Origin of the sequence: Hyalangium versicolor, from assembly GCF_020103695.1 — a bacterium.
Taxonomy (GTDB): Bacteria; Myxococcota; Myxococcia; order Myxococcales; family Myxococcaceae; genus Hyalangium; species Hyalangium versicolor.
In genome coordinates, this window is the sequence record NZ_JAHXBF010000014.1 from 57,672 (window position 1) to 115,342 (window position 57,671).

At 67.3% G+C, this 57,671-nt stretch carries 46 protein-coding genes, 2 tRNA genes and 1 pseudogene (2 of these 49 cut by a window edge); 20 read left to right on the forward strand and 29 right to left on the reverse strand.

From position 1 onward, the window contains the following. The 3 genes from KY501_RS27650 to KY501_RS27660 all read left to right on the forward strand — a co-directional run. Positions 1 to 417: the end of an SDR family NAD(P)-dependent oxidoreductase gene (locus KY501_RS27650; RefSeq protein WP_224366460.1), read on the forward strand. Its footprint begins 567 nt before the window's first position; only the last 417 of its 984 coding nucleotides appear in the window; its start codon lies off the left edge, out of view; the stop codon is at positions 415 to 417. Between the two features lie 49 nt (positions 418 to 466). Next, positions 467 to 925 (forward strand): GNAT family N-acetyltransferase, encoded by a 459-nt coding sequence (locus KY501_RS27655; protein ID WP_224366461.1) that lies wholly within the window; start codon positions 467 to 469, stop codon positions 923 to 925. A gap of 381 nt (positions 926 to 1,306) precedes the next feature. Then, positions 1,307 to 2,476, forward strand: coding sequence for a hypothetical protein (locus tag KY501_RS27660; RefSeq protein ID WP_224366462.1), 1,170 nt, complete (start codon positions 1,307 to 1,309; stop codon positions 2,474 to 2,476). 82 nt (positions 2,477 to 2,558) lie between these two features. Here the strand turns inward: KY501_RS27660 and KY501_RS27665 are convergent, their stop codons facing one another. Both KY501_RS27665 and KY501_RS27670 read right to left on the reverse strand, forming a co-directional pair. Then, on the reverse strand, positions 2,559 to 4,229 hold the full coding sequence (locus tag KY501_RS27665; protein ID WP_224366463.1) for an FAD-binding dehydrogenase: 1,671 nt from the start codon (positions 4,227 to 4,229) through the stop codon (positions 2,559 to 2,561). 354 nt (positions 4,230 to 4,583) lie between these two features. Then, the gene (locus KY501_RS27670; RefSeq protein WP_224366464.1) at positions 4,584 to 6,008 is read right to left on the reverse strand and encodes an RtcB family protein; all 1,425 of its coding nucleotides are present in this window, start codon (positions 6,006 to 6,008) and stop codon (positions 4,584 to 4,586) included. A 393-nt stretch (positions 6,009 to 6,401) separates the two neighbouring features. On the opposite strand from KY501_RS27670, the gene KY501_RS27675 reads away from it, so the two are divergent. The 4 genes from KY501_RS27675 (at position 6,402) to KY501_RS27690 (ending at position 11,393) form a co-directional block, all read left to right on the forward strand. Beyond that, positions 6,402 to 7,385 carry a YncE family protein gene (locus KY501_RS27675; protein ID WP_224366465.1) on the forward strand — a complete coding sequence of 328 codons (984 nt, stop codon included), beginning with the start codon at positions 6,402 to 6,404 and terminating at the stop codon, positions 7,383 to 7,385. 31 nt (positions 7,386 to 7,416) lie between these two features. Further along, entirely contained in the window at positions 7,417 to 8,865 is a 1,449-nt protein-coding gene (locus KY501_RS27680; RefSeq protein ID WP_224366466.1) for a DUF4331 domain-containing protein, read from the forward strand. A gap of 84 nt (positions 8,866 to 8,949) precedes the next feature. Continuing rightward, a complete protein-coding gene (locus KY501_RS27685) occupies positions 8,950 to 10,308 on the forward strand; it encodes a tetratricopeptide repeat protein (RefSeq protein ID WP_224366467.1) in 1,359 nt (452 codons plus the stop codon). Further along, positions 10,305 to 11,393, forward strand: a complete 1,089-nt coding sequence (locus KY501_RS27690) for a HupE/UreJ family protein (protein WP_224366468.1) — start codon at positions 10,305 to 10,307, stop codon at positions 11,391 to 11,393. The genes KY501_RS27685 and KY501_RS27690 overlap by 4 nt, the downstream gene beginning before the upstream one ends. Positions 11,394 to 12,421: 1,028 nt before the next feature. On the opposite strand, the gene KY501_RS27695 is transcribed toward KY501_RS27690, so the two are convergent. The 3 genes from KY501_RS27695 to KY501_RS27705 form a co-directional block, all read right to left on the reverse strand. After that, complete coding sequence (locus KY501_RS27695) at positions 12,422 to 13,825, reverse strand: DUF1552 domain-containing protein (RefSeq protein ID WP_224366469.1); 1,404 nt, start codon at positions 13,823 to 13,825, stop codon at positions 12,422 to 12,424. Continuing rightward, positions 13,822 to 16,128 carry a DUF1588 domain-containing protein gene (locus tag KY501_RS27700; protein WP_224366470.1) on the reverse strand — a complete coding sequence of 769 codons (2,307 nt, stop codon included), beginning with the start codon at positions 16,126 to 16,128 and terminating at the stop codon, positions 13,822 to 13,824. Before KY501_RS27700 ends, KY501_RS27695 begins: the two co-directional genes overlap by 4 nt. Before the next feature lie 69 nt (positions 16,129 to 16,197). Then, positions 16,198 to 17,559, reverse strand: a complete 1,362-nt coding sequence (locus tag KY501_RS27705; RefSeq protein ID WP_224366471.1) for a serine/threonine protein kinase — start codon at positions 17,557 to 17,559, stop codon at positions 16,198 to 16,200. Positions 17,560 to 18,035: 476 nt separating this feature from the next. Here KY501_RS27705 and KY501_RS27710 point away from each other — a divergent pair, with 476 nt between their 5' ends. The 4 genes and pseudogenes from KY501_RS27710 (at position 18,036) to KY501_RS27725 (ending at position 20,542) form a co-directional block, all read left to right on the forward strand. Beyond that, the gene (locus KY501_RS27710; RefSeq protein WP_224366472.1) at positions 18,036 to 18,491 is read left to right on the forward strand and encodes an Imm26 family immunity protein; all 456 of its coding nucleotides are present in this window, start codon (positions 18,036 to 18,038) and stop codon (positions 18,489 to 18,491) included. A 61-nt stretch (positions 18,492 to 18,552) separates the two neighbouring features. Then, positions 18,553 to 18,804 (forward strand): annotated as a pseudogene (locus KY501_RS27715) (phage major capsid protein); the annotation flags it as partial. A gap of 80 nt (positions 18,805 to 18,884) precedes the next feature. Next, positions 18,885 to 19,790 (forward strand): DUF6310 domain-containing protein, encoded by a 906-nt coding sequence (locus tag KY501_RS27720; protein ID WP_224366473.1) that lies wholly within the window; start codon positions 18,885 to 18,887, stop codon positions 19,788 to 19,790. Then, a complete protein-coding gene (locus KY501_RS27725; protein ID WP_224366474.1) occupies positions 19,787 to 20,542 on the forward strand; it encodes a DUF5953 family protein in 756 nt (251 codons plus the stop codon). The genes KY501_RS27720 and KY501_RS27725 overlap by 4 nt, the downstream gene beginning before the upstream one ends. 222 nt (positions 20,543 to 20,764) lie before the next feature. On the opposite strand, the gene KY501_RS27730 is transcribed toward KY501_RS27725, so the two are convergent. From KY501_RS27730 to KY501_RS27745, 4 genes are all read right to left on the reverse strand, one after another. Then, positions 20,765 to 22,315, reverse strand: coding sequence for a sensor histidine kinase (locus KY501_RS27730; RefSeq protein ID WP_224366475.1), 1,551 nt, complete (start codon positions 22,313 to 22,315; stop codon positions 20,765 to 20,767). Next, on the reverse strand, positions 22,312 to 22,986 hold the full coding sequence (locus tag KY501_RS27735; RefSeq protein WP_224366476.1) for a response regulator transcription factor: 675 nt from the start codon (positions 22,984 to 22,986) through the stop codon (positions 22,312 to 22,314). Before KY501_RS27735 ends, KY501_RS27730 begins: the two co-directional genes overlap by 4 nt. A 245-nt stretch (positions 22,987 to 23,231) precedes the next feature. After that, positions 23,232 to 23,990, reverse strand: coding sequence for a hypothetical protein (locus KY501_RS27740; RefSeq protein ID WP_224366477.1), 759 nt, complete (start codon positions 23,988 to 23,990; stop codon positions 23,232 to 23,234). Between the two features lie 24 nt (positions 23,991 to 24,014). Continuing rightward, complete coding sequence (locus KY501_RS27745; protein WP_224366478.1) at positions 24,015 to 27,269, reverse strand: TonB-dependent receptor; 3,255 nt, start codon at positions 27,267 to 27,269, stop codon at positions 24,015 to 24,017. Between the two features lie 194 nt (positions 27,270 to 27,463). Here KY501_RS27745 and ppk1 point away from each other — a divergent pair, with 194 nt between their 5' ends. Further along, positions 27,464 to 29,629, forward strand: coding sequence for a polyphosphate kinase 1 (gene ppk1 / locus KY501_RS27750; protein ID WP_224366479.1), 2,166 nt, complete (start codon positions 27,464 to 27,466; stop codon positions 29,627 to 29,629). 22 nt (positions 29,630 to 29,651) lie between these two features. Here the strand turns inward: ppk1 and KY501_RS27755 are convergent, their stop codons facing one another. From KY501_RS27755 to KY501_RS27785, 7 genes are all read right to left on the reverse strand, one after another. Then, entirely contained in the window at positions 29,652 to 30,305 is a 654-nt protein-coding gene (locus tag KY501_RS27755; protein ID WP_224366480.1) for a hypothetical protein, read from the reverse strand. 24 nt (positions 30,306 to 30,329) lie between these two features. Beyond that, the gene (locus KY501_RS27760) at positions 30,330 to 30,722 is read right to left on the reverse strand and encodes a DUF4150 domain-containing protein (RefSeq protein WP_224366481.1); all 393 of its coding nucleotides are present in this window, start codon (positions 30,720 to 30,722) and stop codon (positions 30,330 to 30,332) included. A gap of 11 nt (positions 30,723 to 30,733) precedes the next feature. After that, positions 30,734 to 31,387 carry a DUF3540 domain-containing protein gene (locus KY501_RS27765; protein WP_224366482.1) on the reverse strand — a complete coding sequence of 218 codons (654 nt, stop codon included), beginning with the start codon at positions 31,385 to 31,387 and terminating at the stop codon, positions 30,734 to 30,736. A 41-nt stretch (positions 31,388 to 31,428) separates the two neighbouring features. Then, entirely contained in the window at positions 31,429 to 32,475 is a 1,047-nt protein-coding gene (locus KY501_RS27770) for a pentapeptide repeat-containing protein (RefSeq protein WP_224366483.1), read from the reverse strand. Then, entirely contained in the window at positions 32,468 to 35,107 is a 2,640-nt protein-coding gene (locus tag KY501_RS27775; protein WP_224366484.1) for a DUF2169 family type VI secretion system accessory protein, read from the reverse strand. The genes KY501_RS27770 and KY501_RS27775 overlap by 8 nt, the downstream gene beginning before the upstream one ends. Next, on the reverse strand, positions 35,104 to 37,425 hold the full coding sequence (locus KY501_RS27780) for a type VI secretion system Vgr family protein (protein WP_224366485.1): 2,322 nt from the start codon (positions 37,423 to 37,425) through the stop codon (positions 35,104 to 35,106). The genes KY501_RS27775 and KY501_RS27780 overlap by 4 nt, the downstream gene beginning before the upstream one ends. Positions 37,426 to 37,565: 140 nt before the next feature. Then, positions 37,566 to 38,552 (reverse strand): NAD-dependent epimerase/dehydratase family protein, encoded by a 987-nt coding sequence (locus KY501_RS27785; RefSeq protein ID WP_224366486.1) that lies wholly within the window; start codon positions 38,550 to 38,552, stop codon positions 37,566 to 37,568. A 180-nt stretch (positions 38,553 to 38,732) separates the two neighbouring features. Between KY501_RS27785 and KY501_RS27790 the strand changes: the two genes are divergently transcribed. The 3 genes from KY501_RS27790 (at position 38,733) to KY501_RS27800 (ending at position 40,498) form a co-directional block, all read left to right on the forward strand. Next, positions 38,733 to 39,305 (forward strand): TetR/AcrR family transcriptional regulator, encoded by a 573-nt coding sequence (locus KY501_RS27790; protein WP_309243000.1) that lies wholly within the window; start codon positions 38,733 to 38,735, stop codon positions 39,303 to 39,305. 80 nt (positions 39,306 to 39,385) lie between these two features. Continuing rightward, a complete protein-coding gene (locus tag KY501_RS27795) occupies positions 39,386 to 40,096 on the forward strand; it encodes a 2OG-Fe(II) oxygenase family protein (protein ID WP_224366488.1) in 711 nt (236 codons plus the stop codon). A gap of 51 nt (positions 40,097 to 40,147) precedes the next feature. Further along, positions 40,148 to 40,498 carry a hypothetical protein gene (locus KY501_RS27800; protein ID WP_224366489.1) on the forward strand — a complete coding sequence of 117 codons (351 nt, stop codon included), beginning with the start codon at positions 40,148 to 40,150 and terminating at the stop codon, positions 40,496 to 40,498. A 72-nt stretch (positions 40,499 to 40,570) separates the two neighbouring features. Here KY501_RS27800 and KY501_RS27805 read toward each other — a convergent pair. The 4 genes from KY501_RS27805 to murJ all read right to left on the reverse strand — a co-directional run bounded on the left by KY501_RS27805 (position 40,571) and on the right by murJ (position 44,842). Beyond that, positions 40,571 to 40,644: transfer RNA gene (locus tag KY501_RS27805), tRNA-Met, on the reverse strand. A 71-nt stretch (positions 40,645 to 40,715) separates the two neighbouring features. After that, positions 40,716 to 40,789 (reverse strand) — tRNA-Met (locus KY501_RS27810). Positions 40,790 to 40,855: 66 nt separating this feature from the next. Next, positions 40,856 to 42,922, reverse strand: coding sequence for a S1 RNA-binding domain-containing protein (locus KY501_RS27815; protein ID WP_224366490.1), 2,067 nt, complete (start codon positions 42,920 to 42,922; stop codon positions 40,856 to 40,858). 216 nt (positions 42,923 to 43,138) lie between these two features. Next, positions 43,139 to 44,842, reverse strand: a complete 1,704-nt coding sequence (murJ, locus tag KY501_RS27820) for a murein biosynthesis integral membrane protein MurJ (protein WP_373691646.1) — start codon at positions 44,840 to 44,842, stop codon at positions 43,139 to 43,141. A gap of 106 nt (positions 44,843 to 44,948) precedes the next feature. On the opposite strand from murJ, the gene encB reads away from it, so the two are divergent. The 5 genes from encB (at position 44,949) to KY501_RS27845 (ending at position 50,371) form a co-directional block, all read left to right on the forward strand. Then, entirely contained in the window at positions 44,949 to 45,437 is a 489-nt protein-coding gene (gene encB, locus KY501_RS27825; protein WP_224366491.1) for an encapsulin nanocompartment ferritin-like cargo protein EncB, read from the forward strand. A gap of 27 nt (positions 45,438 to 45,464) precedes the next feature. Further along, a complete protein-coding gene (locus KY501_RS27830; protein WP_224366492.1) occupies positions 45,465 to 46,331 on the forward strand; it encodes a family 1 encapsulin nanocompartment shell protein in 867 nt (288 codons plus the stop codon). Between the two features lie 25 nt (positions 46,332 to 46,356). Further along, positions 46,357 to 47,799: a sigma-54-dependent transcriptional regulator gene (locus KY501_RS27835; RefSeq protein WP_224366493.1), complete on the forward strand. Its 1,443-nt coding sequence runs from the start codon at positions 46,357 to 46,359 to the stop codon at positions 47,797 to 47,799. A 73-nt stretch (positions 47,800 to 47,872) separates the two neighbouring features. After that, positions 47,873 to 48,922, forward strand: coding sequence for a M23 family metallopeptidase (locus KY501_RS27840; RefSeq protein WP_224366494.1), 1,050 nt, complete (start codon positions 47,873 to 47,875; stop codon positions 48,920 to 48,922). A 156-nt stretch (positions 48,923 to 49,078) separates the two neighbouring features. After that, positions 49,079 to 50,371, forward strand: coding sequence for a hypothetical protein (locus tag KY501_RS27845; protein WP_224366495.1), 1,293 nt, complete (start codon positions 49,079 to 49,081; stop codon positions 50,369 to 50,371). Positions 50,372 to 50,377: 6 nt separating this feature from the next. Here KY501_RS27845 and rsmI read toward each other — a convergent pair whose 3' ends face one another. From rsmI to KY501_RS27890, 9 genes are all read right to left on the reverse strand, one after another. Next, positions 50,378 to 51,205 (reverse strand): 16S rRNA (cytidine(1402)-2'-O)-methyltransferase, encoded by an 828-nt coding sequence (gene rsmI, locus KY501_RS27850; RefSeq protein ID WP_224366496.1) that lies wholly within the window; start codon positions 51,203 to 51,205, stop codon positions 50,378 to 50,380. A 3-nt stretch (positions 51,206 to 51,208) separates the two neighbouring features. Next, positions 51,209 to 51,586: a YraN family protein gene (locus tag KY501_RS27855; protein WP_224366497.1), complete on the reverse strand. Its 378-nt coding sequence runs from the start codon at positions 51,584 to 51,586 to the stop codon at positions 51,209 to 51,211. A 113-nt stretch (positions 51,587 to 51,699) separates the two neighbouring features. Continuing rightward, positions 51,700 to 52,866, reverse strand: a complete 1,167-nt coding sequence (locus KY501_RS27860; protein WP_224366498.1) for an FAD-dependent monooxygenase — start codon at positions 52,864 to 52,866, stop codon at positions 51,700 to 51,702. Positions 52,867 to 52,869: 3 nt separating this feature from the next. Then, a complete protein-coding gene (locus KY501_RS27865) occupies positions 52,870 to 53,529 on the reverse strand; it encodes a TetR/AcrR family transcriptional regulator (RefSeq protein ID WP_224366499.1) in 660 nt (219 codons plus the stop codon). 126 nt (positions 53,530 to 53,655) lie between these two features. Then, positions 53,656 to 55,608 carry an ATP-binding protein gene (locus KY501_RS27870; RefSeq protein ID WP_224366500.1) on the reverse strand — a complete coding sequence of 651 codons (1,953 nt, stop codon included), beginning with the start codon at positions 55,606 to 55,608 and terminating at the stop codon, positions 53,656 to 53,658. 108 nt (positions 55,609 to 55,716) lie between these two features. After that, positions 55,717 to 56,109, reverse strand: coding sequence for a 50S ribosomal protein L19 (rplS, locus tag KY501_RS27875; protein ID WP_224366501.1), 393 nt, complete (start codon positions 56,107 to 56,109; stop codon positions 55,717 to 55,719). A gap of 137 nt (positions 56,110 to 56,246) precedes the next feature. Further along, a complete protein-coding gene (gene trmD, locus KY501_RS27880) occupies positions 56,247 to 56,981 on the reverse strand; it encodes a tRNA (guanosine(37)-N1)-methyltransferase TrmD (protein WP_224366502.1) in 735 nt (244 codons plus the stop codon). Further along, the gene (gene rimM / locus KY501_RS27885) at positions 56,981 to 57,502 is read right to left on the reverse strand and encodes a ribosome maturation factor RimM (RefSeq protein ID WP_224366503.1); all 522 of its coding nucleotides are present in this window, start codon (positions 57,500 to 57,502) and stop codon (positions 56,981 to 56,983) included. Before rimM ends, trmD begins: the two co-directional genes overlap by 1 nt. After that, positions 57,499 to 57,671: the 3' portion of a KH domain-containing protein gene (locus tag KY501_RS27890; RefSeq protein ID WP_224366504.1), read on the reverse strand. 121 nt of this gene lie beyond the right edge of the window; only the last 173 of its 294 coding nucleotides appear in the window; its start codon lies beyond the right edge, outside the window; it ends in the stop codon at positions 57,499 to 57,501. Before KY501_RS27890 ends, rimM begins: the two co-directional genes overlap by 4 nt.

The following is a 57,671-nucleotide window of genomic DNA, read 5'->3' on the forward strand; positions in this document are numbered from 1 at the left end:
AAGAAGGCAAACGTGCTCTTCACCGTGGAATTGGATCGCCGCTTCGCGAAGGACGGCATCCGGGCCTTCGCTGTCCACCCAGGCGTTGTCGTCGACCCCCAGCAGCCCGGCACACCGGCCTACCAGTCGCTCCGGGCCATGGGCCTGATCAACGAAGCCGGCCAGCCCATCATCGATCCGGAGCGCGGCAAGAAGGCGGTGAAGCAAGGCGCCAGCACCATCGTCTTCGCTGCCACGAGTCCGCTGCTTGCCGACCTTGGAGGCGTCTACCTGAAGGACAACGACGTGTCTCGCCTCGACGACGAGCCGCGCCCCCTCACCGCGGACAGCATCCCGTCGGAGGTCGCTTCACACTCCATCGATCCGCAGTCCGCGCAGCGCTTGTGGGAGCTGAGCGAGCACCTCCTGAAGAGGTGAAGAAGCTGGGACCGGTGACATGGGCGTACCGCATGGCATTCTCCCGGCCATGTCCCAAGTGACCTTCCGTGAGGCGACCGCTGCAGACCTCTCCACTCTCCTCGCTCTGCTCGCCGACGATGCCATCGCCCGGGAGCGCACGGGCTACGTGGACGAGCCCACCCTGGAGGTGCGCGCCGCCTTCGACGAGATCGCCACAGACCCGAACAATGTGCTCGTAGTGGGCGAACGCATAGGCGAGGTGGTGGCCTGCCTGCAGCTCACGTTCATCCCCGGTCTGAGCCGCGGCGGCATGCGGCGCGCGCTCGTGGAGGCGGTACGCGTGCGCGCGGACCTGCGGGGCCAGCGCATCGGCGAGCAATTGATGCAGGACGCGATGGCCCGCGCCCGAGCCCGCGGCTGCCGCCTCATCCAGCTCACCACCGACAAGCGCCGCCAAGCGGCCCACCGTTTCTACGCACGCCTCGGCTTCGAGGCGAGCCACGAGGGGATGAAGCGCACACTCTGAATCGCGCCCACGCTGCGAGCCGAGGCGCTCTTCCAGGATCGTCTCGTCTGCGTGGTCCGGCGCGGAGGCCGCGAGACACCGCCATCCATTGATGCCATCGATTCCTCCCATGTCGACAATCGGTTGGACGATGGCCTGAGCCTCCGCCTATAGGCCTCCCCTGCTTCAGGTGGACCAGCCAAGGATCGGTACGATGATCGTCGAGTACAGTCGTGCTGGGTCGAGGCAAGCCGTTCTTCGCCGCCCCCCGACCGCCGCTCCGCCTTGTGGCCAGCGACCGGGTCGGCGAGGACGCGATCCGGTTAACGTACGTTCCCGCCTGATTTGTCCGTGCCGTAGGCTCGGTGCAGAGAGGGCTGCCCGCGCCGGGAGGAGTCCACCATGAAGCAATCTCAACGGAGAGGGTGGCTCGTGTTGCTCGGGCTGCTGCTGGCGGCGCCAGCCACGGCCCAGAAAGCGAAGGACGTCTGTGGAGACCGTCCGCACTGTATCGTGAAGGGCACCCAGCGCGCACCCAAGGGCCACGAGGTGGTCGAGCTGTCACTGGGAAAAGAGAGTGGGAAAGAGGAGGAGGAAGACTCCAAGTGCGAGCAGAAGGAGTGGTGGCTGCGCAGGCCCGACAAGTCCGTGGTCAAGCTGCTCGACTCCTGCCCCGAGACCCAGGGTATCGGCGAGGACGAAGTGAACGTGGAAAAGAATCGCTTCATCCACACGGTGACAGGCGGCGCCCGTGAGCGATGGGAGCGCGTGGCGGAGTTGCAGCTGGTGCCCCTGGTGTGGGCCCGCGGCGAACAAGTCAGCTATGACGCCCTGGACACCGAGAAGATGAACAGGGCGAGCTTCGACTACGCCACCTTCGAGGGCCGCTCGACCTGGGCAAGCTGCGAGACCGTGAAGGCGCAGCTCGTCCCCGCAGTCGCGGTGCCCGCGCACTTCCTCAGCGAGGGGTGGAAGCGCATGTCGCTTGGGCGCTGCTCGGTGGACGGCTCCTTCGTCCTGCGCGGGAAGGCGCAGGGGGAGGAGGACGCCCGGATCCGCGCCGTGCTCGCCCAGGGGAACGTGCTCCTGTTGGAAGTGATGGACGACACCTGGACGGGACCGGGGGAGAAGTGGCTCACGGATGACCACGTGGAGCTCTGGCTGTCCGGCTGGGGCCCGACATCCTTCAATACCTGCGATGATGAAGAAGAGCAGACCGGGCTCCTCCAGTGGGGGATCCGCATCGCCGATGGCAAGGTGTTCTCAGCGTACGGGGAGCCCAAGGAGCCGCTCCCCGTCGAAGTCGCGCGCGAGGGTAAGGTCGCTCACCTGAAGATCCAGCTCCCCTGGGAGCCGGGCGGGCTGACGGTCATCTACAGCGACAGCGATGAGGGCAAGAAGCAGGAGCTCATGGTGGGCACCAGCGCGCTCAAGTTCGGGCGCGCGGCCACGCTCTCTCAGGTTTGGAGGATCACTCCCGCCCAGGCCACCTGCGAGGTGAAGGAGAACCAGCTCGTCCCTGTCCGCACGGAGCTGCATCCCAAGCCCGGCGAGACCGCCATCGGCGAGTGATGACACCAGGGTGGAGCGGCGCGGGGGGCTGCGGGTCAAGGCTCGCCCCTCTGGAGGATGCCCGCCACCTCAGGCGGCTCGTCTAGAGACTGTCAGCGAGCGCGCGGCCGGCGGCGCGGCCGGAGAAGATACATCCTCCGAGGAACGTTCCTTCGAGTGCGTTGTAGCCGTGCACGCCACCGCCACCGAAGCCTGCCACTTCTCCGGCTGCGTAGAGTCCTGGGATCGGGTTTCCATCACTCCCAAGCGCACGCGAGGAGAGATCCGTCTGGATGCCGCCGAGCGTCTTGCGCGTGAGGATGTGCAGCCTCACGCCGACAAGCGGACCGGCATCGGGATCGAGGATCCGATGTGGAGCGGCCGTGCGCCCGAGGCGGTCGCCGAGCGTCTTGCGCGAATTGTGGATGCCTTGAATCTGCGCATCCTTGCTGAAGGAGTTCGCGATCTGCAGGTCGCGGGCCTCGATCTGCCTGCGGATGTTGGCGGGATCGAGCAGCGGCTTGTCGGTGAGCGCATTCATGCGCCTGACCAGGGCCTCGAGATCACGCTCGATCACGAAGTCCGCGCCGTGCTTCTTGAACGCCTCCACGGGGCCAGGTGCGGCGCGGTTCAGCAGTCGCGCCTGCACGAACGCTCTCTTGCTCTTCGACGTGATGTCGGGGTTCTGCTCCGAGCCCGACAGCGCGAACTCCTTGGCGATGATCTTCTGCGTCGCGATGAACCAGGAGTGATCGTATTGCGCAATGTCCGGCGTGGTGCGCAGATAGCGAAGCGTGCCCAGCGTGTCGTAGCCAGGCAGGAAGGGCTCCGGCAGACGCCGGCCGAGCGCGTCGAACCACATCGACGACGGCCCCGGAAGGATCCGGATCGCGTGGTTCGGCCAGATCGGGCTCCAGTTGATGATGCCTTCGGTGTAGTGCCACATGCGGTCGCGATTCACGAGCCGCACGCCAGAGCCGACGGCGATGTCCAGCATCCGGCCATCGACGTACGCCGGCACTCCCGTGAGCATCGACGCGGGCGGCGTCCCCATCCGCTGGGGCCAGTACTGCCGCACCATCTGGTGGTTCGCGCCGATGCCACCGGTCGTGATGACGACAGCCTGCGCCGACAGCTCGAACTGCCCGACGGCCGTCCGGTTCGACGGGGCACCACGGACGGCGTCATCCGGCGCGAGCACGGTGCCGCGCACGCCGGTCACCGCGCCATGAGTGAATACCAGCTCGTCGACGCGGTGGCGGTTGTGGAACGAGACCAACCCGCGTGCTTCGGCCTCGAGCGCGGAATTCGCGAAGGGCTCGACGATGCCGGTGCCCGTACCCCACGCGACGTGAAAGCGCGGCACCGAGTTGCCATGGCCCGTCGCTCTCAGAGAGCCGCGTTCGGCCCAGCCCACCGTCGGGAGGAAGCTGATGCCTTGCTCGGTGAGATACGAACGCTTCTCTCCGGCCGCGAACTCCACATACGCGCGCGCCCAGCGGCTTGCCCACCGATCCTCATCGTCGAGCCGATCGAACGCGGCGCTGCCTTGCCAGTCGTTCCACGCGAGATCGAACGAGTCCTTGATACCCAGCCGACGTTGCTCGGGGCTGTTCACGAGGAAGATGCCGCCGAACGACCAGTACGCCTGACCACCAAGATTGCCCTTGTTCTCCTGGTCGACGAGCGCGACCTTCTTGCCTCGACGAGTCAGCTCGTGCGTGGCAACCAAGCCGGCCAGCCCAGCGCCGACGACGATCACGTCAACAGCCATACGGTCCTCCCTCGCGCTGCACGCCGGGTTTCGATACCCCGGCGTGTCATGAGGTTACGGCAATGTCGGTCGCGACCGAAGCTGCTTGTTCTTCTCGTTTGAGCGGTGCCGCACCCGAGGGCCAGCGCGGCGGTGAGCAGTGCCCACCTCATCGCGGCTCCTCCGAGGTGGGCGAGCGAAGCATGGGCCCACCGCCGCATAACACTTACCCTGGTAGTCATAGAGCGTGTCGCCGCATGGGGCGCGCTCGCCTTCGATGGGGCCGAGCCAACACCCGCCATTGCTCACCCGCTGGTGGCACCAGGGTCTCAAGGCCGCGATCGACTCGGCTCCGGATATCCCGCCCGGACCCGCTCAGGCCTTGAACGTGAGCAGCGGAGCCATCCGCGCCACCTCGCGGACGATGCCAGCCTCCACCTGCGAGGCCACCACCGGCCCAATGGGCTTGTACGCGGCGGGCGCCTCCTCGATGCGGCGCTCCTCGCGCAGGGTGATGCAGTCCACGCCGGTGAGCCCCAGCGCCTCGTCCCGCCGGTCCGCCCCACCCCGGGCCATGGAGAAGCGCGAGCGCGCCCGCCCCGCGCCGTGCGAGGCCGAGGCCAGTGCAGCCGAGTCACCGCACCCCACCATGAGGTAGGACGCCGCGCCCATGGAGCCGGGGATGATGACGGGCTGGTCCGCCTCGGCGGGGCAGGCCCCCTTGCGCGCCAGCCAGCCGCCCTCCCATGGCAGGGTGATGTTGTGGGGCACGTCGTAGACGAGCGGAGCCTCCACATCTCCGAAGAGCTCGCGCAGGGTCTGCCGCAGCAGCTCCGCCAGCAGTAACCGGTTGAGGAAGGCGTAGTTGGCGGCGGTGGCCTCGGCCCTGAGGTACTCCGAGACGAGCTCCGGCTCCGCCAGCGGGAGGATGCCGCTCTCAGGGAACGGAGCTCCGGCGGGCCACGCCGCGCGCGCCCGGTCCTGCCACGCCATGCCCACGTGCTTGCCCACGTCACGCGAGCCCGAGTGAATCATGAAGGCGAGCTGGCCCTCACGCACACCCCACTCCCAGGCCCGCGACCGGTCCGCCACTGCCTCCACACGCTGCACCTCGACGAAGTGGTTGCCGCCGCCGATGGTGGCCAGGCCCGCGTCCCGCACCACGCCGGGCTTCACGAGCCCCGAGGGCGCCCAGGACGGGTCCCCCTCCAGCGCTCCGCCCAGATAGATGCGGGTGGACTCACGATCCAACTGCGCCAGATCCGCCCTCGCGGAGCAGCCCAGCGGCTGGTCCACGGTCTCCAGGAGCCAGCCGGGGATGCCATCGCGCAGCAGCGCCTCGGCGGCCCGCGAGGACATGGCCACGTCCCGGGTGCCGAAGAAGTAGTGGCCCTTCATGCGCTCCACGAAGGCGTCGCGCTGGGAGAGGAAGTCCTCCACGCGCAGATCGGCCACGTGCAGGCGCATGCCACAGTTGATGTCGGTGCCCACAGCTCCGGGCACCACCAGACCGCGCGTGTGCAGCACCGAGCCGATGGCCACACCGGAGTCTCCCGGGTGAAAGTCGGGGGTGGCGCGCACGCGCAGGACGGAGCCGCCGCCGGGGTGCTTCAGGGCTGCGAGGTGGGCGAGCTGCCGGAAGGCCTTGCCCTCCACGGGCAGGTCCGGCGGGAGGAGGACTTCAGCGGGCGGCGCGTTCGCGTCACCCAGGAGGCGGACAGAGTAGAGGCGACCGTCATAGGTCACCTCGAGCCCCTCGCGGGCGAGTGCCCGGAGGAGCCGATTCAGGTTCGGCTGCATGACCCAACTCGGAGCTACCCCGCGCCCGGAAGAGCACGGGGGGACGTGGACGAATGAGAGAGGGACCTCGGGTCAGCAGCCGCGGTCGCCGGACGGCGCGAGGCCATCCTGCGGGCGCGCTGGACGCGACGCCGCGAGAGCCCCTGACACCGTCGTTCGAACAGGCGCAAACGGTACGCCGTGGCAAGGTCTGCGGGTTGCAGACTCCCTCCCCCGGAGCCAATTGGCCTTTGAGTTCCGCTGGCTTGGCGAGTGGGGAGACGACCCTCCGCGCTTTCCAGAAATCCGATCTCGGGCTGCTTCCGTACTGAACGAGCCTCGGCGGTGTGCGAGGCGGACGGCTCCCGCTCGCACTCCAGAGCCCGTCCTTCCCCAAAACAAGGAGCGTCGCGAATGCCTTTGCATCGTTGGCTGATAGGAGCCTGTCTCGGCCTGATGGCGGTGACAGGCTGCAAAGATGAGGAAGAACCGCCACCCCCTCCCCCCGTCCTCGGGGATGGGACGATCGGGAACATCAAGTCCGTGGCCCATGACGGGGCGACCTTCTCATCTCCACTGGATGCCACCCCCAACCCCGATGGGAGCCAGGTCTACTTCACGGCTCGTGGCACCGACGGCGCGGGGGTCTTCAAGACCTCGCTCTCGGGAGGCAGCGTCTCGGCCCTGCACGTGGGCAGCCCGATCGCGGCTCCCGTGGGCATCGCCGTCTCCACGGATGACAAGACGATCTTCGTCGCGGATCCGGCTGCCACGGTAGGTGAGGACGACCGGGGCGGCATCTGGAGCGTGCCAACCGCGGGCGGCGCACCCAGCCTGGTGCCCGGCACCGCAGGCTACTCGCCCAGTGGCATCGTGCTGGTGAACGAGAACGGCGCCGACAAGCTCTACTTCACCGGCAAGCAGCCCACGGATGGGGCGCCCGGCGTCTTCCGGATCACCGCCGCGGGCGGCTCCGTGGAGGGTATCGCCAAGAACCAACCGTTCAACGATCCCAGCGGCATCACCGTCACTCTACACGGCGACATCTACGTGCTCGACAGCGCGGCGGGTGACCTGGGTGGGAACTCGGCACGCATCATCTCGGTCATCGGCCAGGCGGCGAAGGTGTTCCAGAGCGGGTTCAAGGTCGGCTTCCCGGCTGGCATCACAGCCTCCCAGGACGGCTCGGCCCTGATCGTCTCCTCGCTGGATGCGACCACCGGCACGGACATCCTCGCGCGGGTGGCGATCGCCTCGAAAGAGCACAAGCGCTTCTCCGACAGCATCAACACCTACTCGGAGCCCGCGGGCATCCACCGCGCTGCTGACGCCGAGGTCTACGCCTGGGCCGAGAGCACCGCGGATGGCTCCGGCACCGTCTACGTGCTCACCAAGTGAGCACCTTCTCTTTCCAAGGAACCCTACCCCTATGAAGAACCTGCGTAACGTATGCATGACCGCGGCCTTCTGCGCCCTGGGCGCAATGGCCGTTCCTCAGACTGCTCAAGCCTCGAGCCACCGCGAGGCCCCCGCCATCTCGCGGGATCCCGTGGCGGACAACACCGACCTGTGGGCGTGGGTGAAGGCCGGGACGCACGACACGCTGTACATCGTGGCGGCGTACAACCCGCTCGAGGAGCCTTCGGGCGGCCCGAACTTCCACACCTTCTCGGACGAGGTCCTCTACGAGATCCACATCGCCCGGGGCCCCACCAGCCTCCAGGACGTGGTGACGTACCAGATCCAGTTCAAGACCCAGACCCCGGCGACGGTGAGCCCGAGTGACCTCAACGCCTCTGCCGGCGGCGGCAAGGAGTTCTTCCTCCAGTTGGCGGCGGGCGCGGGCGGCGGCTTCCCGGTGCAGACGTACACGGTGACCAAGGTGGAGGCGGGCAAGACGCCCGTCGTCATCGCCCAGGACGTGAAGGTGGCTCCGCCCAACGTCGGCGCGCGCACCTTCAGCATCGTGAGCTCGAAGCAGTTCCCCACGACGGAGACCTCGTACAACGACGCGTTCGCGGCCTCGTTCGCCTCGCCCCTGGGCGCGGCCGGCTCCGAGGGTACGGTGTGGGCGGGCCCGCGCGATGACGGCTTCTACGTGGACCTGGGCGGGGTGTTCGACCTGGCCGGGCTGCGCGCGAAGGGCAACGCGCAGGATGGTGTGGCTGGCTTCAACTGCCACGCCATCGCGCTGGAGATCCCCACCACGAAGCTGACGGCCAACGGGCAGGCTCCTGGCAACACGCCGGGCGACGCCACCACGCTGGGCGTGTGGGCTTCGGCGAGCCGCCGCAAGGTGACGATCCTGCGCAACAACGGGCAGAGCGATGGCTTCGGCCCGTGGGTGCAGGTGTCTCGTCTGGGCCTGCCGCTGGTGAACGAGGCGCTCATCGGCCTGCAGGACAAGGACAAGTACAACCGGACCCACCCGTCGAAGGACCTGGACAACTTCGGCGCGTACTTCCTGAACCCCATCCTCGTGCGTGACGCGGAGTTCGCTGGCTTCTACGCCAACGGCGGGCCGCTGCAGGGCATCACTCCGCCCAAGTCGGGCCGCATGGACATCGTCGAGGCCATCAACATCAAGAACTTCCCCGCGGCGGGTGCGCACGGCATCCAGACCATCGGGGACGTGCTGCGTGTGGACATGGCCATGGATCCAGGCTTCCCGAACGGGCGTCCCATCCCGGGCGGCGGCGCTCCCAACAAGGAGCAGGCGGACGTCACAGACGTGCTGCTGAGCCTGATCCTCACCAAGCAGCTCTCGGGCGTGTCCGACGGCGTGGATTACAACGACAGGAACTACCTGACGACCACTCCGTGGCTCGCCCTGCCGTGGTCCGGCGACAAGGAAGGCCACGGCCGGACGACGCCGTAGCCCCCTGAAGTGTCTGGCGGCCTCTCGCGAGCTCTTCGTGAGGGGCCGCCGTGTTGCACAAGCTCCTGACTCGAAGAGGCCATCGTGTCCCGTTTGAAGCTCGGTTCCGTCATCATGGTGCTGCTTGCCGCGCTCACTGGCTGCAAGGAGAAGCAGGAGTCCGCTGCGCCCACGGCCCAGGCTGCTCCGGCCACGAAAGAGGCGCGGGATGACAACCGCCTGCTGGCCCTCGCGTCCCCCGGTGGGCAGACAGCGGTGGATCAGCAGATCCGGCAGCTTCAGGAGCAGGTGCTCCGGAGCCCGGAGAAGGTGGAGATGTGGCTCGCGCTGGGCCAGGAGTGGATCCGCAAGGCCCGCGGCACGGGCGATCCGGGCTACTACCTCAACGCGGGCGCCTGCGCCGAGGTAGCGCTCAAGCTGTCCCCGGATCAGCAGCTGGCGCTGAGCCTCAAGGGCATGGTGCTGCTGAATGCCCACCGCTTCGCGGATGCACGGACCTTCGCGGAGACGGCGCTGAAGCAGGACGCGGATGATGCGCTGGCGCTGGGAGTGCTGAGCGATGCCAACCTGGAGCTCGGTGACTTCGAGGGAGCGGCCGCCGCGGCGCAGCGGATGATGGACCTCAAGCCGAACCTCCCCGCGTATGGGCGCGCGGCCCACCTGAGGTGGTTGCAGGGCGATGCGGCGGCGGCGAAGCAGTTCTACCGGATGGCCATCGATGCGGGAGGGGACTCGCGCGACGCAGAGCCGCTGGCGTGGATGATCGTCCAGACGGCGATGCTCTTCTGGCACGAAGGTGACGTCGAAGGCGCGGAGGCGGGCTTCGACACCGCGCTCGGCAAGCTCGAGGGCTACCCACCGGCGCTCATGGGCAAGGCAAGAGTGGCGCTCGCGCGGGGGGAGGCTCGTCGAGCCGTGGAACTGTTGGAGAGGGCTCAGGCCCAGAGCCCTCTGGCGGAGACGGCCTGGCTGCTCGGTGATGCGCGGGAGGCCGCGGGCGATGTCCAGGGGGCGCAGGCCGCCTATGCGGAAGTGACACGACTGGGAAAGCAGGGCGATCACCTCACGCTGGCACTGTTCCTGGCCACGAAGGACCGCGAGCCCGGGGAGGCGCTCCGGCTGGCCCAGGCAGAGCATGGGGCTCGACCCAACGTCTACGTAGAGGACGCCTACTCCTGGGCGCTCTACCGCGCCGGCAAGCTCACGGAGGCTCGGTCCGCGAGCGACCGCGCTCGGGCGCTCGGGACAAAGGATCCACGGCTACAGTTCCACGCGGGTGCCATCCGGCTGGCGCAGGGAGAGACCGCCGAGGGCCTGGCGCTCCTGAAGCAGGCTCTGTCGCTCAACCCGGAGTTCGACGTCAGCGGCGCCAACGAGGCTCGGAAGCTGCTTGCGGCTCCGCCTTCTCGGCACGCGGCGGTCACGGAGGCTCGAAAGGAATGAGGCGCTCGGACATGCATTGGAATGGGACACTCGTGGTGCTCGGAGTGCTGGTGGCGGGGCTCTCGCCGATGCGGGCCTCCGCCCATCAGGTCGGCATCTCGCGCGGGGAGTACCGTCTGGAGGACAAGTCGCTCCAGGCCGAACTTGTCTTCGCCCGCCAGGAGCTGGTGGGCCTCGTGCCCGCAGTGGATGGAGATAAGGACGGCACCCTCGCGGCGGCTGAACTGGAGGCAGGGCGGGAGGCGATCCAGGCCGCAATACGCTCGGGCGTCTCCGTGCACGCGGACGACACGCCGTGCACGGGAGAACTGCTGGGAACGCGGCTCGTCGAGGAAGATGGCGTGGCGCTGGAGACGCGCTTCACCTGTGAGCAAACGGCGTCGCGCGCGTCAGTGGAGTTGGCGCTGCTCCAGGAACTGCCCCATGGGCATCGACACCTCGCGCACGTGGCCTCGGGCAACGGCAGCGGGGATGCGGTGCTGCTGCGGGGCGCGAGCACGCTGGATGTCGGTGCCAGCGCGGCGGAGCGAGGCTCCGTGGTGGGAGCGCTGCTGTGGATGGGGATCGTCCACATCCTGAGCGGCCTGGATCACCTCGTCTTCCTCTTTGGGCTCATCCTGGTGGGCGGGCGCCTGCGAGGGCTGCTCGCGACGATCACGGCCTTCACGGTGGCGCACTCGATCACCATCGCGTTGGCGGTGCTCGGGGTATGGGCGCCGAGCCCCTCGTTCGTCGAGCCCGCCATCGCGCTGTCCGTGGCCTACGTTGGCTGCGAGAACTTCTTCGTGAAGAACGCGAACCGTCGCTGGCTCATCACCTTCCCCTTCGGCCTGGTGCACGGGTTCGGCTTCGCGGGGGCGCTCGGCGAGCTGGCGGTGCCCAAGGCACAGCTCATCCCCGCGCTGGTGTCCTTCAACCTGGGAGTGGAGGCGGGACAGCTCGCGGTGCTGGCAGTGGTGCTCCCGATCCTGTTCTGGGCGCGCCAGCGTCCGTGGTTCGTCACCTATGGAGTCCGCGCCCTGAGCGCGGTCGTCGTGCTGCTGGGCGCGGGCTGGTTCACGCTCCGGGTGACGGGCCTGGGCTAAGAGGCTCGAGCCAGACTACGGCGCGTCACAACGCGGACCGCAGGTGCCAGCTCGCCCACCGTCGGGCTTGATGCATCCGCCCAGACACTCTCCATCGAACTCGCAGGCCGCGCCGGCGGGCTTGGAGGGGGTGCAGACGCCCTGGATGCAGCGCGCTCTTTCCTCGCAGCTCCCGTTGACGCACGGCTGTCCCAGGCTGGCCAGCTCTCCCTCGGCGCACTTCCCCGCGGCGCAGTGGAGACCTCGAGCGCACTGCGCCTCGGTGGTGCAGGCTCCGCCGATTGCGACAGGGTCGGCGCAAAGTCGCCTGCCACAGTACCCCTGACACTCAGGGTGCGCTTCATCCAGCGTGTCCTGCCGTGTGTAGGTCGCGAGCGGATCCACGGCGAGGGAGCAAAGCTCACCGGCTGCACCCGGGGGGCTACATACTCCCGTGTCAGTCGGGCCCACGCCGCGACAGTACAGGCCCTCGGAACACTCGAGCGACGAGCGGCACCTGGCTCCCGTGGCGAGGGTGCCATGGATGAGACCCAAGCAGGTATCGGGGATGGGCGGCGTCTGAGGTCCGACCCACTCACAGCCTTGATGCGCTTGCTCCATGGCCTGGACACAGGCATCCACGGCGGGGGCCTCCAGCTTCACGGCTCCGGAGGCGAGGGCGGCACTGAGCATCCGGACACACTCGCCTGTGAGGAGCAGCCCGGGCGTGCCGTTGCAGCACGCGGCGCGACGTCGAGCGGGAATCTCTTGGATGGCGGCACAGAGGCGCTGTGCGAGGGGTGAGGGCTCGCCGGCCTTCACAGGGTACACGGGACGGACGTCTTCATCGGTGCTCGACTTCTGGGCCGAGGAGCTGACCGGGCTCGCATCTGGAGTTCCTCCGCTCTGCCCACACTTGCACCCGCTCCACAGCGAGAGCGCGAGCACCGCAGCCAGATAGAGCCCTTGTCTCGAAGTCCGAGCCATTCCGAGTCCTCTCCTGTGCGCTTTCTATAGCACCGCGAGCTCCGAAACCCGCTCGTAGCACGCTAGCCGTACAGCTCGCTGAGCGGGCCCTGCGCGATTCGGGTCGGGCCCTCGTTGCCGAAGGTGTTGAAGTCCGCGTCGCCCGCGGCGTGTCCGAGGGTATTGAACAGGTTCGACACCTGCCGGTTATTGGCCTGCCCCATCTCCGGGTAGATCACCGTCCGCCCATCGGTGAGCAGGCCGAGCGCGTTGCCGCCGAGCACCAACGTCGGCCACTCGGCGGCGGTCGAGTGGTGCTGCTCGCCGTTGTCGGACATGAAGACGATCGCGGTGTGATCGAGCATCGACCCGGAGGCGCCCACCTCCGGGGTGGCGGCGAGGGTGCGCGCGAGCTTCGCGATCAGCTCGACATGCTTGCGGGTCACCGCCGCAATCGCGGTCCAGTTCGCGGGGGTATCGATGCCGTGCTGAAGGTCGTGCCGGCCGATCGTCGGAATGATGCTCTCGTAGTGCACGTCGAAGCCAGAGCTGCCCGACGCGAGCACCACGGTGTTGGTGAGGCCGCCAAGGAGGCAGGTGGTGGCGATCTGGAACTGCGCCTCCAGCCACATCAGCGAGTCTGGGGGCGAGCCGGCGTTCTTGATCAGAGGGTTGTCGGCAGGCGCGGGCGGCAGCAGCGGCTGCACCGACGCCGCCATTGACGCGAGCTGCGTCTCTCGCGCGCGGAGCCCTTCCAGCGACGCGAGGTAGCGCTCGAGCTTGGTCCGCTCGTTCGAGTTGCCCTTGAACGTCGCGAGGGTCGCCTGCACGTCGGCGCGGGCGAAGTCGAACAGCGCGCTGCGCTCGGCGCCGGCGCTGGCGCCCTTGGCGATCGAACCGAAAATCGAATCGTAGGCGAGCGCCGGGTTGACCAGGATGGGCGCCGGGCGCTTCGGGCCGAAGCTGCAGGTCTCGTAGACGATGGGGGTGGCCGCGGAGCTGGTGCCGAGCCGGATCGCCTCGTACGGCGCGGTCCGCTTGAGCTTTGGGGCCAGCACCGCGTCGATCGTCGCCGCCGCGCCGTTCACCGCGCAGCTCAGCGCGCCGGTGCCAGAGGAGTGGCCGCCGCCGGTGATGTTGCTCGACAAGCCGAGCAGCACCGCGGCGCGGTTCTCGAGCGAGATCTTCGACGAGGAGGCCTTCAACGGATCGAGGCAGAGCGCCGAGCCGACCGCGTCGCCGGTCAGCGTGCGCGCGGTGGCCGGGTACACGCGCGAGAACATGATGTCGCTGCCAATCTGCGCGCTGCCGAGCGAGGAGCGCGCCTTGGCGCTGAGGAACGCGACCGGGTAGATGCCGTTGCACTCGAGCACGATCACCAGCCGCCGGGGCGGACCCACCGGGTCCGCGGCCTCACTCAGCAGAGGACCGAACAGCGCCATTCCGGCCGCCGTCTTCAGAATCGTTCGTCGGTTGAACATGGTCATTCTCCCTCTCCGGGAATGCGGCGGCTGGTCCAGGTGTCGCTCTTGATCAGCGCGCCCACCATCTTGCGGAACGAGCCTTCACTCGAGTCGTAGGCCTGCTCCATCTTCGCGAGCGTGCACGCATCGGTGAGGTTCTCGTCGCGGCCCATGTAGTAGCGGAACGCCTGGCGGATGAAGCAGCGCTTCACCCACGGCGACTGAGCGAGCTTCTCCGAGAACTCGACGGCGTCGCGCACCGGGCCGTTCAGAGCCGGGTCGGGGAGACCGCTGAGCGTTGACGAGCCGTTCGGGGGGCCGAGCGAGCCGTCCGCGGCGTGATCGTGCACGCGCAGGTAGCCGGCGTGGTTGTAGGTCTCGAACGGGTACCCAAGCGGGTTCATCAGCGAGTGGCAGCCCTGGCACTCGGCCTTGCCGGTCGCGTCGTCGAGCCGGGCGCGCGCGCTCTTGTTCGGGGCATGCGGTCCGACCTTCGCCATCACCCGCACCGAGCTCAGCGGCGGGATGTAGCCGCAGAGCAGGTTCTCGCGGACCCACTTGCCGCGGTGGACGATCGACGGATCGTCCTCGAAGTTTCCGCCGTGCGAGCCGAGCCACGCCGGGTGGGTGAGCACGCCGGCGCGCTCGGTGGTGGGCATCGTCACCCAGCGATCCGTGTCGACCGACTGGGTCACGTTGTAGATCTGTCCGGTGTACTTGGTCGCGCCCGGAGCCGCCGTCGGCTGGGTCGTCGAAGCGAGGTAGTACCGGCGCGTGGTGAGGAGGTTCTTCAGCACGTCCTTGTCCTCGACCACCACCCGCGAGACGAGGTCCTCCATCTGTTGCACCAGCGTCGGCTCGTCGCCGTAGTAGCCGTCCATCAGGTTGGAATAGGAGGAGAGCTGCGAGCGGTAGCCGCTCGGGTCGCCGTCGTCGAACGCGGAGAGCGCCTCGGGGCGCTCCTTGAAGATCTCGGGAATCTTCGAGTAGCCGAGCCACTCGCGGAAGAACCCGGTCGCGCCGTCACCAAGCCAGTACTGCCCGCGCGCCGCGCGCTCGTTCTTGTTGTAGTCCTGAATCAGATCGAACCGGGTTGGATCAGTTCCGCCCACGTTCTGGAGGAAGAGGGCTTCAGCCGTCGCCGGGTTGCGGAGGGTGCCATTGGCGGCGGCGGCCGCGATGTCCGCGAGGTGGCCGTCGAGGGGCGCGGAGAAATCGGGGTAGACCCAGGTCGGCGTTGCTCCGGGGGCGCGGTTTCCGACCGCGTACGCGAGCTGCTGACCGAGCTCCCAGTCGGTGAGCTGGGTGCGGCCGGTGGCGGTCGGAGCGCCGCCCTCGGTGCGGAACAGCGCGCCGGCGGTCATCCACGCCGCGTTGGAGATCCGGGTGATCGAGTGGGTACGGATATCGGTTCCGCCGGACGCGGGCGGCTCGGCGGCGAGGATCGTAGCCGCGAATTGCTGCAGCCGGTTCAGCTCCCCTTCGCTCGGCTCGCGGAAGAGCACTCCGTGGAGCAGGAACTCGTGCAGGTAGTGCTGAACGCACGCGGCGGTGGGGCGATCGTCGTCCCACATGCAGCGGAGCGTTGTGTCGAGCCGCAGGCGCTCGAGCCGATTGTCGCCGGTGTATGGCCCCGCCCACGGAGGGCCTGCCTCGTTGAGCACCGGGAGGAACAGCTCGATCGTCGCCTCGTCGAGCGTCTCGTCGGTGGCGTAGGTGCTGTAGGCCTCGCCCGCGCCCGGGTCGAACGGGTTGTCGAAGAAGGTGAAGCCGGTCCAGCCGCGGGTGACCGCGCCGCCCACGTTGCGTGTCCACTGCCAGCGGTTCATGCGGCGGATGCGCGTCGGCGCGTCGGAGACGGCGTCCTTACAGGTGAACAGCTCGTTCTGCGGGAGCAGGTTCGGCGGGCTGTGAGGCTCCTCGCCTCCTTCGGCGCAGGCGGGCATGCCCGAATCGATCCAGGAGGAGAGCACCGCGATCTCGGCCGCGGTTGCCGGGGCCCCGCCCGCGGGAGGCATCGGGTTGTCGGTGCTCTTCATCCGCTCAACGCAGCGCTGGGCGACCGACTGCGACGGCTCTTTCTGAGACTGGAGGCGAAGGAAGTCCAGCGATGCGAGTGACATCGGCGCGCCGTTGATCGGGCTCGCCGCGTGGCAGCTCACGCAGCGCTCCTGAACCAGCGCCTGGACCTTGCAGCCATCGCCGTCGCCGGTGCCGCCGTCGCTGGTACCGCCATCGCTGGTGCCGCCATCGCTGGTGCCGCCGTCGCCGGGGCTTTTCCCGCTGCAACCCACGCACACCGCCAACGTCACAGAGAACACCGCCACGACTGCAATCCGCAGATGGCTCATGAACAATGAGGATACGCAGATTTGCACGGAAATCGCGAGCGGCGATCAGCGCGGCTCCTCCGAGGTGGGCGAGCGAAGCACGGGGCCCACTGCCGCATAACACTTACCCTGGTAGTCATAGAGCGTGTCGCCGCATGGGGCGCGCTCGCCTTCGATGGGGCCGAGCCAACACCCGCCGTTGATTTCCTTTTCCCCCCGGCGACACGGGGGAGTTCGCTGACCGGGCAGCGGCTCGTTGGGCATCGCCCGCCCATAGGCCATGAATGGAGACAGGATCGCATGACCAGTCTCTGCGCTGGCCAGGGCCTCCTCCCCGATTCCGGCATCAGGAGTCTCGGCTGATGGCTTGCCGCGCATCATGAGCAAAGCGCCCCAGTCTCGAGCCCGGAGCGCCTGCGTCCCTAGTAGCACCAGGGCCACGAGGGCCCAGCTCACCGCCACAGCCAGACCCCCTACGAGAAGGGGGCTCCGTCGCGGAGGGCCCGGCCGAGAAGCCTTTTCGGTGTCGGCCGCAGCCGGCGTGGGGAGGATGAGAGCCGCAGCTTCGACCGCACAAGCCGCATGCCTCAACGCGATGAACAGCGAGGCTGCGGGCGGTCGGCGAAGGGGCTCCTCGTGGAGACAGGCCAAGAGCAGTTCGTCGAGCCCAGCCGAGATGGTGGCCAACTCCCGAGGAGGAAAGAGACGCCGGGGCGGCCCCGAGGCTTCTTCCACAGGGGGTGGGTAGGTTCCAGTACACAGCCGGTAGGCTGTCACCCCCAGCGCGTAGACGTCATCCGTCCCCTTCGGCTCGTAACGCTCCCCGCTGAGCCGGTGCGCCCAACTCCAGCGCAGCGACTCCGGAGAGCGGTAGGCCGCGGTGCCCGGCCCGAGAGGCCCGTCCGTGAGCTCCACCGCTCCCAGGTGGATGCCGCACCCCCAGTCCAGCAATACGGCCCGGCCCTCGGAGGTGACGAGCACGTTGTCCCCCTTGACGTCGCGGTGAACAGCCCCAGCGGCGTGAGCGCACGCCAAGGCGCTGGAGAGCTGCTCGAGGACATGGATGACCTGGCGAGAAGTGCGGCGAGTGCTCCGGGCCCATTCGTAGAGCGGCTTCCCCTCCACCCACTCCATGACAAGGTAGGGGTACTGCCCGCCCCTGGGCGAGTCCCACCACCCACGGTCCTCGAAGCGCGGCACGGAGGGGTTCTGCAGGGACTGGAGCAGTGCCACCTCGCGCGTGAAGCGTGCGTCTTCGGCCTGAAGCGCCAGCTTCAGCGCGAAGGAGCCCGCCTCGGGGTGCCCGGCCCGCTCCACACGGAACACCACGCCGAACGAGCCACGGTCCCACCTCTGCCGCACCACCCAGGGACCGATGGTGACGCCGGGCTCGACATCGGCGTGCGGCATGGTGTGCGTGTCCATCATTCACCTCCCTGCAGGTTAGCGAACATGGACCCTACCCTGCGAGTAGGTGTGGCGCCAGCGGGGCTTGGCCCAGCGACTCATGGCTCACCCGCTGGTAGGAGGCCGGCGGCCGTCAGTCCCTCCGCCACCCTCTCTCCCGTCAGAGCGGCGCTCCCCGACCGCGGAGCCTGCGCCATGCTTGCGATCGAGCTGAGCGACTCGGGCTTCCGGAGCGGTTGCCAGGGGCAACCGCCACCCTCAAGGCGGACTCGGACAACGATGCCACCGGTATGATGACCCAACGTATTGGCGAATTCGTGGAAGAGAGCAGCAATTGATAGACTTCCATGGAGGCGCCCGGTCCGACACGGGCAAACCTTATCGAACCGAGAACATCGTGCGCGCCGTGGCAAAAAGACAACCCGCGAGGCAGACAGTTTCACAACACTGCTACGACTCGCTGGGGTCAGACTCATCCTTACACAGGATATTAGGGCATGCGGCCAACACATAAACCAGGCTCATTCTTGAGAATCCCCCTCGCGGATGGCTCCTTCGGCTATGGAAGGGTTCTCGAATTACCATTTGACGCCTTCTATGACTACAGAACCACCAGCCCAGACTCGGACCTGGACAGGATCGCATCAAAACCCATTCTTTTCAGGATTGTTATCAGCCACCCGCACTCGAAGTCATGGAAGTTCATGGGGTGGAGAGCGATTGAAGAACGTCTGACTCAACCCATTGTCCAATTCAGAATGGAAGTGGGTCCACTCCGCCGCTGCTGGATTTTCGACAGCCTCGGCAATTCGAGAGAGGCACGCCCCCAAGAATGCACTGGGCTTGAGCCAGTGGCTGTTTGGGAGTCTCACGGTGTGGAGAAACGCCTGCTCGATGCTTTCATGGGGCGACCCAACGACAGTTTGGTGCGCATGTGGAAGGAGTTGGAGTAGGAGGCCCGAGAGAAGCCCGGAGATGGACACGTGCCAGCACTGTGGTCCCGAGGAGAAAGCGGGCGAGTTGCACATGGGCATGCAGACGGGGACTTCTGTCTTCAAGTGGGTCGGCGAGGGGGAGACCGTCCCGAGGAGCGCTCCCGAGTACGGGAAGATCGTGCTCAAGGCGTACAAGGGCATGGTGCTGACGGACATCAGCAACGACCTGCTGCGCACGCCGAGGGTCGGCGACGCGGGCGTCAGGGAGGACATCCGCGCCACCGTGGCCGATGGTCTCGACGACGCCGGGTTCAGGGGTTGGGAATCGGGGCACGTCGGAGCGTCCTCTGTCACACTCCAGGAGGGCGCGCCTTGACCTACGGCCCCCTGCTTGATTGAAGGGACGCCGCCATGCCTCCCCGAACTTGTAGCGCCCCCCTGCTCCTGCTCCTGCTCTCAGCCTGCGCGACGATGGATCCAAGCCCGGGAGAGGTAGAGGCCCCGAGCCCGAGACTCGCCCATCTTCAGCGTGCGGCACTGTACCCCTGGACAGATGATGGGCAGTGCGTGGTGCGAGAAGCCTCCAACGAATGGCCCATCCTTGCGGAGCGGTGCTTTCACGCGCTCGATCGCGACAGGGTCAGATTTCGGGATGTCACCAAACGATGCGCCGTTGCCTACGCGGATGCCGCCGCTCCCGCAGTCGTGGCCCTCTGTATCTTTGCCGCACCCGAGATCGTCGTCGGTGCAGTGGTTGTTGTTGGCGCGGTGGTGGTAGCAGCCGCCATCCAAGAGGGGATTAATGCTTATCAACGGCACGCATCCCGCGAGCGAGCGAAGCTCAGGACGCAACCGACACCCGCTGAGGAGCCCCTAGCGAATCAAACACCTAAGCCAAAGGGGTCGCCCACTGGAGACATCTTCCCAGTACCAGACTCCAACCCGCGCCGCCCGGAGTGCGAGGCCATCCCGGTGCCGCGCGCATCCAAAGATGATCCGCATAACGAGTGCGCCGACAAGTTTCCGCCCAACCGTTATCCCGGCATGGACGTGAGCGTGGGAGGAATACGCTTCGATGCGCTGCAAGTCGGTGTGCGCGTGCTGTGGGAGATCAAGACCCATCAATTCGATAAATATAATTCCTTCGTCCAGAGGATGGAGATCGACAAGGAACTCAAGCAAATTCAAAGGGAGCGAGCCATCGCAACAGCATGTGGATATGACTTCGTCATCGGGGTGAGCACCCAAGCGCACAAAGACGCTCTGCTCGCCAAGGCTCCACTCCTCAATATCGTCGTCACGGGATGCCCACGATGACTCAGCAAAGAACCCTCACCCTTATCACCTACGCGCCTGCACTCATGGGCAAAGACGGCCGCACGGTCGACGTCATCCATGGGATCGAAAAGGCGCTCCCCGGCTTGAGGCTGAAATGGCGGCTCTCAGGCAGCGGGCGCCCCATCGCATTGCCACAGCGCGACGCATGGCTCGTAGAAAGCATTGAGGACGGGGGATTCCCTATTGTGTGCAACGGGGACAAGAGTTACCCCGTGATGGTTTCTGGAATGGAAAATTCGGGACTCTTCACCGCGGGCGGTCAGCCCCAGTTTGAAGTCCATGCAGAAATGCCACTGGACGAGCCTGTGATCGCGGCATCGGCGGCTGTGCTTGAAGCCGTGGCAGAGGGCGCACGCGCGTTCTGGGGGTGTGCAACGCCATACGCCGCTAAGGTGGACATCGCGTATCAGACAGCGCCCACGCTGCAAGGGCCGCCGTCTCCACGCAGGGGGCTGCCTGCCCTGAAACTCTTCCAGCACATTCGCTCGCCTGAGATTCCCTATTACCTTGGGTGGCTGAACTACTGGTCTGCCGCTGCCACAAAGACCATCGGGTTCCCGGACCCGGCCCGCGACGCCGAGCTGCTTACGCGAGCGCGTCGCACGCCGTCGGGCGGATGGGTCGTGCAGCTCACCGATGCGCCGCTCGACCTCGACAACCCCGCCCACCTGGACGCGCTTAAACGGGCCTACGAGCGGTTCCCGGCAATTGGTGGGCGCGACTCACCGTGACCGATCGGCTCGGGCCGCGCTGCGCGGGTGCTGGCGACGGTAGGGTGCAAATCTAGTGGAGTGTCCGCGAAGTGGGCTGGAACAGGACGGGACGAAACGGGACGCGGCAGGCTATCGACTCCAAGTCATTCCGGGCGATTGCGAGGTAAGGGCGCGATTCTGCTCAAGGTTTCGCACCGCCCGGCGCGGGTTCGAATCCCGCCGCCTCCACTTCCGGGAAGATCAACCGATCGCCGGTGATTCCATCAGTACGTCGCCCGCCAAGCCAACCTCAAGCCCACCGTACTCCGAAGGCTCCAGCGTCAGCGTCCAACCGTGCACCTGCGCCACGTTGTGCGTGATGTGCAGCCCTAGCCCCTGCCCCTGTGGAGCACGTGTCCGCGCCGCATTGCCTCGGAAACTGCGCTCCAGCAACCGCGAGCGCTCCTCCTCGGGAATGCCCGGCCCGTCATCGATGACTCGCAGGTGGAATCGTCCCTGGCGCGTGGTCTCCAGCACCACTGCGACGTGGCCGCCCTCACGCCCGTACCGGATGCCGTTGAAGACAATATTGCTCACCGCCTGTTCGATCAGCGTCACGTCTCCAAGCACCCACGTGGGCATGCCGGGAACGCCACTCTCCAGTGAGATCTGCTGCTGGCGCGCGATGGGCTGGTGCCGCCCCACGACACGCCCGACCAACGCGTTGAGATCCACCGCAACTCGCTGAGTCGCCGGAGTCCCCGCCTCGAGCCGCGCCGCAGCGGACAGGTTGTGCACCAGCGAAGCCATGTAGTGCGCCTCGCTCATTGCCGAGGCCACCAACCCCGGCTCCAGCGGCTCTCCCCTTCCCGCGCGCTGCTCCATCGCCGACAGGTGCCCCTGCAACACCGTGAGCGGCGTCATCACGTCATGCGTCGTGTTGGCAAGAAAGTCGCGCAGGGCCTGCTCACGAGCCTCCTGCTGCGCCATCTGGTTCTGGATCTCCGTCCGCGCCTCCTGGAAGGCGCGCGCCAGTTCTCCGATCTCGTCGCTGCCCTGCACGGAGATGGGTTGCTGGTAATGGCTGCTCGCGGACGTCCTCACTTCCTCCGTGAGCCGGCGGATGCGTCCCACCACGGGCCCCAGCACCACCACCACCGTCGCCAGGACGATGAGCGTGGGAAAGCCCCAGAGATCCAATGGGGGGAGAAACCCGAACGGCGGCCCCGAGGGCTCCTGTCGTCGCGCCAGAATGTATGCACAAGGCCCGCTGTCCCAGGGCATCCGCACCAGCACCTCGTGGAAGCGCTGGCCCTCCCCTCGCCACTGCCGGGAGACCCTTCCCTCTCCCAAGCGAGCCTCCGCCCTCAACTGCTCGTCCAACACCGGAGCCTGGGGATTCCGCGAGACGAGCTGACTGTCATAGGGAAAGAGCTGCACGGAGCCCGGCCCTCTCCCCAGCGACTTCCGATCCCGATCCGGCGGAGGCCCGGGCGGCGGTCCCCGATCCTCATCCCCAGGAGGAGGCCCAGGCGGCCCGAACAGTTCGAAACGCTCTTTGGGCGGGGGCTCCCCGCGTCCCCCTTTGGAAGACGGTCCTCCCTGCAGGCGAAGCCCTCCCTTCAGCATCCAGGACTCGGGAGCGGCCTCGCAGCGCTCCCGCTCGCCCGCCTGCATCTGCGCGAGCGTGGCTGCCTCGAGTACCTCTTCCTGAGAGCGGCTGCGCAATGATTGCTGCAGAAACCCCAGCACCGCGATCAGCGGCACCGTCACCGCCGCCGCCGTGAGCGCCAGGCGCAGCCGAAGCTTCACGAGCCATCTCCGGGAACCAGCCGGTACCCCACCCCCCAGACCGTCTCCACGCAGTGCACCGACCCCAACTTGCGCCGCAGCCGCGACACGTGGACATCCAGCGTGCGCTCGGTGCCCTCCCGCTCCGGATCCAGCACGTGCTCCACCAGCCACTGTCGCGTCACCGCCTCACGAGGCCTCCGGGCCAGCGCCGCCAGCAGCTCGAACTCCACCCGCGTCAGCTCGACGGGACGGCCCTGCACCCGCACCTCCCGAGCGTTGAAGTCGAGCCGCAACGGCCCCACCTCCACGACCGCCTCCTCCTTCTGCAACGTGGGCCGGCGCAGGCGCGCGCGCACCCGCTCGACGAACTCCTCCGGCCAGAAGGGCTTCGTCATGTAGTCATCCGCGCCGAGCTTCAACGAGCGCACCTTGTCCAGCGTGTCATTGCGCGCGCTGAGGATGAGGACGGGCACCTCCGAGAAGACCCGGATCGCCTTGAGCATGTCCAGGCCGTACGTGCCCGGCAGCATCAGATCGAGCACCACGAGGCTCACCTCGGGCAGCTCCCCCGGCATGAGGCTCTTCCCCTCCTTCCACCAGATCGGATCGAAGCCCGCGCCTCGCAGGTGCTCCACGATCTGCGACCCGAGCTGCGGATCGTCCTCCACCAACAGGATTCGCTCCCCCATGCCGTGCACCTCCTTCCACACACAGGCCGCCATGGCACCGCGGGGATGGACGGAACCGTAACCGCATCACCGTAAGAGGTTCTTAAGATCCCTCCCCTACGTTGAGCATGGGACGCCGATGGGCCGGCAGCGTTCCCGGAAGGACAGGTCCCTCTTTAAGAGGGCGTTGACCGCTGCCCCCCACGCGGTCAGCGGCGCGGCCGGACGGGGTGGGGTCGCCACGTCCGGCCGCGGTTTTTTCCGCCTCAGGGCTTCCTGTCCGACGGCACCTCACCCGTCAGCACGCAGATGAGCGCGACGGGATCGCACTTCACCGGGAAGAGCGGGTTGATGCCCGAGCCGCGCAGCCGACCCACGCTGTAGTCCGGGTACGGATCGCACTTCGCCTCGTCGGGCTTGCCGGAGGTGGCGCAGCTCACCACGGGCCAGATGCCCTTCACGCTGTACTCGGCGGTACAGCCGTTCTCCGAGTAGCGCAGGTCCGCGACGAACTGCGTCCCGGGGATCTCCGGCGTGTTGTAGATGCGCAGGTTCGACCACTCGTAGGAGAAGCTCTGCGCGGGCTGCTCCCCGCTCGCTGGCACCTCCAGCCGCGCGGCAGCCAGCTGCGGCACGTCACAGAAGTTGTCCGCGCCCGGGTTCTCCGAAGCCAGCGCCCCCACTGCGTAGGGCTTGCCCGCCGATGCGGGATCGATCTGCGCATCGAAATCCTCGAGCAGATCCCCCATCCGTTTCGTACGGATGGCGACGGTGTCCGGCGCGGAGGGATCCTGGCTGAAGTACTTCTGCAGCCCCACCGGCTCCGCCTGGAGCTGGGTGCACGGCCGGTCGGGTTGAGGTGCCCCGTCCTTCAACGCATAGGTGGCGGCGAACGAGCCGAGGGATCCATCCGAGACGGCTCGCGCCACGGAGCACTGGCGCTCCGGATCCGAGGTATTGCACGCGCCCAACACGGCGGCCATGGCCACCGCGCCCACGCTCAGTCCCTTGAGTTCACGCTTCATGGCAGGTGTTCTCCGAGCAGCAGGCTAGAAGCTGAACTTCGCGCCGAGGCGAACGGACCGCGGTGACTGATAGGCGGTCGGCCGCTTGAAGTTGGGGTTGACCTCTTCCGGGCTGATGGGCTTGCCCGTGGCCGTGGAGATGACCTTGCAGTCCCCGCCCGACGAGCGGCATGCCTCCACGTCCTTGATCGTCTCGCCATTCTCGAGCGCGTACACACGGGTGAAGGTGAAGCTCTGGTCCACCTCCGTGTACTGCTGGAAGTTGAAGAGGTTGAAGACATCCAGCGAGAGGGTCACCACGTTGTCCTTCGTGAGCCGCTGGTTGAACCCCACGTGCCCATCGAAGTTGTGGACCCATGGCAGCCGGCCAGCGCTGCCACGCGGGAGGATGAACGTCTCCGCGCCGCTGCGCCGCGGGTGCGCGCCCAGCACGTTGATCACCGTGCCGGAGCGGCCGCGGTAGCTGGCGCCCACGTTGATGCTCATGCTGTTGGAGAGGATGAACTCGCGCGCCCCAAAAGCCTTCAGGTTGTGCGTACGATCGCCGGGCAGCAAGCCGTACCGGTTGAACGTGAGCGAGAGCAGGTCGAAGTCTCGCGTCAGGTTGGGAGACAGCTGGCCCGTATCCGCGCGGAACAGGCCCGAGTAGTTGCCCACCAACCTGGACCACGTGTAGCTGACCTGGGTCAGCCACTGGTTCGAGAAGTTCTTCTGGTAGTAGAGCGTCACCCCGTCGTACTTGCGGACGGCCTCCGGGAAGTCCGACGAGTACCCCTTGCCCGGGTTGCCGATGAAGAAGGTGCTCCCGTCATCCCGGCTCATGTCCTCGATGACATCGTTGAGCTGGCGCCGCGTATAGGTGAGGCCCAACCGCCCGAGGAACAGCTCGTACTCGCCACCGACCACGATCTCGTCCATGGACTGGGGCTTGATGTCCGGATCGACGGGCACGCGATCGCCGCCCTCCACGTTCCAGAACTGGTTGGGGCTCTCGGGATTGCCGATGGCCTGGCGGTACTCGTCGCTGGCGCACGCCGTCCTCAGGGAGATCGGGTCCGCCGGGTTGCACGCGGGTGCGTCATACGTGGCCGACATGAGCTGCTGCTGCGGGAACGAGAGGTCCGCCATGTCCAGCGTCATGTTCTCGTAGAAGCGAGCATAGTTGGCGAAGAGCTTGGAGCGGCCCTGCTGCGTGGGATCGTAGATGACGCCCAGGCGCGGGGACCACTGGTTGGGCAGGTACAGGCCCACCTTCCCATCCAGGCCCCAGACGGTCTGCGCGTCGTAGCGGACACCCACGTTGACGGTGAACTTGTCGTTCACCGACCAGCTGTCCTGGAGGAAGCCTCCCACGGTCAGCGACTTGGAGGTGCCCTCCTTCGTCTCGAGGAACACCGGCTGATCCGGCGCGTCCAGGTAGCCGTACTGGGTGGTGGTGAACCAGCACGTGCCGTTGGTGCACTCCGTCCAGGGCGCCAGGCCCGTACGCGCGCGGTTGTTGTAGTAGCTCAGCCGCTCCAGATCGAAGCCAGCCTTGACGATGTGGTGGCCGCGCGCCTCGAAGAGGTACGTGCCCAGCAGCTTGCCCTGGATGCGATCCAGCTTCTGGATGCTGATCGTGTTGGGGCCACCGATCGAGTACGCGCTCACCGGGCAGCGCGTCGCGCGGCGATCCGGCAGAGTGTCGGTGGGGAACAGTTCCTCGGGCGACTCACAGACCGAGGGATCCGGCAGATCCTCGAACTCGGTGATGCTGTGGTAGTCCCGCCCCACCGGACCAACTCTCGTGGCAGGGCTGCGCGTCCGCCGGTAGTTGATGCGCGGCTCTGCCGACAGCCCCTCTCCCGTGTTCAACCCCGAGCCATCCGACGGCAGGATCGTGTCCCGCTGGTGGTGCCAGCCGACCGTCGCGTCCAGCAGCAGCCTCTTGTTGAAAAACGAGGAGGACTGCTTCGCCACCAGATCCAGCGCGTCATTGTCTCGCTGCGTGGCGATGGACTCGTAGGAGCCCTGCACATAGCCCGTGCAGGACAGACCCACGCACACCTCGGGATCCCCATCATCGCTGAACGAATACTTGCCCTGGCCTCCAGACGAACGTGGCACGCCAAAGGCCGAGATCGACAGGTTGTGGTCCGGGTTGAAGTTGTATTGCAGCTTGGCCATGTACTGCACGCTCCGCTCGTCCGCGAAGCGGTTGACCTGGGTGCCCTCGATGGGCGTCGCAACCACATACTTCGTCGAGGGATCCACCCGCGCGGCGCCCGCGTCGCTGCAGCCGTTCGCCGGATCCTTCGCCGTGCAGATGTCCAGCGTGTTGAGCTGCCGCTCCACGCGGATGCGGTTGAACGACGGCGCCACGCCCACGTAGAACCAGAGCTTGTCCTTGATGATGGGACCGCCCAGATCGAAGCCAAAGTCTCCCAGGTTCCACGGATTGCCCTGGGCGCTGATGACCGAGCCGGCCTGGAGCACCTCGGTGCCCGCCGTCTGCAGGACTCCCGGCGCCACGTTCGCGAAGACTGAGCCGTGAAACTCGTTGGAACCGGTCTTGGTGACGACACTGAGGATGCCACCGGTCGAGCGGCCGTACTCGGGCATGTAGCCGCTCGTGATGACGTTGACCTCCTTGACGAACTCCACGGACAGCGGCGTCCCCACCGTGCCCACGCTGGGATCGCTCACGGACAGGCCATCGACGACATACTGGCTCTCGGGCGAGCTGCTGCCGTTGACACTCACGCCATAGCGGTCCGAGCTGGCGCCAGGAGCCAACTCAGCCAGGGACTCGAAGGAGCGCGACGCCGAGCCCTTGGTGCCCGGACGGATGACGGCCACGTTGCGCAGGAACTCGGAGTCCACGGTCACACCCGAGGCGCTCGAGCCGATGTCCACGGTAGGAGGCGCCGCCGTGATCTCCATCGTCTCCGTGAAGTTGTCGGGGAGCAGCTCCACGTTGACGCGGATGGTGGTGTCCACGCGCACGGAGATCGCGCCACGCTCATAGGGCTTGTAGCCATCCCCATCCACGCGAATGGTGTAGCTGCCCGGCGGAAGTTGCGGGATGCGGTATGAACCGGTCTTGTCCGTGAGGACCACCTGCTCACCTTGGAGCGCCGGCGAGGTCACCGTGACGACGACGTCCGGGATCGGCTGCTTCGTGGCCGCATCGATGACAGTGCCCGTGAGGACTGAAGTGCCCTGGGCGAGCGTCTCGAAGCCCCACAACAGGGCAAAGAGACACAGTCCCCGAGCGAGGAGATGTGCGCGGTTCGGCAAGAAGACCCCTCCAGAATGAGCAGGGCGCACTTTGTCTCAAAGTGGACGGAAGCCCAAATCCCATCTGGGAGGTCGGGTGGGAAAACGGCCACCTGGATGCACTGCGCCACCGTTTCCAGAAAGAGACTCACCGCCCGTGAAAGGCTGCTGCTACACCCCGCCCCCACCTGAACACCCATCCGAGGAGCCCGGGTATGGCCAAGCGAGCCTCCCCCAGCCGAGGCAGCCAGAAGACCGTCGAGCGGGATGTCATCCCCGAGGGGGTGGACGTGCCGGACCGGGAGCTGTTCTTCAACCGGGAGCTGTCCTGGCTGGCCTTCAACGATAGGGTGCTGCAGCTGGCCGAGGACGGCTCGGTGCCACTGATGGAGCGTCTGAAGTTCTGCGCCATCTACGCGCGCAACCTGGATGAGTTCTTCATGATCCGCGTGGCGCGGCTGCACGAGCAGCACCACGCGGGTGTCTCGAGGCTGGTGCCGGACGGGGCCACGCCGGGGGAGACGCTGGACAAGCTGCACGACGGCATCCGCGAGCAGGGGCGGCGGCACAGTGACTGCCTCGAGAAGGTGCTGCGGCCCGCGCTGGCCGAAAAGGGCCTGCGAATCCTCCCCATGAAGGAGCTGAATGCGGAGGCTCGGGCGCAGATGGATCAGCGCTTCCGCGAGCAGATCTTCCCGGTGTTGACGCCGCTGGCCATCGGGCTGGGGCGGCACTTCCCATACATCTCCAACCTCTCGGTGAGCCTGGCGGTGCTGCTGCGGGATCCCGTCGCCGAGGTGGAGCACGTAGCGCGGGTGAAGGTACCCAAGGAGCTGCTGCCCCGCTTCGTACCGATCAAGAGCAGTGCGGGGGCGGCGTTCGTGCCGCTCGAGGACATCATCGCCTGTCACTTGAGCGCGCTGTTCCCGGGCATGGAGGTGCTGGACTACGGGCTGTTCCGGGTGACTCGGGATGCGGACTTCACGGTGTCCGAGGACGCCGAGGATTTGCTGGTGGCCGTGCAGGACGAACTCCGCCAACGCCGCTTCGGAGACGTGATCCGCCTGGAGGTGCAGGCGGGAATGAACGCGAAGCTGAGCGATCCGCTCATTGAGGCGCTGGGGCTGGAGCCGCGGCAGGTCTACGAGGAGCAGGGCCTGCTGGCGCTGGCGGATCTGCACTCGGTGGTGGCAACCCCGGGCTTCTCGGAGCTTCGGGATGCCTCGTGGACACCTGTCACCCAACCCCGCCTGCGCCCCGACCCGAACGCGGAAGGCGGAACGACGGTGATGGCGGCGATGCGCCGAGGCGATCTGCTGGTCCACCACCCGTACGAGTCCTTCGCCACGTCGGTGGAGCGCTTCGTGACGGAGGCCGTGGAGGATCCGGATGTGCTGGCCATCAAGCAGACGGTGTACCGCACTTCGGACAGCTCACCGCTCGTGCCCGCGCTGATCCGCGCCACGGAGAAGGGCAAGCAGGCGGTGTGCATGGTGGAGCTCAAGGCCCGCTTCGACGAGCGCACCAACATCCAGTGGGCGATAGCGCTGGAGGAGGCGGGGGTGCACGTCGTCTACGGCATCCCCGGCCTGAAGACGCACGCCAAGGCGATCCTGATCGTCCGCCGGGAGGGAGAGAAGATCCGCCACTACGTGCACATCGGCACGGGGAACTACAACCCGAAGACGGCGCGGCTCTACACGGACCTGGGGCTGTTCACGACGGATCCGGAGATCGGCGCGGACGTGGCGGACCTGTTCAACTACCTGACGGGGTTCGCCCGGCCCCAGACCTTCCGCAAGCTGCTGGTGGCGCCGGTCAACATGCGCGAGGGATTGCTCGCGGAGATCCGCCGCACGGTGGCCGCGCACTCGAAGGACAAGCCCGCGCGCATCCAGATGAAGATGAACGCGCTCGTGGACCCGATGATGATCCGGGCGCTGTACGACGCCTCGCGCGCAGGGGTGAAGGTCGAACTCAACGTGCGAGGCATCTGCTGCCTGCGGCCAGGAGTGCCCGGGGTCTCGGAGAACATCCGCGTGGTGTCCATCCTGGACCGCTTCCTGGAGCACGCTCGCATCTACCTCTTCGAACGGGCCGGCGAGGTGCGCTGTTACATCGGCTCGGCGGATCTGATGCCTCGCAACCTGGACCATCGCGTGGAGGCGCTGGCTCCCGTGGACGATGCGCAACTCCTGGCACAGGTGCGTGATGTGCTCGATCGGTGCTTCGCGGACAACACCCATGCGTGGGAGCTGGAGGCGGCTGGCGCCTGGCGTCGGCGCAAGCTCCAGGATGGCGACAAACGCTGGGTCCAGGGCGAGCTGATGGAGCGGGCAACACGGCAGGCTCAGGCCTCTACGGGCCGCCCCGTCTCCTGATGCACGAACGCCCCTCCCCCGCTCAGGGCTCCGCCAGGGCGTCCACGTACTCCTTGGCCTCTTCGAGACTCGCGCCCGTGAGCTTCCGGTAGAGCGTCAGGGCCTCCGCCTTCTTGCCCTCGGCGACGAGGGACTCCACCTGCTCGAGATCCGCCTCGGTCCCAACGCCCGGGAGCGGCTTCTTGGCGAGCCATGCCCGATGGCTTCGGGTCGAGCCCATGAGCTCGACCAGACGCCGGGCCTCTGCCTCCGGCGCTCCGGCTCGCGCCACCAGGAGCTTCACCGCTTGCTCCCGGTCTGCCTTCGAGATCAGCGTCTTCACCTCGGAGGCGAGCTCCGCGGTGAGAGCCTCGCCAAACGATAGGCCCCCTTGCTGCGCGGCCTGGACCGCTTTGACGTAGGCCTGCGCGTCCCCGAGCGATACCCGTGAGGTGTCACGCAGCAACTTCACCGCCACCAGCGGCTTGCCTTCCTGGACGAGCTGGCGCGCCTGCTGCAGCACGGATCGGCCAACGTCCATCGAGGCGCCCCCCTGCCCCATCGGGCTCCGGGATTGCCCCTGTGCATTGCGGGGAATGAACGAGAACATCAGGATGACGAGGACGATCACCCCCGTCACCGCGATACATCCCCACGGCCCCCGGAAAGAGGCCTGCACCAGCTCCAGGACGTTCATGCGCGCCTCTCCTCGCCGCTCCCGTCACGGGGAGAGGACGAGCACCTTCGTCTGGCTCGGGACCAGCCGAACTCCCGGGGCGTTGGTGCCGTTCTGCAGCGACATGCTCGTCAGCCGCGTGGCGGGCATGCCTCCCACCAGCACGGTGAAGCTGGCCGTCAGGTGGCGGGACGGCCCCATCACCATGCCCGAAGCCACTCCCATCGCGACGCCGGCGTTGTCACCGTTCGTCAGCGGAACCACCGTGCTCATGTTGTGCGCGGGCGTGCACATGAACAGCACGTTGTACGCCGCCGGCACGCCCATGGGCCCCATGGCGATATTCGGGTACGGAATGGGTGTCGGTGCCGGCATGGGCGTCAGGCACACGTCCGGAAAAGCCATATCCATGCCCATCATCTGCGTATTCGCGAACATGCGGTTCCTCCTCAGCCCAGGTGGATCTGCTCACCGTCGACCTTGACCAGGTCCTTCGCCGTGACGAGCGTGTTGCTCCCCCGGAGGGTGGCGTTCTGCTCGGCCACGTAGTCGATCCGCGCGGCCCGCACCTGATCGTGCTCCTCCACGAAGCGGTACGAGCGCTTCATGCGCTGCAGCAGCCGGTCGAACGCCGAGTCACAGCTCTCGGCCAGCACCTTGATCCGGTCGAACTCGGCGCGCACGAACGAGCCCAGCAGGTTCAACTGGCGCGTCACCACGCTGCCCTCGTCCGCGTTCACCCGGACCGCTCCGGCCGTCACGGAGACATCCTGGGCGGAGACGAGATCCACGCCCTCCTGGGCCGCGACGACGAAGCGCCCCTGCGTCAGCCGGATCTCCAGATCACCTTCGGTGACCAGGCGCGCGGGCGCGTCCGCCTCGCGCTCCAGCACCGCGAGCACCCAGCACGTGCCATCGGGCAGCCCGCTCACCAGCACCACGTCCCCCAGCATGGGCTCCACCAGGCAGCTGAAGGCCCGGCGGGCCAGGTAGGTGCCGGAATCGGCCCGCACCGACAGCGAGGCTCCCGCCTCCACCGCCACCACGGTGCCCGACTCCTGGAATGCCGCCATCTGCTCACGCGCTCTGGCCAGCTGTCTCATCTGTCCTCCTCCCGGGCCGCTCTCACGGCGCCGCCATGCCTTCAGTATTTTGGCCGCCACCGCTCGGCTTCGGCCAGCTCTGGATCATCTCCCAAGGCGCCTCGCCCCTTGCCGATCGTGCCCTGTTCCTTCGTCTGATGAAACTTCGCGCGGGTGACCGTGGCCCCCGTGAAGTGCGCCGCGGACACATCCGCATAGGAGAAGTCCGCATACGTGAGGTCCGCGTCCGCGAACCGGGCCGCCTGGCACTGGGCTCGGTGGAGAATGCATTGCTGCATCTGCGCACCCGTGCAGTCCGCCTGGGTCAGGTTCGCGTCCACCCAGAGCGCCTGGAAGAGCTGGGTTCCCCGCAGGCTCGCTCGCTGGAGCTTTGCTCCGACGAACAAGGCATTCGCAGCCTTGGCCTTGTCCAGCTTCGCTCCCTCCAGCACGGCATCCTTGAAATTGCACTGCGTGAGGTTCGCCTCGCTCAGATCGCATCCCGCCAGGTCCGCGCCCGTGAGCTGCGTGAGGGCGAAGTCACTCCCCCTCAAGTCCATGCCGGCCAGCTTGCTGCCGATCAGCACGGCCAGATCGAACTTCGCCCCGCCGAGCTTCGCCTTGCGCAGGTCAGACTGATACAGCGTCGTCTGCCTCAGGCGAGCATTGGAGAGATCGATGCCCGTGGTGTTCGACTCGAGCACCGAGGCGCGCTCCATGTCCGTCTCCGCCAGCACCGCACCGGTGAGATCCACCCGGATCAGGGCGGCCTGCAGCATCTGCGCTCCGCGGAGGTCCGCGGAAGCGAGCTGGGACTGGATGATCTGCACCGCTACCAGGTTGGCTTTCGTCAGCACGGCCTCTCGCAGATCTCCGTCGTGCACCACCGTGTGCGTCATCTGGGCGCCCACCATGCGGGCCCCTGAGAAGTCACAGCCGGTGAAGGTGGACTCGCGCAGATCCGCGCCGCTCAGCTCGGCGCCCCGGAAGCGCACCCGCTCGAAGATGCCACCGGACAGATCCGCCCCCGCCAGCGCCCCCTGGGACAGATCGATGTCGACCAGGGGCTCCCCGCGTTCGATCCGGGCCCGCAGCTCCTTGCTATCCATTGGACCTCCGCGGGTAGATGCGCAACTGCACCGTGTAGGCGTCCTGCAGGCTGCGCGCCGAGCCCCGAATCCGGGCGAAGTCCGCGCGGAACAGGTTGGACCCACGAAAGTCCGCGCCCTGGATGCAGGCCTTCTGGAGCAGCGCCTGCATGAGGTTGCAGGACACGAAGTTCGCGTCCGTCACATCCGCCTTCACGAAGCGCGCCTCGGTGGCCACCGCCCGGTAGAAGCGGGCTCGATGGAGGAGGCTCTCGCTCAGGTCGGCCCCCGCGAGCTTCGCCTGGCTGAAGTCCGCCTCCGTCAGGTTCGTGGCTCGCAGGTTCGCCCCCTGGAGACTGGCTTCCCGGAAGTCCGCCTTCATGAAGGAGGAGTCCTTCACCACTCGCAGGTTGTCGCTCCGCGACTGGCGGAAGTTTGCGCCATCCGCCTTGCACGAGACGAAGACCGCTCCCACCAGCGTGGCGCCAGTGAAGTCCACTTCCGAGACGTTCACCTCCACGAAGTTGCTCTTGGTGAGATCCGAGCCTGCCAGTTTGAGCCCGGACAGATCGGTGCGCAGCAGCGTCAGCTCACGCGCCACCACGCCTCCGAGATCCGCGCCCTTCACCACGGCCTCCGACAGATCCACTCCGTCCATGCGAGCCCCTCGCAGGCTCGCCTCCGTCAGGTCCGCCCGGTAGAGCACCGCTCGCGTCAGATCCAACCCCTTCTCCGCCCGAGCCCGAATCAGGCGCGCCAGCCCCAGGTTGGCTCCGGAGAAGATGGCCTCCGACAGGTTCGCCTCCGTGAGATCGGCCCGCGCGAGCACCGCGCCGGTGAAGTCCGCTCCCCGCAGATCCGCGCCGGTGAAGTCCACCCGCTCGAGCAACGCTCCGCGGAAGTTGGCTCCCCGAAGCTCCATGCGGGACAGATCGGAACCCGTGAGATCCCGTCCTTCAAAGCCTTGCTTGGTCTGGAGCAGCACCATCACCTGCTTGCGAACCTGTGCCGCCTGCTCCGCCTGGAGCCGAGCCGCGGCCGGCAGGTGGTGCGCATGAGCGCGGTAGCTCAGCAACTGTGCCGCCTCCGCGCTGCGAAGCTTCTGCTGGAAGACCGGATCCTGCACCTGCTGCTCCAGTTGGGGCAGCGGTACTCCCAGCGTCCGGGCCTGAGCGGCCGCGTCTCGAAGCCGCGCCAGCTCCGCGTCGGCCGAGAACCGGGGAGGTCCCCCCTGTTTGGCCTTCTGCTCGGCGACGATCTTGTCGTAGTCCAGCCCGTGCTGCTTGCAGAACTCCCGGGCCGTCTTCTCGGCCTCGAGGCGTTTCGTCTCCGCCTCGCGCGACTGCTGCTCGGCGCTCTCCATGGCGGTCTGGACGAAGCTCCCCAGATCCTCCAGCTTCGGAGTCGCTGGCTCCGGAGGCAGGGCCGCGGGCACGTACTTGTCCGGATCAAGCCCCTGCTGGCGGATCTTCTCCCGCGTCTTCTCCAGCTCCAGCGCAGCGCCGCGCCGAAGGTTCTTCTCCAGCCGCTTCTCCGGCGCGGGAGGCATGCCCGTGGCCTCCTCCGAGGCCGCAGCCGCTCCCGGCTCGGCGGGAGGCATCAGATCACTGTCCCGCAGGGCAGCAAGGTACCCCTTGTCCCGATCCAACCGCTCCGCCAGCACCTTGCGGTAGTGATCGACAGGCCTGGGAGCCGCGGGCGTCTCGCAGGCCACCATCAACTGGCGGACGTCCGCCCCATCGTCCTCGCTCACCCGGGTGACGCCTCGGAACACAAGAACGCCCCGCTCGGCGTGAGGGAACAGGTGCACCGTATCGAGCCGCGTGGACAGCTCGCGGAACTCCTCTCCCTTCTCGGTCTGCTGGTTGATGAAGGCGCGCGTTCGCAGCCCAGGCAGCCGTCCCTCGAGGATCGGCTTGTCCGGGTGCATGTGCTCCAGCGTGAAGGGCTCGTCCCCACTGAGGAAGTCCTGGAACTGCTGGTCCTCCGGAGCGGTGTTGAAGAAGCCCCAGTCGATGTCCTTCGCGAAGCCTGGGAAGTTCTCCTTCAGCCACTTCTCGTCATACGTCCCCGTCTTCGAGAAGCGCTGAGGCCAGGTGGAGTCGTACGGGCCGAAACCCGCGGGCTGCCGCTTGTCCTTCTGCGTCCGGATGAGCTGCCGGGGATCCTCGATATTGGGCAGCGGATGCACCTCGCCCTGGGGCGTGCGCACCGGCACGAAGCCCTTGCCGAGTGGGTTCTGCGGATAGCCCGGGCCGCCATACGCATTCGCGTAGTGGATGGGCAACTCGGTGAAGGGAGCGGGCGGAGTCGGTGCTCCCCCCTTCCAGAAGCGCTCGCCCACCGCGTACAGCGTCTTGTCCACCTTGCCCATGTGCAGGCGCACCGAGCAGGCCGCCTGGGGCTTGCCGCCCACGGGGTACGCCTTGGCCGTGAGCAGCACCTCCGCACGAGACTTGGGCATGCCGGCATCGAGCACGGCGTCCTTGCCCAGCTCCTGGGGAAGGAACTTCCACAGGGCGATCTCCGTGAGCAACTGGTGAGACGCCTCGAACGGAAAGAAGGCGAGCACACTGACGGCGAAGTGAAAGGCGCCGTCATGCTCGAACGTCCTCGCGAGGACCCCCAACCTCTGAGGCTTGATGACCTTCATGGGAACATCGTGATGCCGGCACAGCCAAGCCAGATGGCGGCGTTCTCGAGCCGGGGACCCGCGTTCTTCACCTCCACATCCAGCGAGGACAGGCTGATGCCGCGCTTGCCCAGTTGGAGCGCCGCTGTGTACTCGATGGAGGGGCCGATGTGCGTGGACAGGTTCAGGCCCACGATCGTCTCCATCGCCATGCCCACTACGGTGTCGATCTTGGCGGTGATGATGTTCTCGTTCTTCACCCCGAGGATCGTGTCCGAGGTGGTCTGCGCCTTGAAGCTGATCTCGGCGCCCAGCAGGTTGGTCTTGGTATCCGACAGCACGGTCACGGTCTGCGAGCCGGTGATCGTCTGGGTGAAGTTGGCCAGGTGCGTCTGCGTGACATTCCCGGTGACCGTCTGCGTCAGCTTGCCGCCGACCGTCTCTTCCTGATCGCTCGTCACCTGATTGGTCTGCGTGCCCGTCACCTGGATGAGCTGGTTGCCCGTCACCTGGACAGAGTGATCGGCGCCCACCGTGTGCTCGTCATTCACCCCCACCTCGTGGCGCTGGTTGCCAGTGATCTGGAGGACGCGGTCGGACAGCGCTTCGATTGTCTGGTTGCCGTGGATCTTGGTGTCCTCGGTGCCAGTCACCTCCAGCGAGCGATCGGAGCCCACCGTCTTCGTCTCCTTCTGGAGGAAGTTCTCGGTGACGTCCTGGTGGATCTCCTCGCTCATCGTCCCGTCCACGCGGACGGTGAGGTTGCCACCCAGCTCCACCAGCTCGTGCCCCATCGAGGACAGGTGCACGTTGTTGCCGCTGCCATCCGCGGCGCCCAGGTGGAACAGCGTGGATTCCGGGGGCGTGGTGATCTTGATGTACTGACCGCCGTCATTGTCCTCGATCTCGACCCGGCTGCCGCCACCGGTGAGGATGACGTTGTGGGTGGCGTTGTCCACCGTGACGGGGCTGGGCGAGTGCGCGTTGGGCACCACGCCCGCGATCACCGGCCGGTCCGGATCTCCTCCGAGGAACACCAGCATCACCTCGGTGCTCTTGCGCAGGGGGAAGTGGAAGCCCTCGTTGGGTCCGCCGTGCGGTTGCAACATGCGCACCCACATGGAGGACTTGCCATTCCGCGGGTCGTTCTCGTCGAAGTAGACCTGGACCTTGTAGCGGCCGTGGCTGTCGATCTGCGCGTAGGGGCTGTCCTGCTCCCCATCCACCGTGCCCATCTCCGTGCCGTAGATACGGGGAATGGGCGTCACACGCGGGGGGCGGTACTGCACGGTCTCGGGGATGGCCTCCACGCGGATCCGATAGGTGGGCTGCTCCTCCTCCGTCCCGATCTGGCCCACGCCCTGGGAGCCCTCATGGTCGATGGAGACGGCCAGGTACTTCGCGTTGAAGGAGGGACGCGGATGCGAGACGACGTCGAAGATGTAACCGGGATGCACTTCGAACGTGTGGCCGTGACCCTCGAAGAGGATCTCGCGCGCCTTGAGCTCCTGGGAGCGCACTCGAGCCAATCGCTGGCCCTCGGAGGGAGTGCTGTAGTTGTCGTCGTGGCTGACGACCTCCACGGAGGAGTGCCTCGACACCGGCTCCTCCTTCTTCAGATCCATCGTCGGCCGCAGGTAGTCGTACTCGCGCAGCCGGACCAAGCCGGGGCGCGTCTGGTAGCGGCAGTTGAACGCCGTGAACGCCTCCATGCGCAGCACGGTGTCGTCCGCCTGCTCGAGGTAGCGCACGGAACCGCTCGCCTTCTGCTTCTGCTTGTCGTCGATGATGACGAGCTTCTCGCGGTCATCCGTCTGCTCGAAGAAGAAGTAGATGCCCTCCCGCTCCATGCGGCGCATGATGAAGGCCAGATCGCTCTCCCGGTACTGAGCCACGTGCTGCAGCTCCTCGTACTGGGTCGCGCCCATGCGGAACTCGAAGTCCTTTTTCTCCTCGAAGCCGTTGGACTCGAGCACGTCCTGGAGGATGGTCTTGACGTTCTTGCCCACGAAGATGTTGCCGTGCTGGCTCAAGCCGAGCCTCCACAGCCGAGGCACGAGGACCACCTGGTAGACGGAGTGATCGGCCAACTGCTGCACCCAGTCCACGGAGGCGATGACGCCGTGGAAGGCCCTGCGCTCCTCCCCCTCCGCGCCATGGATGTGGAGGATGGCGGTGGCGTTGAGGGCCTCGCCCATGTCGAAGACCAGGCCCTCGTCTCCGGGGATGACCAGCTCGGCGGTGAAGCTGTAGAGGCGTGACAGGCCCTCGGAGCCGAACAGCTTCATCACCCGCGTGGTCGGAGGGAGCTTGTCGCAGGTCAGGGTGAAGAGGTCCATCTCGGTGCCTCGCGTGCAGCCCCCCGCCCCACTTGCGAGGGCGTGGGCCGCTCCTTGGAGAGACCTTCGACCCTATGCCAGCGAGCTGACAGCATCAACCCGACGCCGGATCCAGTCCTGTCAGGTAGGCCCGCGCGTCTTTACTGTGAGAGCTGGCTCAGCGCAGGTGCGCCCGCGGGCTGTACCGAGGGCCGCATGGCCGCGAGCGTGCGGCGGATGCCTTCCTCATAGGTCGTCTTGCGCACCTCTCCCAGTAGCCCATGCAGCGCTGCGTCGTCCATCAGCACGGGCGTGGTGTGCAGGTAGCTCATCTCGACGAGCTCGCGCATGAAGCGATCGAACAGGCCCAGGACTCGCAGCGTGAGAGGACCGGCGACGCGGAACTTCGGGGGACGCCCCACCTCCGCGAAGATGCGCTCCACGAGTTGCCGCTGCGTCGTGACGCCCGCTCCGGCCAGGTTCCAGGTCCGGCCGTAGGCACGCGGCTGATCCATCAGCGCCGTGACGACAGGCCCCACGTCGGGCACGTAGACGAACTCGTGCGGCGTATCGATCGGGCCGACGAGGTCGGCGCGAGTGCCCTCGACAGCGGCCTTGAAGGCGAGATGGAGCAGGCTGCGATCGACTCCCGGACCGTAGAAGTCCGGCAGCCGGAGGATCGTCGTCTGCAGCCCGCCGCGGCCGTGGGCCTCCATCACCAGATCCTCCTGCTGCTTGCGCATCTGGCCCTTGAAGGTGTGGGGCTCGCGCGGGTGCGACTCGTCGACGCGCGCGCTCCGCGGCCGGCCGAAGGGGTACACCGTGCCGATCTGCACCAGCCGGGACACCCCCGCCGCCACCGCTCCCTCGAGCGTCTTCCGCATGAGCACCGGGTGGAGCTGAAACTCCCAGTATGGGACTCCAACCAGATAGATGAGCGTGTCCACGCCCTCGGCCGCGGCGCGCACCGAGGCGGGCTCATCGGGGTTCCACGTCACGATCTCCGCCAGCGGATCCGCGCCGAACTCCTTCTGCAGCGAGCCTTTCGAGCGCCCCACCACCCGGTACGGACGGCCGCTCGCCCGCAGTGCGCTCGCCACGCTCTGACCGATAGCTCCCGCAGCTCCAAACAGTGCAACCGTGCCCATGACTGCCTCCCTGAATGAACGAACGAATATTTTGTGAACACCGTTCAGTGAACGCCGTTCATTTAATGTTGGCCGTTCGCGCCGTCAACCCTTAAAGTTCAAGTCATGGGCAGCACAGAGAGAAAACAGAGGCAGAAAGCGCAGTTACGCGAGCAGATTCTGGAGGCAGCGCGGGACATCGTGGTCCGAGAGGGTTTTCGCGCGCTGTCGATGCGCAAGCTGGCGGACGCGGTGGAGTACGCGCCGGCAACGCTGTACCTGCACTTCGAGAACCGGGACGAGATTGCCCAGGAGCTGTGCGCGAGGGGCTTCAAGGAGTTGTGGAGCGCCCTGTCTCCGGCCGCCTCGATAGCGGATCCGGTGGAGCGGTTGCGCGCGGCGGCGGAGCGCTACGTCAAGTTCGGAGTAAGCCATCCGGAGACCTACTCGTTCATCTTCTTGGAGGATCCGAAGATCACCAGCGCCGTGCTGCGCGGAAAGCCCAAGGAGGGAGGCGAGCAATCGTTCCGCCTTCTGGCGGGAGCCCTCGAGGAACTCCAGGCGCAAGGGCGACTGGCGCAGGGAGCGGAGCCTCAGCGGCTCGCGGAGGTGTTCTGGGCAGGGCTGCACGGCCTGGTGAGCCTCAAGGTGACGTGCGCGGACTTCCTGCAGACGCCTTCCGAGGTGCTCTCGGAGCACATGCTCCGCACCCTGCTCGGAGGAATGCTCCTGCCTGATCAGGCTCAGCCCTCCATCCAGGCATCTTCGTCCTGATCCACGCCCGGACGGGCGAGCAACCAGCATTCCCATCGCAGGGGTCCACACGGAGCCTGGGACCCGGTACGCTTCGAGCTGTGAGCGAGTACGTCACCCATCGCGACGCACTGCCGGGCTTCCAGCTCGAGTCTCTCCGCGAGTCCCTGCTGGCCTCGCGCTTCGTGGGGCGCAGCCCACTGATGGGGACATTCCAGGCCAGTAAGGGCTTCGCCTTCATCTTCACGGAGGCGGGCCAGCACACGCTGGTGGAGCGCTTCCCGTTCCTGAGCGACTACCTCGCGCTGGTGCAGGATCCGGCGACGACGCGCGGGCTGCTGCCGTGGCGCGAGCGGCTGTTCGGTGCGCGCAAGGATCGCCCTCGGCCCAACGCTTTCTACCTGAACCTCCTGCTGCTCGAGGCTGGCAAGAGCGTGGGGAGACACGTCGACGCCACGCTGAGAGAGCCCAGCGGTGTTCCAGGCGCGGTTCCCGAGCACGTCAGCGTGCTTTACCTGGAGATGCCAAAGGGGGTTCGAGGCGGAGCGTTGCAGTTGCTGCGAGAGGATCAGCCCGTGGGCCGAGTCCAGCCACGGCCGGGCCTGCTCGTGCAGTTCCGAGGGAGTCTCCAGCACGAGGTCCAGCCCTTCACGGGCGGCACGGAGGGAGCGCTGCGAGCGAGCCTGGTCTGTGAGCAGTACGCGTTCAGCCCGGAAGCGCTGGCCCGCGTCCCCACGTTCCGCATCCAGTCCAAGGCGGGCTTCGCGGCCTACCTGGATGCGCACCGTGAGCGTGAGACGGCGGCACAGTAGCTGGACTATACGGCTGCACTGGTCCCACCCCGTGCAGGAGGCGATCGTCCGATGAGCCTTGCGAAGAAGCTGAACCTCAAGGAAGGCGTGAAGGTCCGCGTCGTTGGCAAGCCCAAGGGCATCGATCTCGACGACGTGGAGACGACGACTTCGGCCAAGGCAGAGGCACTGCTCATCTTCGTCAAGACGCTGGCCGAGGTGGACGAGAAGTGCGCGCCGCTGATCGAAGCCGCGAAGGAGGATCGTATCGCCTGGGCGGCGTACCCGAAGGCAGGCCAGCTCGGGACGGACCTCAACCGGGACATCCTCTGGGCGCACCTGGACAAGCAGGGCATCCAGGGCGTGCGCCAGGTCGCGATCGACGAAGTCTGGAGCGCCCTGCGCTTCCGGCCGGCCAAGTAGGATCTCGAGGGACAATCCCCCGCAAAGCCGAAGGCCCCACCAGCGCTGTGCTGATGAGGCCTTCGGTCCAAGTTGCGGGGGCAGGATTTGAACCTGCGACCTTCGGGTTATGAGCCCGACGAGCTACCAGGCTGCTCCACCCCGCGATATGGGTACGACTCTGAGGAGAACGACGGAGACCCTTCCGGTATTCCGGAAGGGTCTCCGGTGCTTCCAGTTGCGGGGGCAGGATTTGAACCTGCGACCTTCGGGTTATGAGCCCGACGAGCTACCAGGCTGCTCCACCCCGCGACAAAGGCGAGGGCTAAGTACCGCCCCCACCCCAGTGCGTCAACTCCTTTTTCCGGAGCCCGCCCCTCAGACCTTCTTGTTCTTCAACAGGTCCGCGAGCGTGCCGAATCCCTTGCCGCTCGGCGCCTTCTGCGTCTTCTGCCACGCGTCCAGCTCCGCGCGCTCCTCCGCACGCTCGGCCGCGGTGATCGACAGCCGGATCTTCCCCGACGCGTCGATGTCCAGGATGGCCACCTTCACCTCCTGGCCCAGCGAGAAGTGCTTGCGCAGATCCGTGCCGCGATCCGTGCCCGTCTCCGCCGCGGGGATGAGGCCCTTGCCGCCCGGGAACTGCAGGAACACGCCGTAGGGCTCGATGCGATCCACCTTGCCCACCACCACCTGGCCCACCTTCGGGCGCGGGGCCGCGGGCTCGGCCGGCTTCGCTGGCGCCGCCGCCTTCGCCTCGGGCGCCGGACGCTCCTCGGGAGGACGCAGCGCATCCTCCTCGGTGATCTTCCGCAGGCCGATCCGCTTCTCGTTCGGATCGATCTTCTCGACCACCACCCAGATCGTCTCGCCCTCCTTCACCACGTCGCGCGGGTGCGCGATGCGGCGATCGGACAGCGCGGAGATGTGCACCAGGCCATCCACGCCCGGACGCAGCTCCACGAAGGCGCCGAAGGCCTGGAGGCGAACGACCTTGCCCTGCAGCCGGTCCCCTTCCTTGATGGAGGCCAGCGCCGCCTTGAACGGATCCTCCTGGCGCGAGCGCATGGACAGCGTGATGCGCTCCTTGTGCTTGGCCTTGTCGGGCGAGTTCGGCTGGGCCGCCTCGAGACGGAGGATCTCCACCTCCACCTCGTCGCCCACCTTCACCACCTCGCTCGGGTGGCCTACGCGCACATGGGACAGCTCGGAGACGGGGATCATGCCCTCCACGCCGCCCAGGTCCACGAACACGCCGAAGTCACGCACGCCGGTGACCTTGCCCTTGACGACCTTGCCCTCGGACAGGCCCTTGCGCGTCTGCTCCGCCAGCTTCTTCTGCTCTTCCTCGAGCAGCGAGCGCCGCGACAGCACCACGTTGCGGTCCCGCACTTCCGTCACGCGGAACGTCAGCTTCTCGCCGATGAACTGATCCGGCTTCTCCACGAAGCGGATGTCCAGCTGGCTGATGGGGCAGAACGCGCGCACGTCGCCGATGGCCACCTCGACGCCGCCCTTGTTCACGCCGAGCACCATGCCCTCCACCGGCATGCCCGAGGCGCGCGCCTCGGCCAGCATCGCCATGGAAGCGCCGCTCTTGGTCAGCGCCCGGCTCAGCAGCACGCCCCGAGCGCCCGCCTCGATGACGTGCGCCTCCAGCGTGTCGCCCACGCCGTAGCGCAGGATGCCCTCGTCGTCCTTCAGCTCGCGCAGCTCGATCATCGCCTCGCTCTTGACGCCATCGAGCGACACGAACGCGGTGTCCGCGCCCAGCTGGAAGATCTTGCCCGACACCTTCTCGCCCACGCGCACGCTGCGGCGCGCCGGCACCCCGCCCTCCTTCACCTGCGCCTCGAACATCTCGGCGAAGGACTCGTTCTCGGGCACCTCCTCATAGAGGGCGCTGCTCGGCGCGGGCGCCGGAGCCGGACGAGGCGTGGGAGCAGGCGTCGGCACCGGAGTCGGAGCCGCGGCAGCCTCGGCCGCCGGAGCCTCACCCGCCGGAGCGGACTCGGTCGCCGCCGCAGGCTGCTCACCCACCGGCCCCCGCGTCTCGATGACGCCCGAGGCGCGCTTCACGACGACGAGCGGCCCGGAGGGCTTGCGCTCACCGCCACCCTTGCGCTCACCGCCGCCACCGCCGCGCGGCCCTCGATCGCCACCGCCGCCACCGCCACGGGGACGGCGATCCTCGCGAGGAGCTCCGGCGGACGCACCGGCGTTCTCACCCTCGGGCTTCGGGCGCGCATCGCGTTCACCGCCTCCACGGCGGTCAGGCCCACCACGGCCTCGATCTCCTCCCCGGTCTCCGCCGCGATCACCTCCACGGCCCTCGCGCTCGCCACCGCGCCCCGAGGGGATACCCAGCATCACGTCACCGAAGGTGGCCTTTGGCTTCTTGGGACCAAACCCACCTGCTCCGGAACCGCTCTTCTCGTCGCTCACTGCCGAGACCTTCCTGATGGAAATCCTGGCCGGGTTTCAGGCCAAACCGGGCTTCTGAAAAAGGCGGCGCACTCTACACGGGCAACAAGCTCGGACGGAAGTCGCTTGAGAGCTTTTGCGCCCACCACATCTGTTGCTTAACGCGTCAGGACTGGCGGTCCATCCCCCTGGACGAGAGGAATTGCCGCCTGCCTGCCTCCCTCCGGCCCTCGGGATCTACCTCCCCAGGAGCCGCTTCACCCTGCGAAACACCGCCTGCGCCTGCGGCATGCCCAAGGCCCCCGTGAGCGCGAAGTAGACGATTCCAAAGGGAAGAATGACCGCGGCGGCCGTGAGGATCGGGTGCATCGCCGGAGGCGCGAGCACGCTCCCACCCCACTCGGCACCCACACCCTCGATGGCCCCTCGGAGCCAGGTCAGCAGCTGCTTGGCGCCCAGGCCCACGAGCCCAGCCACGGCGGCACAGGCCCAGAGCTTCGGCAGCAACCCGGGCGGAGGACCTACATGCCCCCCTATGCGCCGAGCGAGGCTCCGACGCAGAAGGCCGGCTTCCATCCAGGCCAGCGCGCCCGTCACGCCTGTAATGAAGACGCCACCCAGGTGGCGAGGCAGCCCCAGCATCTCCGGCAGGTACAGGCCCGTCACCCAGGTCAGGCCCGCCGTCAGCGCCACGCGGAGGACAGCGAAGCGCAGCGGCGTGCCGGGATCCTTCAGGGCATAGAAGGCCGAGGAGTAGAGGCGGCCCACGGCCGAGGACACGAGCCCCACCGCGGCGCCCATGAGCAGGTACCACACGTAACGCGAGTCCGCGGAGGTGAAGCGCCCCGTCTGCAGCAGTGCGGCGCCCACCACGTCACCTATGAAGAGGAACGCGGCGGCCGAGGGCACGACGAAGAAGGCCACCCGGCGCGAGGCGGCATCGATGCGCTCTCGCAGCTTCGCGCTCACCGCCTCGGGAGTGGAATCCCCGGTGGCGCGCGACATCTCCGGCAGCTCAGCGGCGGACACGGCCATGCCGAAGAGGCTCACCGGGATGAGGTAGATCGTCTGTGCATAGAAGAGGGAGGACAGCGCCCGCTCGGACAGCAGCGAGGCCACAGCCGTGTCCACATAGGCGCTGATCTGCACCACGCCGCGCCCGATCACCACGGTGCCGAAGCTGCGCAGCACCCGCCGCACGGAGGCGCTCGCCGCAGAGATCGAAGGCCGGAACTTCCCGAGCAGCCGCAGCACGGGAGGCACCTGCACGGCGAACTGGAGGAAGCTGCCCAGCACCACCGCATAGGAGAGCTGCGCCACCAACTCCCGCTCGGAGCTGCGTCCTCCCATGATCACCAGCGTGGCGATGAGGACGAGGTTCCACACCACTGGCGCCAGATAGGACAGGAAGAAGCGGCGGTGGCTGTTGAGGATGCCCAGACACCACGCCGACAGCACCAGCAACCCCGTTCCGGGGAAGACGATGCGCACCAGCTCGACGGCCAGCTCCCGGGAATCACCCTCCAGGCCGGGAGCAATGAGGTCCACGAACAGGGGTGTGGCCAGCATGCCTGCCGCCACCACGACACTGATGGCCAGCGCGAGCAGTCCAAAGATCGCCCCCGCCAGCCGGTCCGCCTCCTCGTCCTTCTTCTCTCCCAGCAACTGGGCGTAGACGGGGATGAAGGAGCCCGAGAGCACTCCCTCGCCGAACAGGTTCTGCAGGAAGTTCGGGATGCGAAGTGCCGCCTTGAAGACAGCCGTCGCCTCCGCGTTTCCCAGGTAGTGTGCGAAAACGCGCTCTCGCACCAACCCCATCAAGCGCGAGGCGAGGATGCCGGCGGCGACGAACAGCGCTCCCCGGCCGCTGCCCGGCTCTGGCTTCCGAGCGGGCGAGGCATTCTCCGAGGGTGGGTCCTGGCGAGGCACGGAGGCAGTCAAAGGAGCGCGGCAATCTACGCAAGACGTTCACAGCCATGAAGCAAGAAGACAGCCATCCACTGTTTTCCTTGACGGTGCCCCCTGCGGGCCGCGATGGTCCCGCCCCGTGGCGAGTACCTCGGACAGCGAACTCCTGAACGACGTGGCGCGCATCCGGCGTGTGCTGGCGCGCGAACTCGAGACCATCAACGAGTACGAAGCCTTCGCCCAGGCGGCCTCCAACCCCGAGGTCCGCGCGTTCTTCCTCCACCTGGCCGCCGAGGAGAAGGAGCACGTCTCCGAGGCCACCCAGATGCTGCGCATGCTGGACGCCGCGCAGAACGCTCACTTCGCCAACCCCATCGAGCCGGGCCACTTCCAGAAGGCCATCGGGGCAGCACCCGCCCCCTCGCCCGGCCCCTCGCCTGCCCCCACCCCCGCGCCCTCGGGTCCCGGGAACGGGGGCCGCAACCCGCCTGAGCCCATTTCCAACCTCCCCCCGCAGCGCGTCATCTACGGTTTGTCCGCTCCTCCTTCCGAGAACGCCTACCCGCTCACCGTGGGTTCGCTCAGGCGTTCCGGAGGCGGGGGCGGTGGCCGTGGTGGCGCTCGCTGACGATTTCCTCCTTAGAGGAGCTTGCCGATGCCTGACTTCCTTGGACATGCCGAGAACCCGCTCCGTGAAGAGGAGTGGGCCCGCCTGAACGAGACCGTGATCCAGGTCGCTCGCCGTTCGCTCGTGGGCCGCCGCATCCTGGACATCTATGGACCGCTGGGCGCAGGCGTGCAGACGGTGCCCCATGACGAGTACCAGGGCGTCTCCGCGGGCGCGGTGGACATCGTCGGCGAGCAGGAGACGGCCACCGTCTTCACCGACGCGCGCAAGTTCAAGACGATCCCCATCATCTATAAGGACTTCCTGCTGCACTGGCGCGACATCGAGGCGGCCCGCATCCACAACATGCCGCTGGACGTGTCCGCCGCCGCCGGCGCCGCCGCCCTGTGCGCGCAGCAGGAAGACGAGCTCATCTTCTACGGGGACCCCAAGCTCGGCCACGAGGGCCTGATGACGGCCACGGGCCGGCTGACCGTGCCGCTCGGCGACTGGACGCACCCGGGCGCCGGCTACATGGCCATCGTCGAGGCCACCCGAAAGCTCAACGAGCACGGTCACTATGGCCCCTACGCCGTGGTGCTCTCGCCGCGCCTGTACTCGCTGCTGCACCGCATCTACGAGAAGACGGGCGTGCTGGAGATCGAGACCATCCGCCAGCTGGCGTCGGACGGCGTCTACCAGTCCAACCGGCTGCGCGGGGAGTCGGGCGTGGTGGTGTCCACCGGCCGCGAGAACATGGACCTGGCCGTCGCCATGGACATGGTCACCGCCTACCTGGGCGCCTCGCGCATGAACCACCCGTTCCGTGTGCTCGAGGCCCTCATCCTGCGCATCAAGCACCCGGACTCGATCTGCACCCTCGAGGGTGCTGGCGTTCCCCCGATAAAGAAGTAGCCCCCGGGAGCCGCGAGGCGCGCACATGGCCAAGGTCCTGGTCCTCGATGACGAGGCAAACCTGCGCAAGGTGCTCGCCGCCATGCTGCGGCGAGAGGGCTATGACGTCACCGTCGCCGTGGACGGCGAGCAGGGGCTCGCCGAGTTCCAGAAGAACGGCGCGGACATCGTCGTCACGGATCTGGTGATGCCCAAGGTGGGCGGCATGGAGGTGCTCAGCACCGTCAAGAGCGCCAACCCGGACGTGCCCGTCATCATCATCACCGCGCACGGCACCGTGGACTCCGCCGTCGAGGCCATCAAGGCCGGCGCCTTCGACTACATCACCAAGCCCTTCGATCAGGCGGAGCTGTCGGCTGTCATCGCCAAGGCCTCCAAGGCGCACGAGAGCAACCGGCGCTCGGTGCGTCCGGACATCAAGGCCCGCGCGGCCATCATTGGCGAGTCCGCGCAGATCCAGGACGTCTACAAGATCATCGACAAGGTGGCGGACACGCCCTCCACGGTGCTGATTACGGGCGAGAGCGGCACGGGCAAGGAGCTGATCGCCACCGCCCTGCACGGTGCCTCCAGCCGCCGGGACAAGCCCTTCATCAAGATCAACTGCGCGGCCATCCCCCACAACCTCATCGAGTCCGAGCTGTTCGGCTACGAGCGCGGAGCCTTCACCGGCGCCGTCACCTCGAAGCCCGGCCGCTTCGAGCTGGCCGACGGCGGCACGCTCTTCCTGGACGAGATCGGTGAGATCCCCGTGGAGATGCAGGTGAAGCTGCTGCGCGCGCTCCAGGAGGGCGAGTTCGAGCGCGTGGGCGGCATCAAGACGACCCGCGTGGACGTGCGCCTCGTCGCCGCCACCAACCGCGATCTCCAGGCGGAGATCGAGGCCGGGCGCTTCCGCAAGGATCTCTATTACCGGCTGGCAGTGGTCCCCATCATCCTGCCGGCCCTGCGCGAGCGCCGCAGCGACATCCCGATGCTCGCGCGGCACTTCGTGGAGAAGTACAACCGGCGCCTCAACAAGAAGATCGAGGGCATTGGCGACGACGCCATGGCACTGCTGCAGGGCTACGCCTGGCCCGGCAACATCCGGGAGCTGGAGAACCTCATCGAGCGCGTGCTGCTCTTCGCGGACGGGCCGCTCATCACCGCCAGGGATCTGCCGGAGCCTGTCCGCCCCACATCGCAGACGGGCCTGCCTGCCGTCTCGGCAAGCGTGGAAGCACCCACGGGTGAGACGGGGCTCAAGGACATCATCCGCATGAAGGCGGCGGAGCTCGAGAAGGACCTCATCACCAAGGCCCTCGAGGAGACCGGCGGCAACGTCACGCGAGCAGCCAAGCTGCTCCAGATCAGCCGCAAGTCGCTGCAGACGAAGATGAAGGAGTTCGGCCTTCGCGACACTGCCCCCGAGGGCAAGGACGAAGGCAAGGACGAGGGGCCAGGCAAGGACGAAGGCCCCGACGAATGAACGGGAGTTGCCGAAATATCCCCGCGAAGACGGGCGTTTCGGCCCCGCGTACCGCTCGACACAGGGAGCATGAATGCGGCCGTCTCTTCCCACTCTTGGAGAACCTCCGAAGCGCAACCGCTTCGGCTCCGTCGTCGTCTTCTCGCTGATCCTTGGCGGGGCGGCCGGCGGCGTGTGGTGGTGGAAGCAGCACAAGGGTGCGCTGCCGCTCCAGGCCCCTCCTGCCACTGTCGCCATCGCGCCCCAGGCCGCGGGCGATGCGGGGACGACCGTCGCGGCGGCTCCCACGCCTCCCCCGCCCCCGTCGGATCCGCTCGTCGCGGCCGGCCTGTCCCGCGCCTCGGTGAAGATCGGCGGCCCCCTGGAGACGGCGCTCGTCCAGGCCACGGATCCCACCGTGGGGCCCGCGTTGGCACAGGTGGTGACGCGCAGCCTCGTGTGGTGGGTGCGCGTACCCAACGAGATCCTCCGCGGCGACACCTTGGACGTGCTCTACCAGCTGCGCCCCGGTGAGGAGCCGCTCGTCCACGCCGTGCGCTTCGTCAGCAGCAAGACCGGCCAGACACACCGCGCCTACCGCTTCCAGCCCCAGGGCGATACCTATGCCCGCTACTACCTGCCCACCGGCGAGGAGATGGAAGAGCGCCTGGAGCACTCCCCCCTGGACGACTACGAGCAGGTGACGTCCCTGCTGCGCGACGGCCGGGGCCACAAGGGCGTGGACTTCAAGACGGCCGTGGGCTCCCAGGTGAAGGCCCCCTTCACCGGCGTCATCAAGCGGAAGAACTGGAACTTCAGCGGCAACGGCAACTGCCTGGAGCTGGAGGAGCTCGGCGGGAAGCGGCGGCGTGCGCTCTTCCTCCACCTGTCGGAGCTGCCCAAGAGTCTCAAGCCCGGGGCGCGCTTCTCCACGGGCCAGGCGCTTGGCCAGAGCGGCAACAGCGGCCACTCCTTCGCCCCCCACCTTCACTACCAGCTCATGACGCAGGATGACCGGGTGATGGACCCCTTCGAGAGCCACCGCACCTACCGGCGCACCCTGTCCGCCGAGCAGCGGCCGGCCCTCGAGGCCGAGATCCGGCGGATGGACTCGCTGCTGAGCCAGCCCGTGGCCGGAAATTGAGGCCACCCATTTCTTGACACCCCTCGGCATGGCGGCTAGCGTCCCTGACAATTTCTCAACAGTTCTCAGGGGTTAGGCCACCGTAGCTCGCAGTCCTGAGGGGGGCTGCCGGCATTCGCGGGCCCTGGGAACGCCTAGGGTTTCTTCGGAGGTCGGATGTTGAGGCTTCGCGCCATTCTCGCCGCGCTGATGCTGGGCGCACCGCTGGCTGCCAGTGCAGCGGAAATCACCCGCGTCGCATCCTCGCTGGACGAGGATGATCCGTTCGATCTGTTCATCGACGTCAACTTCGAGCGGACCCAGGGCCGCGAGAAGATCACCCGCGAGCAGTTGGCTCCCGCTGGAGCGGAGGCCGGCCGCACGGACGTGGGAGAGGTCTGGCACAAGTCCACCGACTCGCGGCTGAACCTGCGGCTGGCGATCGGGCTCTACAAGGATCTCGAGCTCTCGTTCGGGCTGCCGCTCATCCTCCAGCAGAACGACAGCTACGACTTCGTGTCGGGGACCACCCCTGCAAACTCCACGATCGTCCGCAACTGCGTGAACCCGGACGGCACCGTCACGGATCCCGACTGCGCGAGCACAGGAACGGGTGAGAAAGGCCTCTTCACCGTGCCGTCCACGAGCAAGCGCGGTGGCCTGGGCAACATGCACTTCGGCATGGCCTACGCCTTCTTCAACCAGCAGCGCGACGACACCAAGCCCACGTGGGTCGTCGGCATCGACTACGAGGCCCCCACCGCCAAGCTGCGCGATCCGAGCGAGGACAACACCGGAGACGAGCGCGGCAACGTGGGAGACCGCGTCCACAAGTACACCTTCTACACGGCCCTCTCGCGGAAGATGGGGGTGGCGGAGCCCTACTTCAAGGTCAGCTACACGCTGCCGGTGCAGGGCCCGGGCATCTACTCGAACTGCTTCAACCGCGACCAGTTGGGCCGCCCGGAGAACTGCTTCCAGGGCCCGTGGACGCGCAAGGAGACGGGCATCCAGGCTCCGCAGACGGGCGGGTTCCTGTTCGGCACTGAGTTCAACGCGTTCAACGACAAGAACAAGAACCAGAAGTTCACGATCGATCTGCGCGCCATCGCCAACTACGTGGGCGAGGGCCGCTACTACAACGAGCTGAGCGCGGGGCTGGGCAAGCTGCTGGCCACGCAGGACTACCTCCAGGTGGGCGGCCAGCTGGGCGCCGTGGCGAGCGCTGGCGAGGCCTTCACGCTGCGCGCCTCCGGCACGTTCTTCTACAACACGGAACACACACTCACCAACGAGAGCATCGGCAAGGATCTCGATGGGAATGGAGGGGTGGACCTGAACGACGTGGGACAGCCGTCGCCCGAGGTGAACCCCAACTTCGACTTCCGCACGGACCTCGTGTCCCGGCGCTTCCGGGCCACCGAGGCCAAGACGTTCCGGTTGGAGCTGTCCGCCTCGTTCGCGTTCTGAGGCGGCTCAGCGCTTGAGGTTCAGGCCCAGGCGGTAGACGTCCTGGCCTGACCAACCCGCGCGGCGAGCCAGCTCGGTGCTCAGCGCCTTGAGCTTCTCGCCGCGCGACAGTCCCTCCTCCAGGGCCCGCCGCAGTTCCTCCTCGGACCAGCGGCGCTCTCCGGTGCGACCCTCCACCAACACCACCACCTCGCCTCGAGGCTCCTCCGCCCCGTAGCGCGCGGCCAACTCCGAGAGCGGCGCCCGCACAAACTCCTCGTGCACCTTGGTCAGCTCCCGGGCCACGCATGCGCGGCGATCGCCCCAGGCCTCCTGCAGATCCGCCAGCGTCTCTCCCAACCGGCGCGGGGACTCGTAGAGCACAAGCGTGGCCGACAGCTGCGCCACTTCCTCCAGCATGGCGCGGCGCTCGGGGCCCTTGCGCGGCAGGAAGCCCAGGAAGTGGAAGCGCCCCGTGGGCAGCCCGGATGCGCTCAGCGCCGCGACCAGGGCCGTGGCCCCCGGTACCGGCACCACAGACAAGCCACGCTCGAGCGCCTCGGCCACCAGGCGCTCTCCCGGATCGCTGATGCCAGGGCTGCCGGCGTCGGTGAGGAGGGCGCAGTCCTCGCCCGCGGCGATCCGGTCGAGGATGCGCCCGGCGCGCTGGCCCTCGGCGAAGGCGGGCAGGCTCACGGTCTCCGGATTGAGGCCGAAGTGCTCCAGCAACACCCGGGAGTGCCGCGTGTCCTCACACGCGACGAAGGCCACGCGCCGAAGGATTTCGAGCGCCCGGGAAGTCATATCCCCCAGGTTCCCGATGGGCGTGGCGACGAGGTAGAGCGTCCCGGACATGCGTCACATCCCCGCGTCGAAGGCGTTCGGAATGTGCTCCACGGAGGCCTTCTCTCCGTGGCCCACGACCGAGACGACGTCGAAGCGCATCATCTTCTCGCGCAGGTCATGCGCGAAGAGATAGTGCAGCGCGGCTTTCACAACCCGACGCTGCTTGGCAAACGACACCGTGTGGGAGGGATCTCCCCAGACGGCCGTGGAGCGCATCCGCACCTCAACGAAGCACACGGTGTCTCCGTGCTCGGCCACGATGTCCAGTTCCCCATAGCGGCACCTGAAGTTGCGAGCGTGGATGCGATAGCCCCGCGCCTCCAGGAAGCGGACCACCGCCGCCTCGGCCTCATTCCCATACCCCCGCCTGTCCACCGCCGCCCGAGCCATCCGCCCTCCTCCCATCCACCCACGCCCTGAACCGGGAGGACCTCTATCACAGGACAGTGGGGCGTGCGCCAGACAGGACCCGTGCGCCTCGAAGCCTCGCGATGTCCTGAGACTCAGGTGAGGGCGGCCGTCGCGTTCTCCGCGTCATAGAAGCGCCGGGCCTGGCGGATCATGAACCCGTCGGGCATCCACGCGAGCGCCGCATCCCTCACGGCCGCGCGCACCCGGCTGCGTCCGAGGACGAATCCCCGCATCTTCCCCGCGCTCTCCTGATAGCGGGCGTTGAGGGGCTGGATGGCCGCCTCGTAGCTCGCCAGTGCACGGGGCACGTCCGAGCGGTGTTCCGCGATCGCCCTGGCGAGCAGATCGGCCCCCTGGATCGCCAGCGCGCTTCCCATCCCCGAGAGGAAGGTGGGACACCCGCCCGCATCCCCGAGCAGCGCCACCCTGCCCTTCACCACGTGCGGCATGCGAACCTGGGTGATGACGTCGGTGAAGACGTAGCCACGTTCGTCGATGGCCTCGAAGGCCCGCGACACGGGAGCGGCGAAGTGACGGTATTCCCGCAGGAGGAAGGCGCGCAGCGCTCCGGGCTCGCGAGACTCGGGCCACTGGCCGACCTCGCCGTGGTAGACGACGAGCGACACGACGCGAGGGCTCATCGGGAGGAAGATCACCATCTGGCCTCGGCCCAGATAGGCAACCCCGCACTGTAGCTCCAACCCGTGGTCATACTCGAGGGTCAGGGCGACGTAGTGGCCGCCGAAAGGCACCTCGAGGCCCTTGCCGAAGACGCGCTCACGCGTGGGCGAATGGACGCCGTCCGCGCCCACGAGCAGATCAAACGTCTCCGTGCGGCCACCCCGGAAGCGGACCTCGACCCGCTCCCCAGCGGTCTCGCTCTCTTCCACCTCCGTGCCCAGACGCAGCTCCACCTTCCCGGAGATCGCCTCGTGGAGAGCCGCATGGAGATCAGCCCGCCGGAAGGCGATCAGGCCCCCCAGCTCCCTGTCGAGACTCGCCGTCGAGTCCTCTCGCAAGAGCCGCCCCGTGGATGTCACGTAGCGGAGGCTGTCAATCGGCGCCTCCCGAGCGCGACAGGCCTCGATCAGCCCCATGCGGCGGATCACCCGCACACCGTTACCCTTCAAGGCGATGTAGTGCCCGAGCGGTTTGAACTCCCGGGCACGCTCGGCCACCACGGTCTCGATGCCCAGGCGCTCGAGCCAGAACGCGAGGGCCAGTCCTGCGATGCCTCCTCCCGAGACAAGGACACGCATGCTTCACCTCCTGTTGGGGAATGCCGGACGCCAGCTCAGCTCCGAGGCGGGTGCGAGCAGACGTCGTATCGAGTCCACCACCAGCGCCATGTGGCGCAGGATCGCCTCGGGATCTCCGGAGTCACTCCGGGCCAGAAAGGCCGCATCGAGCACCTCATCGAGGGCTTCGAGCAGCTCCGTGAGCAGTTCGATCCCCAGATCGTCGCGCACACAGCCCAGTTCCTTCCCGCGTCGCAGGAACGCCTGATACACGCCCCGACTCTCGGCCAGCACCGATGCGAAGCGCTGGGGAGCCTCGCGGCGCAGGGAGCCCTGGAAGCTGCGGAAGGCGTGGTACTGGGTGGGCCTGGACAGGGCGCTCTGGCTCCAGCGCCGGGTGAAGTCTCCGAGCTGCTCCCAGAAGTTCTCGGCAGTCAGGGCCTCGAGCGGGACCGGCCCCACATCGCGGAACATCTCCTGGATGGCTCGGATCAGGACCGTGGCGTACAGGTCATCCTTGTCCGCGAAGTAGTAGTAGAGCGCGCCTTTGCTGAAGCCCGCCTCCTCCAGGATGCGATTGAGCGAAGCCTCCTCGTAGCCGTGACGAGCGAACTCCTCGGTCGCCGCGTCCAGCAGCCGAGCCTGCTTCTGCGCCTCCAGCTTCTCGAACCGGGCAAGCGGCATGACCCACATCCTCCAGACCTTGGTCCAAACCATCGTTTAGACCAGTGGTCTAAACGGAGGATTAACCAGGGTGTGGGCCGATTGCAAGCCCCTTCCCCTCCAGGCCTGGGCAGTCCCCAGCCGCGATCAGATGTTCACGGTTCCCTCGGCCAGCTGCGCCAGGCCGGGGTGGTTCGTCACGAGCAGCACCTGCGTCAGCGTCCCCAGGTGCTTGAGCATCCGCCCGATGAGCGGCAGCTTCACCTCATCCATGCCGACAAACGGGTGCTCCAGGATGAACGGATACTTCACCCGAGCGCTGATCTTCTCCACCACCGTCATCCGCAGCGCCAGGTAGTACATGTCCATGTCTCGAGGCGGGATCTCCCCCACCCCGAGTTGCTGGCCCGGCACGTACACCGAGCCCAACCCATCCTTGTCCCACTCGACGCCCAGGTAGCGCCGATCCGTCAGGGCGCTCAGGTACTGGGTGCAGCGATCCCGCAGCAGCCCCGCCAACGTGGACACGTCCATGGACAACAGGTCCGCGGCCACCTTCATCACGATGGGAGACGGATCCTCCATCGGCCCCGAGGGCGCGGCGCCAGCGGGATCCATGCCCCCCGCCGCCACGGGAACCGCCCCAGACTTCGCCAGGACAATGGACTCCTTCGTCCGGGAGAGCTCTCGCTCCACCTCGCGAAGATCACGCACGAACGAGCCCTTCTTCCCGATGTCCCCGTTGAGCTGCTCGATCTGCTCCTTGATGGCGTCCCGCTGCTGCCCGGCGGCCACGAACTCTGGATCGGACTCCATCGCCGTGAGCTGATCGCGCAGCTCGTTGAGGCGCTGCTCCAGCAGCCCCTTGCGCTCGAACATCGTGGGGATCTCCTCGGGAGTCTCCACATCGAGCGCCTTGAGCGCCTTGCGCACCGGCGCGGCCTCGGACTCGAACTCCTCGAGGATCTTCTTCTCGCGCGCGGAGAACATGCCCTCCTTGCTGCGCACGTTCGTCGTCTTCGACAAATCGTCCACGTACCGCAGCGCCACCATCGCCGCCCAACCGAAGAACGGAATGTCCACGAGCGTCAGGTAGCGCCACGCCGAGTCCACCGCAGAGCCCAGGATGATGCCCAGCAGCAGGAACAGCACCCCCGCGCCCAACCCCGCCCAGAAGACCGCGCTTTTCTTCAGCGGCTCCACGGCCACGGGGGCCGCCTGAGCCTCCTGCTCCCGCTCCGCCTGCAGCCGGTTCAGCGCATCCTCCCGGCGGGCCATGGCCCTCGGGTAGCGCTCCACGCGCGTCAGGATGTCGTCCGGCAGCCCCAGCGACGCGGGCGTAGGCGCGGCGTTCCACGCGTTCTCCGCGTCTCGCAAGGCCACCCGGAGGCCCTCGGTGCTCTTCAGCTTCCGCTCCACCTCGAAGAGGTTCGAGTTGAGCCCGTCCAGCTTGAACTGGAGCTCCTCCATCACGCGCGACTTGACGAGCTCCTCTTCCAGCTCCTTGACCCTCGCCTCGGCCGCGGGGATGTCCTCCGCGGGAGCCACGGCCTGGGTGCTGGCCAGCACGGGCATGGACGGGTTGCTCGACAGTCCATGCATGCCGGGATGACTCGTGGAGCCGGGCAGCGACGGCCGCTTCAGATCCGGCTTGGAAGTGCGAACCCGCGGCCTGCGCGAAGGCAGTTGGCCCGGAGCCAGCGCGTATACGTGCTCCCAGGCAGTACGCGACGGAAGGCCCACCTGCGAGCGCAGGAACTGGGCAATCTCCGCCGAGTCCTGGGACACCAGCTCCGGCGGCTGGCCCGGCACCGTCTGCTTGTGCAGCGATCCCACGCCTCCGAGTTCACGCAGCAGCCGGTACGTGAAGTTGTCCTGGCCCAGCATGGTGAAGGCCGCCTTGCCCGCCTTCTGCCCCTGGACCGCGAACTTCGCGTCCTCGCCTCGGCCGTCGGCGTACAGCAGCGCCAGCGACAGCGACGCCAGCGGGCTCATCTCACCGCCGGGCGGCTTGAGGACGAGAAAGCCCTGCTTGAAGGGGAAGCGGCCCTGCGGGGAGAAACCCCGGACGTTCTGGACGGCGACCTCGGTGAAGTGCATGCGCGCCCCCCATCCTAGCGCACAAAAGCAGAGAGGAGCGTCCCGGAACGGACACTCCCCTCGATGCTGAGAAGTCTGTGAAAGTGGGGCCGAGAGGACCCCGGGAGACTAGGCCTTGGGGGCCTTCTTGCCCTCGGCAGAGGCCGGAGTGACGTCCTCCTGGACGTCCACGCGGGACGCCTTGCCCTTGAGGTTGCGGAGATAGAAGAGGCGGTTGCGGTTCACGCTGCCGCGCGAGAGGATCTCGATCTTCTCGTAGCGGGGGCTGTGCAGCGGGAAGATGCGCTCCACGCCGACGCCGAAGGACACCTTGCGCACGGTGAAGCTGGCGCGGTTGTTGCCCTTCTTCTTGCGGATGACGACGCCCTCGAAAGCCTGGACGCGCTCCTTCTCACCCTCCTTCACCTTCCAGTGAACCCGAACCGAGTCGCCGGTCCGGAAGTCGGCCAGCTCCTTGCGCAGGTGCTTGGCTTCGACGTACTCGATGGCGCTGTGACGCATGACGGACTCCAGAAATCTTGTGGTGCGTAAAGACCAGTAAGAGGGGCGCCTAGTAGCAGAGAGAGGCGAGTCGGACAAGTCCGCAGATCATCCGGTGTTTTCCGCCCTGCCCCTTCCCGGAGGTCCAACCCCCAGCGCTACAGCTCTTCCTCCCCCCGCGAGAGCAGCTTCTGGTCCGCTGGCCCGACTTCCAGGCGGGCGAAGAGGTCCGGCCGGCGCTCCTGGGTGAGCTTCAGGGCCTTCCAGCGCCTCCAGCGGGCGATCCGGGCGTGATCCCCGGACTGGAGCACCGCGGGCACCTCCGCGCCCCGGAACACCGGAGGCCGGGTGTACTGAGGGTGCTCCAGCAGTCCCTCCTCGAAGCTCTCGCTCACGTGGGACGCCTGGTTGCCCAGCACCCCAGGGAGCAGCCGGGCGACCGCATCCACCACCGCCAGCGCCGCGATCTCCCCACCCGTGAGGATGAAGTCTCCCAGGGACAGCTCGCCGTCCAGGTATGTCATCACCCGCTCGTCCACGCCCTCGTAGCGGCCGCAGACCAGGATCAGGCCCGCCGTGTGGCTGACCAGCTCGCGCGCTCGCGCCTGGGTGAAGGCAGGGCCTCGGGGGCTCATCAGCAGCACCTTGGCGCCTGGGAGCCGGACCCGCGCCGCCTCGATGGCCGCCACCAACGGCTCCACCTTCATCACCATGCCCGCGCCGCCCCCATAGGGCGTGTCGTCCGTGACGCGGTGCTTGCCCTCGGCGTACTCGCGGATGTCCGTGGCGGAGACGGACAGCTTGCCCCGCTCCTGCGCCTTGCCGAGGATGCTCTCCCCCACGTACCCGGACACCATGCCCGGAAAGAGCGTGAGGATCTCCACCGGGTACATCAGCGTTCCTCCTCGAACTCGGGAGGCTTGATGACAATCCGCCCTCCCGGCACATCCACCGAGGGCACGAATTCATCGGCGAACGGGACGATCACCTCGGGCTTCCCAGGGCCGCGGATGACCAGGTTGGGCACCTCGCTGGTGGCCCAGATCTCCACCACCTTGCCCAATTCCTGGCCGGCCTCGTCCACGGCGGTGAGCCCCACCAGATCGCCCTGGAAGTACTCACCGTCAGCCGGCGGCTCAAGATCCTCGCGGTAGACGAACACCTTGGAGCCGACCAGGCCCTCGGCGTCCTCCCGAGTCTCCACCCCCTCGAAGGCGACGATGTCCTCCTTGGGGGTGGGCCGCAACGACTCGATGGCCAGATCGCGCTCCTGGCCCGCGCGGGTTCGCACCCGCACCCGCTCGACGGCGGCGAGCGTCTCGGAGCCCGGATCAAACGGGCGCACCGCCACCTCGCCCCGGATGCCATGGGCCCGAGCCACATAGCCAAGCTCCAGGAGAGGCGAGGGCGTCACTGGGCGTCAGGGGCGGGAGGTGCCACGGGAGCCGCCACCGGAACCGGTGCGGCACGCCGATCGTCGAGGATCTCGAGGCGAACCTTCTGCCCCTGCTTCTGGGCCGCGGCGCTCAGCAGCGTCCGGAGGGCATTCACGGTCCGCCCGTCACGGCCGATGACCTTGCCGA

Excerpts from the sequence above, each read along its gene's own strand:
- KY501_RS27830 (WP_224366492.1), top strand. The coding sequence starts at position 45,465 with ATGCCTGACTTCCTTGGACATGCCGAGAACCCGCTCCGTGAAGAGGAG.
- KY501_RS27655 (WP_224366461.1), top strand. The coding sequence starts at position 467 with ATGTCCCAAGTGACCTTCCGTGAGGCGACCGCTGCAGACCTCTCCACT.
- KY501_RS27665 (WP_224366463.1), bottom strand. The coding sequence starts at position 4,229 with ATGGCTGTTGACGTGATCGTCGTCGGCGCTGGGCTGGCCGGCTTGGTT.
- KY501_RS27680 (WP_224366466.1), top strand. The coding sequence starts at position 7,417 with ATGAAGAACCTGCGTAACGTATGCATGACCGCGGCCTTCTGCGCCCTG.
- ppk1 (WP_224366479.1), top strand. The coding sequence starts at position 27,464 with ATGGCCAAGCGAGCCTCCCCCAGCCGAGGCAGCCAGAAGACCGTCGAG.
- KY501_RS27775 (WP_224366484.1), bottom strand. The coding sequence starts at position 35,107 with ATGAAGGTCATCAAGCCTCAGAGGTTGGGGGTCCTCGCGAGGACGTTC.
- rplS (WP_224366501.1), bottom strand. The coding sequence starts at position 56,109 with ATGCGTCACAGCGCCATCGAGTACGTCGAAGCCAAGCACCTGCGCAAG.
- KY501_RS27690 (WP_224366468.1), top strand. The coding sequence starts at position 10,305 with ATGAGGCGCTCGGACATGCATTGGAATGGGACACTCGTGGTGCTCGGA.
- KY501_RS27705 (WP_224366471.1), bottom strand. The coding sequence starts at position 17,559 with ATGATGGACACGCACACCATGCCGCACGCCGATGTCGAGCCCGGCGTC.
- KY501_RS27675 (WP_224366465.1), top strand. The coding sequence starts at position 6,402 with ATGCCTTTGCATCGTTGGCTGATAGGAGCCTGTCTCGGCCTGATGGCG.
- KY501_RS27760 (WP_224366481.1), bottom strand. The coding sequence starts at position 30,722 with ATGTTCGCGAATACGCAGATGATGGGCATGGATATGGCTTTTCCGGAC.
- KY501_RS27765 (WP_224366482.1), bottom strand. The coding sequence starts at position 31,387 with ATGAGACAGCTGGCCAGAGCGCGTGAGCAGATGGCGGCATTCCAGGAG.
- KY501_RS27785 (WP_224366486.1), bottom strand. The coding sequence starts at position 38,552 with ATGGGCACGGTTGCACTGTTTGGAGCTGCGGGAGCTATCGGTCAGAGC.
- KY501_RS27770 (WP_224366483.1), bottom strand. The coding sequence starts at position 32,475 with ATGGATAGCAAGGAGCTGCGGGCCCGGATCGAACGCGGGGAGCCCCTG.
- KY501_RS27720 (WP_224366473.1), top strand. The coding sequence starts at position 18,885 with ATGCCTCCCCGAACTTGTAGCGCCCCCCTGCTCCTGCTCCTGCTCTCA.
- KY501_RS27740 (WP_224366477.1), bottom strand. The coding sequence starts at position 23,990 with ATGAAGCGTGAACTCAAGGGACTGAGCGTGGGCGCGGTGGCCATGGCC.
- trmD (WP_224366502.1), bottom strand. The coding sequence starts at position 56,981 with ATGTACCCGGTGGAGATCCTCACGCTCTTTCCGGGCATGGTGTCCGGG.
- KY501_RS27695 (WP_224366469.1), bottom strand. The coding sequence starts at position 13,825 with ATGACCATGTTCAACCGACGAACGATTCTGAAGACGGCGGCCGGAATG.
- KY501_RS27660 (WP_224366462.1), top strand. The coding sequence starts at position 1,307 with ATGAAGCAATCTCAACGGAGAGGGTGGCTCGTGTTGCTCGGGCTGCTG.
- KY501_RS27835 (WP_224366493.1), top strand. The coding sequence starts at position 46,357 with ATGGCCAAGGTCCTGGTCCTCGATGACGAGGCAAACCTGCGCAAGGTG.
- KY501_RS27710 (WP_224366472.1), top strand. The coding sequence starts at position 18,036 with ATGCGGCCAACACATAAACCAGGCTCATTCTTGAGAATCCCCCTCGCG.
- KY501_RS27780 (WP_224366485.1), bottom strand. The coding sequence starts at position 37,425 with ATGGACCTCTTCACCCTGACCTGCGACAAGCTCCCTCCGACCACGCGG.
- KY501_RS27800 (WP_224366489.1), top strand. The coding sequence starts at position 40,148 with ATGAGCCTTGCGAAGAAGCTGAACCTCAAGGAAGGCGTGAAGGTCCGC.
- KY501_RS27845 (WP_224366495.1), top strand. The coding sequence starts at position 49,079 with ATGTTGAGGCTTCGCGCCATTCTCGCCGCGCTGATGCTGGGCGCACCG.
- KY501_RS27755 (WP_224366480.1), bottom strand. The coding sequence starts at position 30,305 with ATGAACGTCCTGGAGCTGGTGCAGGCCTCTTTCCGGGGGCCGTGGGGA.
- KY501_RS27670 (WP_224366464.1), bottom strand. The coding sequence starts at position 6,008 with ATGCAGCCGAACCTGAATCGGCTCCTCCGGGCACTCGCCCGCGAGGGG.
- KY501_RS27725 (WP_224366474.1), top strand. The coding sequence starts at position 19,787 with ATGACTCAGCAAAGAACCCTCACCCTTATCACCTACGCGCCTGCACTC.
- KY501_RS27865 (WP_224366499.1), bottom strand. The coding sequence starts at position 53,529 with ATGCCGCTTGCCCGGTTCGAGAAGCTGGAGGCGCAGAAGCAGGCTCGG.
- KY501_RS27855 (WP_224366497.1), bottom strand. The coding sequence starts at position 51,586 with ATGGCTCGGGCGGCGGTGGACAGGCGGGGGTATGGGAATGAGGCCGAG.
- KY501_RS27870 (WP_224366500.1), bottom strand. The coding sequence starts at position 55,608 with ATGCACTTCACCGAGGTCGCCGTCCAGAACGTCCGGGGTTTCTCCCCG.
- KY501_RS27735 (WP_224366476.1), bottom strand. The coding sequence starts at position 22,986 with ATGGGGGAGCGAATCCTGTTGGTGGAGGACGATCCGCAGCTCGGGTCG.
- KY501_RS27840 (WP_224366494.1), top strand. The coding sequence starts at position 47,873 with ATGCGGCCGTCTCTTCCCACTCTTGGAGAACCTCCGAAGCGCAACCGC.
- rsmI (WP_224366496.1), bottom strand. The coding sequence starts at position 51,205 with ATGTCCGGGACGCTCTACCTCGTCGCCACGCCCATCGGGAACCTGGGG.
- KY501_RS27860 (WP_224366498.1), bottom strand. The coding sequence starts at position 52,866 with ATGCGTGTCCTTGTCTCGGGAGGAGGCATCGCAGGACTGGCCCTCGCG.